Below are 41,920 nucleotides of genomic sequence, written 5' to 3' on the forward strand. Positions count from 1 at the left end.
CGTCGATCTCGCCCAGTTCGATGCGGTGCCCGCGAATCTTGACCTGGTGGTCGCCGCGGCCGCGGTATTCGAGTTCGCCATCGCGGTTGTGCCGCACCAGATCTCCGGTGCGGTACATCCGGGCGCCGGGCGGGCCCAGGACGTCGGCGACGAAACGCGTGGCGGTCGGTTCCGGGTGTCCGGGATAGCCGCGGGCCACCGCCGGTCCGCTCACGTACAGCTCGCCGACCGCGCCGGGGGCCACCGGGCGCAGCCACGTGTCCAGGATTCGATAGCCGACCCCGTCGACAGGGCGGCCGATGGGCACCGGGTCCGCCTCCCGCAGCGGGCCGGTCAGGGTGGCCGCGATCGTGGATTCGGTGGGCCCGTAGATGTTGTGGAACCGGCGGCGCGGAGAACTCCAGCGCCGCACCAGCGCCGGTGCGCAGGGCTCGCCGCCGACCGCGATCGTGGTCAGGGTCTCGAGCTCGCGGGCGTCCAGGCTCGCCAGGACCGAGGGTGTCAGGAACGCGTGGCTGATGCGGTGCCGGTGCAGGAAGTCCGCCAACTCGCCGCCGCCGAGGATGGTCGGCGGCGCGATCACCAGGGTGGCGCAGGCGCCGACCGCGAGCAGCAGTTCCAGAATCGAGGCGTCGAAGCTCGGGGAGGCGAAAAGCAGTACGCGCGCGTCCCGGTGGGTCGCGAAGGAGGTGTGCAGGTCCGCGGTCAGCGCGGGCACACCGGCGTGGGTCACCCCGACGCCCTTGGGACGGCCGGTCGATCCCGAGGTGTAGATGAGGTAGGCCAGGTTCGCCGGGCGCAGCGCCGAACGCCGGTCGACGTAGGAGATCGCCCGGGGCGACTCCGCGGTCAGCTCGGCCGCGACCCGCGGGTCATCGAGTACCAGCCACCGAATGTGGCCGGGCAACTCCTCGAGGTACCGGGCGAACGTGACGCCGAAGGCACACCCGCTGTCGGCGAGCAGGTACTCCACGCGAGCTCGGGGATAGGCCGGGTCCACGGGCACGAACGCGGCCCCGGACTTCGCGATCGCCCAGGTCGCCAACACCGAGTCCACCGAGCGGGGCAGCACGATCGCGACGCGATCCTCGGGCCCCGCGCCCAGCGCGCACAGCCTGCGCCCGAGCCGATTGGATTCCTCGTCCAGCTCGCGATAAGTCAGCGTCCGTTCCACCCCGACCAGCGCACACCCGTCGGGATGCTGTGCGACGGCCGCGCCGAGCAGGGAGACCACGCCGCGCCCCCGCATCTCCCCGTCTCGCCGCCTCCGCTCCGCACGAGGTGTCGTCGGCAAGCGGTTGTCGCGCATGGGGATCCCGTCGTGAGAGTGCTATCGATGTTTCCAGCGCGCAGGTCGTGTGGATTCCCACCCGAGAGAAGCCCGGCGGATTCGCACGACACTCGCGCCCGAATCCACGGGTTCCCCGCCCCCGACGGCGTGGCCCAGCATCGACACCTCTGACTGTGTCGGGACATCATGTTATCGATCGTTGTCCGCCGCAACCCTTTGGGTGGCACAGATCCGTTCGAGGCAAAACAGCACCGCCCCACCGCAATCGACACCACGCCGCAAACTGCTGTAATAGCTGAACGGTCTGGATGTTCGGCCCGCGTCACTCGGCCGGCTCGCTCGCCGCCGGACCAGTGATCACCCGTCCCAGACGATGTGACCGGTTCGAGTCGCGGGAGGTGAGGTACCGCTCAGACACCGTGGGTCGTGATCTGCTACGGCACCACCGGAACGATCAGGGGTCGCACCGCCGAGTCTTCCGGGGGCGGCGGTTCGCCGACAGGCATGCGGGACAGCCGCGCGGACATGTTCGAACGTCCACCACCACGCGCCGCTGACATCGGACCGGAACGTATTGTCCGAGACCGAGCTAGAGCTCATCGGGGCGCAACAGCTTTCGCAATCCGTGGATCTGCGATCCGCCGGCGTGCAAGCAGTAGCAGAATGCAGCACGAACCCGCAGCGACCACCAGGAACGCAGTCGTTAGAGACGCTGCATGCATGATCGGGCCGAAAACCACCGGCGTCAGACCCTGTCCCACGAACAGGGCCGTCCCGGCGAGCGACACCGCCAGCCCGCGCCGCGTCGGTTCCGGTGTCTCCCCGATGAGAAGTGTCGTCACAGGCAGCGATAGCCCGTTACTGATTCCGACCAACGCGGTCGCGGCCAACAGGAGCAAAGGTTGGGTGCTGAGCGCAAGTATGGTGAAAGCCACTGCCCGGCAAGCCCACACGATGCGCAGCAGGACGCCGAACCCGACGCACGCTGCTATGTGGACGAACACAGCGCCGATGACTCCAGCGAATGCGAACAATCCGACTTGGAACAGCGACACGAACATGGGGTTCACGATTCCGGCCTGGGCGAGTCGCCCGGGTAGGAAGACGATGAGACCGTACGTGGTCAAGCCGGATGCCGCGGTCATCGCGTACCAAGCGCTCAGGGTTGGGTGACGCCGAAGCAATTCCACCGTGGAACCGCGGCGCTCGCAATTTTCGGAACGGCGCGGCTGCTCGGGCGGCGCCCATATCAGAGCCGCGATTCCCAGCGGGATACCGAGCAGGTAGAGGCCGAACGTAGCATGCCAGTCGAACGCACCAAGCGCGCCCGCCAACAGCGGCCAGGCCACCGCGCCGACTGTCATCGCCGTGGTGCGCCAGCCGATCATCCGATCCTGGTCCCGCCCGGCTCCCATCGCCAGGAGCGCCACGGTGGTGACACTGAATACTGCTGCGGCCCCGGCGCCGAGAAGCACACGGCTGGTGAGCAGGATCGGATACGAGTCGGTCACAGTCCCCACTCCCCCCGCGACACCATAGAGAAGCAGACCCATTCCCAGCAGATGCCGAACTCCCCAGCGGTCGGTGGCGCGGCCCACGAATGGGCTGACCACTACGATGACCCCCGCATGCGCGGCTACCAAGATGCCAACCGCTGTCGCACTGATGCCGAGGTCGTGGCGAATGAGTTCGACGACTGGCATGATTATCCCGCCGACGCACGCGGCCAGGGTCGAAGCGAGCAGTAGGACCGCCGGATATCCGTATACCGGTCGACCGGAAACGCTGGCGCCCTCGGGCTCGTACATCACGGTACTGAAATCGGCTCGGGTTCAACCGAGAACAGCGGCTCTGCCAACGCACGGATCTCTGCCCGCTGTGCCTCGAGCGGCCACCTCGGATCCGGTTCCAGGAAGAGATATCCGGCAGCAGCCGCAGAGCCCCGGCCACGTCCTAAATAGTCGTTCTCGCGCACCCGTGTCTCTGCCCTGAGAACTCCGGGTAGTGCCTCTAGTTCGGACCTCGCGGGGACCCGGCGCACAATTCCGTGTGCCGGTACCAGAGCTACGGTGGCAATTGCCTCGTATCGCCGATCGGTAGGGGTGGGCAGCTCCCGCTCCAACGCGAGGTCGATCCCGGCGTCGAAGGTGTTGACTCCGAACAGCATTTCACACACCACCGGCAGTGCCGTTCCGCCTTCGCGACAAGCGATTTCGCCCAGCACATAGTCGCCATCGCGCGTTAGGAAGACCTCACAGTGCACCGGGCTGTGTGGATCGCCCAGGATGTCGAGCGCACGGAGAGTCAGGGCAATGACGTCCGCCGCGACAGGACTGTCGTCACCGAGCGTGACGTGCTCTGCGGCCTGTCCCTCCTGAACTGCGTCGAGCAATGGCCTGGCATGCTCGGTTACCAGGGTGATTCGCGATCGGTCCGGCCAGGTCACAATATCGCAGGTGTATTCGGCGAGGATGTCGATGTACTGCTCCACCAGAAATCCATCGGCGGTGGAGTCCAGGCTGCCGTAAACCCCGGCGGCGCGCAGGGTCTCATCGACATCCTCGGGCGCGGTGCGCGCGGCGAACGCTCCCGCAGTCCTGAGCTGACGTAAGTGTCCAGCATCGCCGATGCGATGCGTGCCCAGGGTCCCGCAGCCGCGGCGGGGCTTCACCACGACGGGCCAGCCGAGTTCGTCCGCGGCCGCCGCGATGTCACCGATCGAGTGCACGACCGCCCAGCGCGCGACCGGGATCCCGGCCTCGTGCAATCTGCGCTTCATCACCGCTTTATCGGTGAATGCCACGGACTGAGCCCAATCGCGACCGCGCGCTCCCAACAGAGAACTCAGGAATCCCGCTGCTGCGGTCGTAGTTTCATGCGGACCGATGACACGGGTGACGGTGGGCAGCGGCGCTACGCGCTGAGCGAGCTGACTGTAATCGGTCCAGGAGGTCACCGTGAGCAGCGGTACCGGCACTCCGACCCACAGGTGCTCGGTGCCCGCCGGAATAACACAGCAGGCAGGACCCTCGATTCGGTCCAGGTACGGCGTGGCGAATCGTGGGCCGGGTGTAACGATCAAGGTGACCATCGTGACCTTCCGTGTAGTGCTGGCGATTGGGACGGTGGCGCCGGTGCGAGAAGCGCTGTACGCGCACGCTCCAGGGTCCGACGAGATCAACGAACCATTGCCGGCTCCCTCTCGGAGTCGTCGAAGGCGAACAACTCGGCGGCGGCAGCTCGGGCGCGGTCCATTACAGGTTCGATCGGCTCGTGTTCGGCGGTGACGAACAGGTACGCGGCCGCATCGGCGGCCGCGAGCCCGCCGCCGCTCCGTTGCCCGATCCGTGTCCGAATCTCGGCGCGTATGACACCGGGCAGCGCCTCGAGCTGCGCCAGCGTCGGTACGTGCGTGACACGTCCGCACTTCATCGGCACGCCGACCGCTGCGATCGGTGTTGCGGTTCCTTCATGCACGGCGGCCGGCGGCCGTCCGAGTGCGAGATCGAATCCAACCTCGATGGTGTTCGCACCGAAAAGAAGTGCGGATAGCGCCGGCAGCGCCGCACCGCCCGCACGCGCGCCGATTTCACCGAGCACATACTCACCGGTCTTGGTCCGAAACACCTCACAGTGCACCTGTCCAGTTGTCAGCTCGAGCGCTGCCATGGCACGGCGGGTGATGAGCTGCACGGCGACCGCCTCCGGACTGTCACACGGGACCGTGATGAACTCGGCGACTTCACCCCGCCCCACCGCGTCCAGCAATGGGCTCAGGTACTGCGTGGTGAGCACGAGTACCGACTGTTCTGATCGGACGGCGATATCACATGTGTACTCGACCGCAACGTCAACGCATTCTTCGACCAAAAACCCGTCGACGCTTGCGGTCAGTGCCTCGAAGACTCCCGAAGCCTGTTGTGCCAGTTCGAGGTCACCTACCACCGTGTGGGCATCGAATCTTCCGGTCGCTATCAGATGGCTCAAATGTTCGACCGATTCCACCCGCGTGGTACCGATCGTGCTCTGGCCCCGCCGCGGCTTGAACACGACAGGCCAGGTGAGTTCATCGCCTGCCCGAGCGGCCTCGGCAAACGTATGAACAACCGACCACCGGGCAACCGCGATGCCCGCATCACGCAACCTGCGCTTCATTACTGCCTTGTCCGTGAAAGCCAAGGCCTGTTCCCACTTCTGTCCCGGCACATCGAGTATCGAGCGCAGGAAGCCGGCCGCCGCGATGGTCGATTCGTCCGTGGCGAGAATCCGGGTGATCGGAATACCTGACACGGCGGCAACCAGCGCGTTGAAATCGGTCCAGGAATCGACGGTGCGCAGGGGCGCGGTGATTCCAGCGGATCGCCATATCGATTCGGTTCCGGCCGGAATCAAGTACTGCACCGGACCATCAATCGGTTTCAGATAGTCCACCACCAGTTTCGGGCGGGTGGAGGCGATCAGGGTTACCACATTCCGGCCTTCTGTCGAAGTCTGATCCCGCGTGCACGGGCGGTACTGGAGTTTGTGAATCAGGTTGTGGTGCAGGTGGATCCACCCGGATCGCACGGGTCAGACGGAAGGGACGAAGAAGAACGTCTCCCGCGCGGCGAACAAGCCACTCGAGTCCAGAACGAAGAAGTCCGCGAACCGGAGATTCACCGAGCCGGCACCCCGCGTTGCGCCTGTGAAACGACCTCTAACAGCGACGGTTCGATGGTCGACGACCAGGCTCGAGATCGAATGCCGGCCTCTGGTGATGACCCGTTGCCTGTAATAGAAGTCCGTCAGCGCCGGTCGCCCAATGAACGGCTCGTAGCCGGGTCGGCGGTATTCTGCGGCCGGCGCGAAGAGTTGTATCAGGTCGACAAACTTCTCGTCATCGACCAGGCGGTAGTAGCTGAGCACGGCGCGTTCGGCGTCACCCCGGTCGCACCCGGTGGATTCGAAGCCGTCGGTGACCTGCTGGGCAGGAGTTGTCATTCGCTCCCCTGTTGGAAGATCCTGCACCCGCGTAGCCGAGTTCGGACCAACGATTTCGATATCGCACGAGTTCGACGGGGAGAACTCTAGGCAGTCCCCCAGCCTCGCACTTCTCATGAGCGGGAAGAGCCGTCGCCGCGGCGGCAGTGCGGTCCGACGCCGTCGGCATTACACCGACCCCGGGTGCCCGGTGCACCGAGCTTCTGCCCTCCTCGTATCCGAACGAACACGACCCAGCGCGAGCGCTGGATGATCTGCGCCAATCAAATCCCTGCGCACGGATGAGATCCGCACTGCTCCCGCACACACGGGGGAAGTCCGGCGATTCACGCTGGTGACGGGTCCGGTCGTCTCCCTGGGCCGACTATCAACCCGTTGCTCGCGAAGATTTCCGACGAGGTCGCAGCGAAGGCGAACGTCGGAACCAGGTCACGCCGGTGGCCGAGCCGGTGACGAATTCAGCAGATCCGCGAGACCCAGCCGACCGGGTTCAGCTCAAGCGCCGAAGCCGGTGATCCGCTGTGGAACGACCCGCACGATCAGCCGCCGCACGTCCCTGGACTCGGGCGGTGGCAGCTCCCCGATGTATTTGCGTGACAGCCGAGCCGGAAGCCGTTTGTCCGGATCCGGGACGAGTTCGGCGAGGCCAGCGATGTCGATGGTGCGGTAGGGATCCCGGGCGTCGAGGACGGTCACGCTGATTCGGGCATCACGGGCGAGGTTGCGGCCCTTGCGGCGCTGGGCGGTGGTGGTGAACACGACCGCGTCGTCGTCGTGGTCCACCCAGACCACCGAGGTGTGGGGCGAACCGTCCGCGTTCAAAGTCGCGACGACCGCGAAGTTCTTGCCGTCCAGCATGTTCCGCAGATTCTCGGGAAGTTCGGTCATCCATCCGAACCTACGCGCGGGCGGTGGCGGGGCCGATGTTCGGAGCGCTCGACTTCATATCCGGATCGCTCATCCGGCCCCCGCCGAACCGGCAGCGTGTGCCGATCAGCAGACCGTGCCCTGACGGACCGCGGCTCTGGTGTCGAAGCTCTCCGGGTTCACCGCGGTGCGCACGACGACCTGTTTGGCGGTGTCCACGAGGAAGGTCCAGCCGCCGGACAGCACGGTGCCGTTGGCGTCGATTCTGTTGACCTGCACGTACTTACCGTTGTCGGGACGGCGGGCGGTGAAGCGGCCGAACCGGGTCTCCGGGGCCTTGGATCGCACCAGGGCGATGGCCGTGCTCGCGTCGATCTCGGAGAGTTCCGAAACCTGGGTGGGGCTCTCCTGCATGGTCGTCTCCTGTCCAGAGGTGCGTTCGCAGCTCAGTTCATACCGGAACCGAGCGCGTCGCGCAGCATTCGCGGTCGCGCAATGATGCACACCACGCGAACCGGCGGCGAACCCGAGGTGGGTTCGCCGCCGGTTTTCATGCGCGAGAAGGGCTCTGCCGGATCACCGCCGACCCCTCGTCGCGATGGTGATCCGGGTGGGTCAATCGATCGTGCAGCCTTGCAGGGGAACGTCGTTCAGGCGATCCAGCAGGTAGTTGATCGCGTTGTTCGTGCCGAAACCGTCGATCAGCTCGGGGCCGAAGTGGTTGGGCAGCGTGGCTTTCGGCAGGATCGGCGGCAGATGGTTGGTGCGGAAGGTCACCGTCGCTCCCGCGCCGCACCAGTTGTCCGCGAGCTTGCGGGTCTGGGCGTAGGGGACGGTGTCGTCGTTGATGCCGCTGGTGATCAGGACCGGGCTGCGCGGGGTGAGGGTGCCGATGCGCTGCTGGGCCAAAATCGTGGTCACCTCGGGGATCTCACGCAGATGCTCGGTGAGCGGGCGCTGATCGACCGTCAGACCGGTGGTGCGCAGGAACGGGTGCCGCATGATCACATCGGCGATGCACTCGTTCTCCAGGGTCGCCAGCAGGCTCTTGCCCTCGGCGGTGGTGCGCGCGTCCAGGATCGGCTTCAGATCCGGGTAGCGGGCGACGAAACCGTTGAGCGCGAAGCCGATCGCGCCGCCGATGAGCGCGCCCTCGATCTCACCGAGGATCTCGGACAGGTCCGCGGTCGGGGCACCGGCCCAGGTGCCCTTGAGGTTCAGCTCGGGGGCGTAGCTCGGCGCCATCTCCGCGGCCGCGGCGGTCGCGCCGCCGCCCTGGGAGTAGCCCCAGAACGCGATCGGGGTCTGCGACCCGCTGCCGGCGAGGGTGTTCGCGGCGCGAGCGGCGTCCAGCACCGCGTGCGCCTCTTCGATGCGATTGGCATAGGTGTGCACCCCGGGGGTGCCCATGCCGATGTAGTCGGGCACGAAGACCCGCGCGCCCAGGTGGTTCCACGCCATCGCGGACAGCGCTTCCTGGTTCGCGGACAGGGTCGGCGGGGTGATGTCCAGGTACATGCCGAGGGTGAACGCCTTGGACAGCGCGCACTGATCGCCCTGCCCGGTGGTGCCGGGGGCGATGACCACGGTCGGGCGCGGGCCCTTCCCCTGCCAGGGCTGGGTGGCGTCGATGTAGGTGCCCGTCACCGCGATCGGGGCGTCGTCCTGGGTGCGGGTGGTGTACATGACGGTCTTGGCCGCGAGGGGCCACTGCCCGTCGCCGCCGGGCTGGGCCAGATACACCGGCAGATCGGCGGTCTTGATGACCGCTCCGGCGGCGGTATCGAATTGCGCGGGCGGCAGGTAGAAGTCTTCGGCGGGGGCGGCCTGCGCCGGAACGGCGGCGGCGCTCACGAGCCCGGCTCCCATGCACACCGCCGCGGTCATCGCCAGCAGGCGCCGGACCGCGCGGTGCCGCGCTGTTGTTTCGACTGACATCGTCGTCGTCTTTCTCTACAAGATCGGAACAGCTGTGGCGCAGGCCGGCAGGCGGTACTCGTGGTGTCCGCTGCCGGGACGAGGCCTGCGCGGCCGAGGAGTGCGGGTGGCACGGGGGCTCGGCGGCAACCCGCGTGTTTCGCACGGGCCGCGCACAGTGTGTTGCTGGTAACTCAGTTACCGGTAACGAAGTTACTATAGCTCGAGGTGAGCCACGGCACTCGGCCCGCAAACATCGCCGCTCACGCCGTCGCGCGGCCACGACCGACCGTGATAGTGCTCGATGGCGGAATTGAATCGCCGCAGGTGGTCCGCGAGCGCGGCGATCTCGGACTCGGGCCAATCGGACAGAATCACGCCGAGATGGTGGATCCCCGATGCCCGCTCGGCAGCCATCCTGCCGCGGCCCGCGTCGGTGGCCCGGAACTTTCGGGCAATACCGCCGTCGGGATCCGGAATGCGTTCGAGCAGTCCGGCTTTCAGCATCGTCGCGGTCTGGCGGTTGAGCGTGGAAACGTCCAGGCCCAGCGCTTCACTGAGCTGGCCGATGGACATCGGGCCGTCGCCGAGGCGCTGCAGCAGCACGTAGGCGCTGCGATCCAGCTGTCCGACGCCTTTGCGGGAGATGAGGCTGTAGCGACCGAGCAACATCGCCTCGAATTCGAGCGCCTCGATGGGAATCGTCACCTCGCTCTGCCCGCGGACCGGATCGATCTCCGGCCCGCTCACTCTACCGCCGGAACCGCCGTTCGATTCGAGCGAAAATGCCGCCGCACCTGGCTATCTGCCAGACATCTGACACGCGGGGTACCGGACACGGGTGACATTGCGTGCCAAGCACGCCGATTTACCCGTGTCGACCGTGCGTTCGATCTAGCCTGTCAGCGGGCGTCGCCGACCATCGGAGTCGGTGCCCACGGTCCAACCGGCCGAGCCGGTTACCACCGGGCAGTACTCGTTCGTACCCGGAAGCACTTCGGGGCCATGTTCTGTTCGAGCCTCTCCGGGCTCCCTGACTTCGGCGGTGATGATGACGGCTGTGCGCACCACACCCAGCAGTGCACTCCAGCTGCTGGTCCAGATCCTGGATCGCTACAACTCACTCGAGGAGTTCCTCGGCCACATTCGCCGGGAACTCGACGCGCCGACGCAGGAACTCCCGCGCTGGTCCGACGCCGTGGCCGGGCCGGCGGCGTCGAGCCGGACGCCGGAGGCGCCCCGCCTGCCGCAGGTGTCGGTGGCGCACAGCACGAGTGGACGCCACGCGCGCCGCGACGAGCCGGCCTGAGCGACCGGTCCGCGCGGCTATCGATCGAGTTTCAGGTCGTGGCGGAAGCGTTCCATGTCGGCGATCTTCTGCGCGGTCGTCGCATCCGGGCCCGTGTAGAACATCCACGGCATGGTCAGGATGTGGGTGATGCCGCCGGCTTCGGCGCGGGCGTAGTCGTCGATGGTCAGCGCGTCGGTCAGCGGGGCCATGACGGTGAAGTCGTCCATCGACAGACCCGCGGCCGTGCGGTACTCGCGGAGTTTCGCCGCGGTGGCGATGGCCTTGTCGGTGGAGGTGAGGTCGCCGATCCAGCCGTCGTAGCGGGCCGCGCGGGCCAGGGCGATATCGGTCAGCCCACCGACCAGGATCGGGATTTGCGGTGCGGGCGGGCTCATCGCCAGTTTCGGGGTGTGGAAGAACTCGCCCTCGAATTCGGTCCAGCCAGGTTCCCACAGGCGGCGCATGAGTTCGATCAGTTCCTCGGTGCGTTTGCCGCGGCGATCGAACGGCCGCCCCAGGAGCTCGAATTCCTCGCGGCACCAGCCGACTCCGACGCCGAGTTCGACGCGCCCGTCCGCGAGCACCGCGGCGGTTCCGATCGATTTCGCGGCGGCGTAGGGCTCGCGCATCGCGGGGATGTACACGGTGGTGACGAAGCGCAGGCGGGTGGTTACCTGGGCCAGGCTGCCGATCAGCACCCAGGGGTCGGGCCAGTCCGCGAACGGATCCCAGCGGCGCTTGCCGCTGCGGGTGTAGGGGTAGGGCGTTTCCAGTTCGGCGAGGTTCACCACGTGATCGGGCAGGCCCATCCCGTCGTAGCCGAGAGCGTCGGCGGCCCGGGCGATCTCGGGGATCTCCCGGGTCGCCAGGAAGCCGGTGCTGATGTAGAACCGCATCGTTGTCTCTCCAGTGGTCAGCACACCGTTACACGAGTTGCGTTGTCAGGGAAATTGTTTCGAGGTGACGGATGGCGTGGCAGCCGCGCTCGATCATGGTGAGCATCATGTCGTCGCCGCGTCCGGTCGCGGCGGTGAAGGCGTAGCCGAAGGTGATCAGCATCGGGACCTGGAGCATGCCGACCCGGTAGTCGGTCCAGCACCGATCGAAGTCGAAGTCGCGGACCCCGTGCTCGCGCAATCGCCGATGGTAGGCGGCGACCAGGTCGTGCTCGCTGCGTTCGCGGGCCTCCGGCGTCATGCTCGTGGCCAGGAAGTACGCGAGGTCGCGGGCGGGCAATCCGACGGTGAGGGTCTGCCAATCGACCACGGTGACCGCGTCACCGGCGGGGTGGAACAGGAGGTTGTCGAGTCGATAGTCGCCGTGCAGCAGACAGAAGCGGTCCGCGTCCAGACCGAGCCAGGGCTCGATGAGATCGGCGGCGGCGGCGAGCACGGCTCGATCCGCGTCGCCGATGCGATCCCCCAGACCGGAAAGTGTTTTCTCCAGAGCGATCCCGGCGAGGGTTCCCATGCCGCGAGCGAAGTCCGCGTCGGCTTTGGGCATGGCGATGCCTTCGAACGACAGCCACGCCGGATCGCACCAGCGCGGTCCGTGCAGGCCGGCCAGGGCTTCGACGGCGAGCAGCGCGTCCTCGGCCCCGCAGCCGCGGATCTGATCGCCCTGCACCGCGGGGGTCAGATCCGCCACCAGCAGCACGAATTCGGAACCGTCGTCGGAGATGGCGCAGTGGTAGACCTCGGGGACCGCGACCGCGACCGTGTCGGCGACCCGGGTATAGAAGGCGTGTTCGGCGCGATATCCCAGCGCGACGCGTTCGCGAACCCCCGGTTCCTGCGAGGGGAGTTTGGCCACCAGCGTGGCCGGGCACGAACCCGGAACCTCGTAGGTGGGCGTCACGCGGTAGGTGGCGCCGGTCTGGCCGGTCCCGATCGGCTCGATCCGCACCGACGAGATCCGCTCGCCCAGAACGGAACCGAGCCATTCAGGGGTGATGTGCTCCGGCGTCGAGGGCAGCGGCTGCGCGGCGGCCGTGGATGTGTTCATGCTCGTGTCCTTGCTTACCGGGTGGTGGCGGGCGGATCGCTCCGGGCTCCGCCGAGCAGTTCTTCGGCGCGGGTCAGCGCCATGCCGTGGATGAGCCAGCGCACCGTGGTGGCGAAGACCCGGGGGTCGTCCCACTCCCCCGGAGCCGCGATGTCGGACAGGCTCATGCTGAGGGTGACGTGTGCGAGGATGCCGCCGATCTCGATCGCGCGGGTGCGGCTGAAGCCGTTGCGCTCCAGCACCACCAGCAGGCGTTCGGCGTAGTCGATGACCACGCCGCGGTCGGCGACGGTCATGAGTTTGCACAGCTCGGGCTGGGCCAGCAGCGCGCCACGCAGGGCCAGGCACCAGGACTGGACGGCGATCTCCCATACCGCGTCGTCGTCGAAGGCGATCTCGAGCCGCGAGAAGGCGTGCGCTACAACGCCGCGCGTGAGCTGCTCCGCCGAGCCGACCTGTTGGTAGAGGGTGGAATTCGAGCAGCGCAGCTGGGTGGCGAGAGTGCGGATCGTGAGGCCGGCGGCGCCCTGTTCGGCGAGGATGCGCAGCGCCTCGTCGAAGATGGTGTCCGAGCTCAGCAACGGTTTCGCCACGGTGATCACTCCTCATCTCCCGGAACCGGCGACGGAAACGACGTTACGTTAACGATGTAGAACGTGCGGGGAAAGCCGGGGAAGTGATGCGGAGGTCGGCGAAATCCACTGAGCAGGCACACCGGTCCATCTCCTTTCACCGATCGCGCCCGCAGAGGCAATAACACTGTTATCTTGTCGCTGTCGGTAGACGGTTCGGCGCCCGGGCACGGGCGCCCGCTCTCGGCCGGCCACTGGAACACGGTCGAGAAACTTTCGGCCCGTGTGGCATTCGGTAGGGAGTTGGGTATGGCACCCGTTCACGAGGAACTCGGCTGCTATCTGCTCGCGGGCGCGGGCGGCTCGGGCCCCGCGACGCTGGTCCAGGAGGCGAGGCGCGCCGAGGAACTCGGCTTCGGCACGGCGTTCCTGTCCGAGCGCTGGAACGTCAAGGAGGCGTCCTCGCTCGTGGGCGCCGCGTGCGCGGTGACCTCGCGAATCCGGATCGCCACCGCCGCGACCAATTGCAACACCCGCCATCCGCTGGTCACCGCGTCCTGGGCGACGACCATGCATCGCCTGTCCGGCGGCAGATTCACCATGGGCATCGGCCGTGGTGTGGCGCCGCTCTATTCGGCCTTCGGCATCCCCGAGGTCACCACCGCGCACATGGAGGATTGGGCGCGGGTCACCCGGCGGCTCTGGCGCGGGGAGACGATCATCGGCCACGACGGTCCGATGGGCAGCTATCCGGTGCTGTTCCTGGACGCCGATTTCGACGAGGACATCCCCCTGGCGCTGGTGGCCTTCGGACCCCGCACCCTGGCTCTGGGCGGACGCGTCTTCGACGACGTCATCCTGCACACCTACTTCCCGCCCGAAACCCTCACCCGCTGCGTGACGACGGTGAAGCGCGCGGCCGAACAGGCCGGCCGCGATCCCGACGCGGTACGCGTGTGGTCCTGCCTGGCGACGGTCGGCGACCACCTCCCCGAGGCCGACCGCCTGCGCAAAACGGTCGGCCGCCTGGCCACCTACCTCCAGGGCTACGGCGAGCTGCTCCTGCGCACGAACGACTGGGATCCCGCTGTCCTGCAACGCTTTCGCGACGATCCCGTGGTGCAGTCGGTCCCCGGGGCGATCGACGCGAAGGCCACCGTCGCCCAACTCGAGCACATAGCGACTCTCCTACCCTCCGACTGGCTGTCGGTGGCCGCCACCGGCACCCCGGACCGATGCGTGGCCCGGATCCGCGACGAGTTCTCCTACGGCGCGGACCGGGTGATCCTGCACGGCGCGAGCCCGGACGAGCTCGAACCGATCCTGGCTGAGTACGGGGCGGCAACCGTCCGATAGACGAGTTCGGCTGGGCTCGAACGGTTAGCGGCCGCGGGCGAGCTCGCGTGCCCGGCGCAGTTCGTCGGCCAGGTCCCGTCGCTGCGCCGCCGTCAGGTCGAGGGCGTCGATTCGGCCGAGGAGGCCGGCGGCGACGTCCCGCTGCCCCTGTCGAATCGCCACATCGGCGCGCAGGACGAGCAATTGCACCAGCTGCATCGGCGTGGGCTGCTGATCGGTCCGGTGCAGCGCCCGGTCCAGGACCTTGACGGCCCGGTCCAGGTCCTGCTTGGAGTCCGCGAAGAGCGAACCCATGTGCACCGCACGGGCGAACGCGTCCGCCGGCGGCGGCCGGTGGGTTTGGTCCACGCTGATCTCCTGGCAGATCTGCAGGGTGTTGCCTCCCGGATCGACCAGCAGGAACTGGCGCACACCGTAGGTCATGTCTTTGAGGGCTCCGACCCGCGGCACTCCCGCGACGGGAACCGTGCCGAACCTCGCCTCCAGCGCCGCGCTGAACGCGGCGTACAGGTGGTCGACCCGATCGGTGTGCACGACGCAGCCGTGCTCCGAGCTCTCCGGCTCGAAGTCCCTGTGCCCGTGGAAGTTCAGCTCGATCCCACCCCGGCGCACACTCAGGAACTGATACGGCGCGGTCTGCTGGAAGGTGATCTCGAACCCGAGCGCGGTATAGAACTCCGCCACCGGCCCCACGTCGCGTGCTTTCAATCCGGGAACTGTTTTCTCCGCCATCTCTCCGAAGCTAGAGCTCGAATCACGCACGCGCACATGGCTGTGAGAAGTACTGCACTAGCTGGTCACGGGCGAAAAAGAGCTATCTGCGGCGGGCTGGGCCTGCGTGGCGCAGGGGTAGCAGCCACGATCGCGCGCGCGAACCTCACACGCGGCCGGCCGCCAGGACAGCGGCCAGACGGTCCAGGGTGTCGGCCAGTTCGGCGCGACCGTGGCGCTCGAGGGTCGCGGAGTACTCGGGTGTGATGTGGGGGCCGGTGAAGACCCCGCCGATGGTGAGGGTGGTGCCCTCGGGTGACGGGCGGAGCCAGTAGGTGAACTCGCTTCGAACGCCGCCGTTTCCGCTGCCCAGCAACACGATTCGGTAGGGCGCATCGAGGACCTCCACCACCCATTCGAGTTCGTCGTCCAAGCCCAGCAGGGCCACCCGCGAGACCAGGGTGGCGCCTTCGGTGAGCCGGTCCGGGGGTGGTTGAACGAAATCGCGATGGATGCTGAACCATTGAGCCCAGGTGGACGGCCGGATGATCGCGTCGAAGACCATCTCCGGGGTGCCGGGCATTTCCCTACTCGATACCAGGGATCCCATGGGGCGCCTTCCTTCCTGCACGCGGCGGACTACCGGGCCTGCCTGGAGAACACCGTCGCGGACAACCCGATTCCCTTGCCGCGGTGCGCAGTACGACCGGTCAGCCGCGCACGAGCCGGACGAACGCGGTCCATATCCCTCGCGCGCCGAGCAGGACCGTACCGAAAGCGCCCAGCACGACCAGGAATTCGAAGACGGTCAGTTCGGTCCCGAGGGTTGAGCTCAGCCGCTTCCAGATCGCCCCCGCACCTTCGTGGGGCGCGGGGGCGTCCGGCTCGCTGCCCCGAGTCAGGTGGAACCCGCGATCCGGCACGGTGGCGATCGCGAGATGTGGTCCGTTGCCGCCGTACAGCCGCGGCCGGGCCGGCGATCCCCCAGTACCGCCGGAACCGGACCGCGAACCGTCGATCCCGCGCCACGACAGGTTGTCGCATCTGCCCTGCATCTCGTCGTGCACGCCAACCTCCCATGTGCGCAGCGGCCGTGACCGACCGAGGTTATGTTACTACACATTCCGCAGGGTGATTCATTAAATCTCCACCTACAGACGATAAGTCGCGGCTATAAGTGCCCAGACATTCTTGCTATTCTCGCCTGCGGGACACGGCGGATCCGGCCGGGAGCACCCGCGAAACCCAGGCGCACTCCCGCCGCGACCGTCCGCAGCGCCACCCTGTCCGCTCGGCCCACCCGAACACCCAGCAGCTCCGCGACCCGCTCGTGTTGCATGGCCCGCACCGCCGCGGCCGGCAGGTTGCGCGCCAGCCAGGCATCGGGTCGCAGCACCTGCGCGGCAAGTACCTCACCCGCGGGCGTGAGCCGCAATCGTTCCGCGCAGGCCGACTCGAAGTACTCGGCGAAATCCGGCAGGGATCGAGGAAGGGCCCGATCACTGATTCCGTAGCCGCGATACCAATCGCAGCACTCCCGATAGAACTGTACGCGTTCGGATTCCGGAATCGGAGGGCCGAATATCGCGGCGGCGGTCAGTAGCGATTCGACATAGGTGGCGTGCTGAAACAGAAAAACCTCGGGATTGAGCGCGTGGTAGCGGGCCCCGTCGTCGCCGACACCCTTCACGTGCTCGTGCCCATTGCGAATCACCGCCGCCATGTCCCGATCCATGTGCGCCATATAGATCATCTGGTTGACGGTTCGCTTCTTGTGCTCCCACAACCGACTCGGCGCGTGCTCGGCCAATGCGGCCGCGATGACCGGATCCAGCACCTGCACCCCCAGTGCCCTGGGCAGCATCAGCAGGAATCTCCGATCACCCAGGTGCCTGCTCAGTAGCGGACCGACGCGCGACGGCTCGGGCACATTGCCTCCCCAACATGTGAATGGCTCATAACTTAAGACCCGGGAACCCGGTCGTCAACATGCCACCAGCTTGGATGATGCTGGGAAAGCCCCCGGGAGCCCGGTCGCGGAATGCGTCTTCACAAACGCAGAATTGTGAGTAACATACGCTGCTATGCCGCCTCGCGGGGAGCGCGAGGGGCAGGTGGCAACAGGAGCAACGACGCGACCACGCCGAGCCGGCGATCGCGCGCGTGCCCTCGAGGCCGGGCAAGTACGCGAAAGGACTGTGCCAGATGCTCAAGCGGCTGGATCGACTACTCAGCTATGAAATGAAGGTGTCGGAGTTCCTCGGCACGCTCATCATCGTGGGAATCCCCTACGGGCTCATCGGCGTCGTGTGGACGCTCACCCACACCTCACACCTGAAGCAGATGCACGGCGTCGACCTGGTCGTCTCGTTCCTGGGTTCGATCGTGTGCTGGCCCATCCTCACCTTCTCGAATGTGTGCATGACGTAGATGATGATCCTGGTCTGGCTCATCGACATCCTCGTGATCGGCGTGAAGATCCTCGGTGGGCGAACGAAAGTAAATCCGGTACTCCGCTACGGCCTGTGGCTGGCGGTGCTGAGCGCACTGGCCGCCGGCCTCGCCGCGGTCGGGTTCCTGCTCGTACTGCTGGAGCACCACTACTCCGAGCAGAGCTGAACGAGCACAACCTGCCTTCCTACAGCGAAGAATAGATAGTTACTTGACCGGTCCCGCATCCCCCGTAAGCCACGGATGCGGGCACCGCAAGCTCTCAATTGTGCAGCAAATAACCGCTTGATCTGCGGATACTCTCGTCTCATCGAGTCCGCCGAGCAACCACACCGAGCGTTCGCACACAAGAATGATCAGTTACTTATTACTTGTGTACCCGACACGCGGTGTGTAACACTTCACACGCTTCGAGCCATCGGGTGAGCCGTTCACGGTCCGTGGCGGCGATGAGCGGCAAGAAAGGATCGTCGACACGTGACTGCCACCTTGGACAAGAAGTCGACCGCCGAACCAATCCCTCCGGAACCCGGTGAGCTGGAGAAGCTTTCATCCACCGTGACCACGCTGTGGCGCAATCATCCACAGCGCTCACTCGAAACCCTGGGCCGCCAAGTCAGTTTGGCTCGGGACGCGTTCGTGCAATTGATCGTTTCATTGGTGCGCAGGCGATTTCCCTATCAGGAATTCATCAAGCAGTGCGCGTTCATGACCAGCGTCTCGGCGATACCGACTGTGCTGGTGGCGATTCCGGTCGCCGTGGTGGTTTCGATTCAGATCGGCGCACTGGTCAATCAGGTCGGCGCCACCACATTCATCGGTTCGGTGGCCGGACTCGGCGTCATCCGCCAGGGCGCGCCGCTGGTGACTTCGCTGATGATCGCCGGCGCCGTGGGTTCGGCGATCTGCGCCGACCTGGGATCACGGACCATTCGCGAGGAAATCGACGCCATGATGGTGATGGGCGTCGATCCGGTGCGCAGGCTCGTCGCACCCCGATTGCTGGCCGCGGTGCTGGTGAGCATGCTGCTGTGCGGCTTCATCGTCTTCGTCGGTTTCGCGACCGCCTACATTTTCAATATCTACGCCCAGTCCGGCACGCCGGGCTCGTTCATTTCCTCGTTCGCGTCCTTCGCGGTGTCGAACGATCTGGTGGTGGCGCTGGTGAAAGCGGCGATATTCGGCGCGCTGACCGCGATCATCGCCTGCGACATCGGATTACACGCGCACGGCGGTCCCGGCGGCGTCGCGAACGCGGTGAACGCGGCCGTGGTGACTTCGGCGCTCATGCTCTTCGCGACGAACATCATCATCACCCAGCTCTACAACACCATCCTGCCGACGAAGGTGATCTGAGGTGAGCAGCAGCTACACCCCGCCGGCCCTGCGGCCGGTGAAAGTGATCGCCGGTGCGGTCGCGGTTCCGGTGCAGGCCAATCAGCGCCTGGGACACCAGGTCTTGACCTTCTTCCAGGCCATGGGCGCGATTCCCTTCGTGCTCAAGCACTATCGCAAGGAAGTGGCGCGCCTGACCGCCGACGTCGGCTGGGGCAACGGGTCACTGGTGGTGGGCGGCGGCACGATCGGCATCGTGATCGCGCTGTGCGCGTTCGCCGGCATCACCGTCGGCATGGAGTCCTACAGCGCCCTGAACCTGCTCACCATGAGCCCGCTCACCGGCGCGATCTCCGGTTTCGCCACCACCCGTGAACTCGCGCCCATCATCGCCGCGCTGGCCTTCGCCATCCAGGCCGGATGCCGGTTCACCGCGCAGCTGGGGGCCATGCGCATCTCCGACGAGATCGACGCGCTCGAATCCATCGCCATCCGGCCGCTGCCCTACCTGATCAGCACCCGCATGATCGCGGCCACGCTGACCATCATCCCGCTGTACAGCGTCGGGCTGGCCGTGGCCTACCTGATCACCAAGCTCACCGTGCTGGTTCTGGGCGGCACCACCACCGGCACCTACGACCACTACTTCTACCAATTCCTGCTCGCCCCGGACGTGTTCTGGTCACTGCTGAAGGTCGTCGTCTTCGTCATGACCGCGACGTTCATCCAGTGCTACTACGGCTTCGTCGCCACCGGCGGCCCCGAAGGCGTGGGCGTGGCGGCGGGACGCGCGATCAAGATGGTCATCGTCGTCACGGTGTTCATCGATCTCTTTCTGACACTTGCGATCTGGGGAATCGACCCCGGCTTCCGGATTTCGGGGTAGCGGCACCATGATTCTCGATCCCAGCGGTCGCGGGCCCAGCGCCCGCGACCTGACCCTGGCGGGCCTGGCCATGCTGCTCGCCCTCGTCCTGGCGCTGCTACTGCTGGTCATGCGGTACAACGGGCGTTTCGAGGACAAGGTCCCGGTCACCGCTCAGCTCACCAGCACCGGCGACGGCCTGCCCGCCAACGCCGACGTGAAGTTCCGCGGCATCATCGTCGGCCGGGTGGTCGACGTCGAGATCGCGGCCAAGGGCGCGCGCCAGCAGGCCTCGATCTGGCTGAAACCCGCTCTGGCCGGGACGATTCCGGCCAACGTCACCGCGCGGGTCATCCCGAACAACCTGTTCGGCGTGACCGCGATCGAGCTGGTGGACAACACGCCCGCCGGCACCGACAAGCTGCGTTCGGGTTCGACCATCGCCGAGGACACCAGCGAGGCGACGATCCAGTTGCAGACCACGCTCAATGTGCTGCGCGACGTGCTGAACAACATCCAGCCCGAGAAGCTCGGCCGGGTGCTGGCGACGCTGTCCGCGGCGCTGGACCCGGGCTCCCGGGTACCGGGCTCGACGATCGAGCGGCTCGACAACTGGCTGACCGAGGTGCACGCCGTGCCCGGAATCGGCGGGATGCTCGGCGATCTCGGCCGCGCCGCCACCGCGCTGAGCCAGTCCGCCCCCGAACTGGTCGGCGTGCTGTCGGAGTCGGTGACCACGGCCAAGACCCTGACCGAACAGCGCGCGGCGATGGTCGCCCTGCTGACCAACGGCGGCAGCGCCATCGACACGGTGAACGGCCTGTTCGCCGCGAACCCCGACTCCGGCAAGTTCCTGGTCTCCGGCTTGAACGAGCTGTTCAGCAGTCTGGCCAAGGACCCGCAGGCCATTCCGTACGCGGTGAGCAATCTCAATGCCGCACTGGCGCAATTGCAGACGGTGTTCACCTTCGGGCCGAAGAAGCAGATGGTGTGGAAGATGGACGTCTCGCTGACGCCGTTCCAGCAGTACACCGCCGCGGACTGCCCGCGCTACGGCGATCAGGCCGGGCCGCGCTGCGGCGGGTCGACCGTGCCGGACGCCGCGCCGGTGCAGGAGTACCCGCAGCAGATGCTGCCGCAGCACCTGTCGGCCGCGGGTCCCGCCCCGGTGGCGACCCTGCCGACGGTGCCCGGTCTGCCGAGCCTGCCCAGCGCCCCGGCCGGAACCCAGTTGCTGCCTTCGATTCCGGGGCTGCCCGCCATCCCGGGCATCACCGCGCCGGCGTCCCAGCGCGTCCCCGCGGGCAACCCTGGCGAGCTGCGCGGAGATGCCGCGGTCGCGGCGATCGTGGGCGGCACGCCGAACATGGCACAGACCCTGCTGCTCGGTTCCGTGCTGCGCGGTGGGTACGTCGAGATCTCCGATGCGCCGGAAGGCGGTGCGTGAGTTATGAAAACGAAAAGAGCACTGATCGGATTCAGCCTGTTCGCGGTGCTGGCATCCGTGCTGACCTACACGATGTGGTCGACCCTGCACCGCTCGGTTCCCGGTGACACCCACAGCTATTCGGCAGTGTTCTCCGACGTGCTGGGGTTGCGCGTCGGTGACGACATCCGCATGGCCGGTGTCCGGGTCGGCCGGGTGGACAAGATCGACTTCACCGACGGGTACCGCGCCCGCGTGGACTTCCGCATCGAAGCCGATCAGCACCCGACCACCACCACCAAAGCCCTTGTCCGCTACCAGAATCTGATCGGCCAGCGCTATGTCGCACTGATGCCCGGCACGGACGCGGGATCGCCGATGCGGCCCGGCGACCAGATCCCGATCGAGCAGACCGAGCCGTCCTTCGACGTCTCCGCACTGCTGTCGGGGTTCGAGCCGCTGTTCACCGTGCTGCAGCCCGATCAGGTGAACTCGTTGTCCGAGACCCTGGTCCAGGCGTTGCAGGGCAACAACGTGTCCTTGAGCGCGCTGATCACCCAGGCAGCCGAACTCGCCGGCACCTTCGGCCAGCGCGACCAGATCCTGGGCGACGTGCTGACGAACCTCAGCAGCGTGATGGCGGGTCTGGCCAATCGCAGCGGTGAGCTGGAAACCCTGATCACCCAGACACGTTCGCTCATGGAGGGGCTCTACTCCCAGGGCGAGGCGCTCAAGGGGTCGGTGGATCAGATCGCCACGGCCACCGACTCACTGGTGCGGATCGTGACGATGGTCAAACCCGGCATGGCACGGGCGCAGAACGACGCCACCGACGGTGTGACGCTGCTGCTGCTCAACGGCGCGGCGCTGGACGAGGCGGCGGTGCAGTTGCCCGAGATGCTCAACTCCATCGCGCGCTTCTCCAGCTATGGCGCCTACGGCAACGCCTACCTGTGCCGCCTGGACGTGTCGCTGTGGGGCGTCCTGCTACCGCCGGGATTGTTCTCCCAGGTCGGCGGCGATTCGCAATCGGAGGTATGCCGGTGATTACGCGTGTGGGCGAGTTGATTTCCAGTGTGCTGACCAATAAGCACCTGCGCGCGGGGCTGCTGGCATCGGGTCTGGTCGTCGCGCTGCTGCTCGGCTCGATCCTGATCAAGCAGGCGCGCCTGGGCGACATCACGGTCGAGGCCGAGTTCGCGCAGGCCGCCGGCCTGCGGCCGGGCGCGACCGTCGACATCTCCGGGATCGAGGTCGGTCAGGTCGGCGCGGTGCGCCTCGAGGGCGACAAGGTCGTGGTCGACCTGCGAGTGCGGCACGACCTGAAGCTCGGACCCGATGCCCGGGCCGCGGTGAAGATGTCGACCATCCTCGGGCGGTTGCACATCGAGCTGACCCCGGGCGATGGAAAAGGGCTGCCGGGCAATCGCATTCGCATCGAGAACACCACCGTCCCGTACAACCTGAGCAAGGTGGTTCAGGATCCGAAATACTCGAACTCCTTCGAGCGCATCGAGGGCATCGACCCGCAGAAGCTGCGTGCGGCGCTGGACGCGGTGAGCGCGCAGATGGGCGAGTCACCCGAACTTGCGGTGCAGGCGCTGGACAGCATCGGATCGCTGGCCAAGGTCGTCAACGATCGGCGCGACGCGGTGGACACGCTGCTCAAGAGCATGGACACGGTCTCGCAGCTGGCCTCGGACAACCAGAACAGCGTGCTGTTGCTGCTGACCCAGGGCCAGGCGATCGGCAGCGCGGTGCAGAAGCGGCAGGACCTGCTGCGCCGGCTGCTGGACAATGTCGCCTCCCTCTCGCAGCTGCTGCAGGAGATGGGCGTCGAGAACAACGACAAGATCAGCCCGCTGATCACGGACCTGAACACCATGTCCGAGGGCCTCGAGAAGAACCGCGACAACCTGGACCGGCTCTACGAGATCATGCCGGTGACCCTGCGGCAGTTCAACAACGTGCTGGGCGACGGGCGGTACGGAAACGTGTACGCGCCGTGGCTGTTTCCGGACAACTGGCTGTGCTTCGCACAGGCGATTCAGGGGTGCAACTGATGAGAGGCCGTCTTACCGCCAAGCTGGCGACGCTGTGCTGCGCGGCGCTGCTGGCCACGGGCTGTTCCATGCTGCCGGACACCATCACCGGGGTTCCGAAGCAGTACCTGGGTTCGCAGATGCGGATCAGCGCGGACTTCGAGAACGTCGCCGGGCTCTACGCCGGCAACGAGGTCGCGGTGCTCGGCGTGCCGGTCGGCACCGTCCAATCGGTGACACCGCGCGGCAGCTACGTCGAGGTGGTGATGAGCATCGAATCCGATGTGAAGATTCCCGCCGACGCGATCGCCGCTCTGGTGAACCCCCAGCTGATCACCAACCGGCACGTCGAGCTCGCCCCCGCCTACAACGGCACCGGCGAGACCCTCGCGTCGGGCTCGCATATTCCGTTGCAGCGCACCAGAACTCCCGTCGAACTCGACCGCATTCTGGAGAATTTCGATCAGCTCGGCGCGGCGCTCAAGGGTGACAACGAGACCGGGCCGATGGCCAGCCGGGTGCTGTTCCCGCTGCTGAACGGCAACGGTGACCGGTTGCACGAGACGCTGGACGCGTTGTCCTCGGCCTTCGAGGTGACCATCGCCAACAAGGACCAGATCGCCAACACGATCGTCAAGCTGAACGACATCACCCAGATCATCGCCCAGAACGACCAGACCGTGCGCGATTTCAGCGGCACGCTGACCCAGCTGGTGGCGCTGCTGGGCGAGCAGTCCCCCGGCCTGCAGGCGGTGCTGACCCAGCTCAACGATTTCGTCAACAACACCTCCGCCCTGGTCGGGAACAACCGGGATCAGCTGGCGGGGGCGATGACCCGATTCGTGGGCATCACCGAGCAGATGCGCGCCAATGCCCGCGGACTCACCGAGATCGTGGACGTGGGGCCGCTGATGTTCCAGAACCTGGCCAACGCCACCAGCGTCGAGCACCGGGCGCTGCGCCTGCACGGCCTGCTGGACAAGTCCGTGGTCGACGGCGAGATCCTGTCGACGTTCTGCGAACGGATCCAGTTGCGCCTGGACGGCTGCCGCACCGGCAAGGTCGCCGACATGGGCCCCGATTTCGGTCTGACCGCGGCCCTGCTCGGTATCACGGAGAAGAAATGATCAGACTCACCAGAACCGCCGCGGCCCTGGGCATCACGGCCGCGACCATGATCGGCACCAGTGGCTGCGCGGTGACCCTGAGCAGCATGCCGATGCCCAAGCCGGGCATCGGCGCACCCGGGTACACCATTCACGCGAGCTTTCGCGATGCCCTGAACCTGCCCGATCGCGCGCACGTGAAGATCGGCGGCACCGACGTCGGCGTCGTCACCAACATCACCTCGACGAACTTCATCGCCGACGTGGAAATGCTCATCCGCGAGGACATCCCGCTGCCGCGGGGTACGACCGTCGAACTGCGGCAGGCCACGCCGCTGGGCGACATGTTCGTCGCACTGGCCCTGCCCTCGAAGCAGGACTCGGGTGAGCTGCTGCGCGAGGGCGACACCATCGGCACGGACCGCACGGCCGCCGGCGCGTCGGTGGAGCAGCTGATGATGTCGATCTCGATGCTGATCAACGGCGGTGGCATCAACCAGGCCGCGCGCATCACCTCGGAGATGAACTCCATGTTCGCCGGGCGCGGCCCGCAGCTGGCGCATCTGCTCACCGAGATGACCAGCGTCATCACCGCCCTCAACCAGCGCACCGGCGATCTGGACAACGTGTTGGGCGGACTCAATGTGCTGACCGGCGAATTGGCTTCGCGCAAGGCCGAATTGGGGCAGGCAGCCGATACCTTCCCGGAACTGATCGGACTGTTCACCGAGAACAATCAGCGGATCGTGGATCTGCTGACCAAGGTGTCCACCACGATGGCGGCCCTGAAGGACTTCAGCGACACCAGCGGCGACGACTTCGTCGGGCTGTTCGACAGCATCCAGCAGCTCATGGCCGCGTTCGCCCAGTCCGGCGAGCTGACCCCGATGCTCAGCGGGCTGAACACCGTCGCGCCGCGCGTGGTCGCCAGTATGCGCGGACCGACGCTCGCGGTCTCGGCGATCGTCTCGTACCTGAGCGTGGGCGCGATCACCGATCCCACCGGCAGCCGACTGCCCGAAGTCGGTGACGTACCCGCCTTCATCGGCAGCTTCGTCCAGGTGCTGGAGAAGGTCTTCGGGCGACTCACCAGCCCGGTACAGCCGGTGCCCGCCGCACCGGAACAGCAGGACGCGGGCCAGGAGGGACCACGATGAATCCCCCACTGTGGCAATGGTTGCTGCGCCGGCGCATCTTCGTCGCCAATATCGGCCTGGTGGTCGTGCTGGTCGCCGGTTGCGCCTATCTCGGCACCAGCGTGCTCCGGTTCAATCCGGTACCGCACACCTATTCGGTGACCGTGCTGCTGGTGTCCTCCGGCGGCCTGGTCGAAGGCAACGACGTGTCCTTCCGCGGCGCCCCGGTGGGCCGGGTCTCCACCATCCGGGTCGAGGGCGACGGCGTCGCAGCGGTCGCCGAGATCGAAGACACCGTCCGAATTCCCGAGGGCGGCACGGTCGCGGTCGGCCGGCTCTCCGCCGCCGGTGAGCAGTTCCTGGATTTCCGGCCCGACTCCGATTCGGCGCCCTACCTGCGGGACGGTGCGGTCGTGGAACGGGCGCGCACCTCGACTCCCGTCCAGATGCAGTCCGTGCTGTCCAACCTGGCCGGATTCATCGGGGGTATGAACCCCGACCGGCTCACCGTGATCGTGGACGAACTGGACAAAGCACTGGCCGGCGGTCCGGACAAGTTGCGCAACATGATCTCCGGTTTGAGCCGGGCGATGTCCGGGCTGAACGATCTACTGCCGCAAACCCGGCAGCTGTTGCAGAACTTGATCGTGATCGGGGAGACGACCTCGCACGCGCAACCGGATCTGGGCACCATCACCTCCGCGGGTACCGCGTTGTTCGCGCAGTTCACCGCGGCGGACGCCGAGCTGCGCGCATTCCTGGAGAACGGTCCGGGGCAGCTGTCCACGATCGGCGGGTTCATCAGCGAAACCCAGGACCCCATCACGAATCTGGTGACGAACTTCGTCGCGATCACCAAGGCGGCGAAACTGCGGGCGCCCGCGATCACGGCCCTGTTCCCGGCCCTGCGAGCGGGGTCGGAGGCGGTCGGCATCCCCGCCCACGACGGCGCGTACCACACGCTGGTCGATCCGTGGCCGCGCCCGTGGTGCGAGTACGAGACCATCCCGGTAGCGCCCTCGCAGATCCAAACCGACACGCGGGTAAGGCTTTACAACTACTGCGTCACCAGCAATCCCGCCCTGCAGATTCGCGGCTCGGCCAACGCGCCGCGTCCGAACGTGCCCGACAACGGCGCGAACCCACCGCCCGGCGCGGACCCGAACGCGTTGTCCCAGCCCGTCCCGGGCAGATAGGAGAGCTCCATGAGCGAGAGTGAAGCCGTTCCCGAGAAAACCGTGCTCGCAAAGGCCGGCGATGAGCAGTCCGCGCAGGAGAGCGTCGAGGCCACGGAAACGCCTGCGTCCCAGCCCGATCAGGCAGAGGTGGAGTCCGAGGCGAACACCGAGGCGGAGTCCCGGCGCAAGCGCGCCTTTCCCTGGACCGTCCCGGCCCTGGGCCGGACCGGGCGCATCGCCGCGGTCGCCGCGGTGGCGCTCACCCTGGTGACCTCGGTCGGATCCAGCGTGTTCCTGTACCAGCGCAACGAGCACCACAAGGACCTGCTCGCGGCGCACGAGGCCGCGCGCGAGGCCGCTTGCAAGTACGCGCCGGTGCTGGTCACCTACGACGCCAAGCACCTGGATGCCTACTTCGCCGCCGTGCTCGACGGCGCCACCGGCGACTGGCGCAAGCAGTTCGACTCCACCAGTAAGGATCTGCGCGAGGTGCTCGTGCAGGGCGAGGTGACGGCCAAGGCGGACGACGTGCAGTGCGCGATCCGGACCGGTGACGAGAATTCCGCCGAGGCGGTCGTGGTCATCGGGCAGACGATCACCAGTCTGGGCACGAAGGGCCAGCCCGCGCCGGGGCAATTGTCGATGATTCTGTGGCTGGAACGGTCGGGTGACAAATGGATGGTCAACAAGGTGAACTCGCCGTTGGCGCAACTGCCCCAATCGTGAAGCCCGCCCGGGCCGCGGCGCCCGAACCCGGGGCCCGGGTGATCCGCCGCCGCCCCAAGAACCGGCGCAGTCAGATCGCCGAGGTCGCGGCCACGGCCTTCGCCGAACTCGGCTACCACGGGGTGAGCATGGAGGACATCGCCGCTCGCCTCGATGTCAGCTCCGCCGCGCTGTACCGGCACTACCCCAGCAAGCACGCGCTGTTCGCGGAGGAGTTGCTGCGCCTGGGCGCGGCGACCGTGGCCGCGGCGACCCTGCCCCCGGCGGCCGCGAGCTGGCCGCCGGACCGGCGGTTGGACCTGGCGATCGAGGGCATCGTCTCGGGCACGATCGCGAACCGGCCCACGGTCGCGCTCACCCGCTGGGAGACCCGGTACCTGGCCGAGCCCGAAAGGCTCACTCTCGAAAGGTGTTTCGCCACCGCCATCACGCTGCTGAGCGGTTTGATCGGTGAGGTGCGGCCCGAACTGACCGACCGTGAGCGCCGGGTGCGCGCGGTGGGGATGTTCAGCGCGGTCAGCAGTGTCGGTGATCATCGGGCGGTGCTGGCGGTGAAATCGATGAAGGCGCTGCTGAAGTCGATGTGCTGGACGATGGCGACCATGGAACTGCGCACGCCGCCCCCGCCGGCGGCCGTGACGCAGGCGCCGGTGCGGGCGGGTCTCAAACACGAATTGCTGCTGCAGCAGGCGATTCACCTGTTCTACGAGCGCGGCTATCCGAACGTGACGGTCGAGGACATCGCGGCGGCCTCGGGCCTTCCCGCCGCGTCGGCGGTGTATCGCTACTTCCGCGGCAAGGGGGATCTGCTGACCGCCGCCTTCCGGCGGGTGTCGGATCGCATGTCCGTCGCCATCGGCGCGGCGATCACCGATACGGCGGGCCCGGCCGAAGCGCTCTCGGCGCTGGTGCGGGTGTACGCCACGGGCGCGTTCGCGGATCGGGAATTGGCGTACGTGTACTACGCCGATTTCAGCCATCTGCCGCCGGAAGAGCTCACGCCGCTGACCACCGTGCACCGTCTCGTGGTGGACGAGTGGGCGCGGCTGCTGCTCGCCGTCCGTCCGGAACTGACTCAGGCCGAGGCGCAGATCCTGGTCCACGCGACGCTGGGCATGGTGGTGGACTACGGCCGGGTGTTCGGCGACGACGAACGGGCCTGCCCGCTGCCGTGGGTCATCGAGTTGATGCGGTCCGCGCTCTTCGGCCGCGGCGAACCGGCTTCTCCCGGTGTGCGAACGTAGGCTGGGCGGCAGCATTATGTTATTGCAGCTTCCAATACCCTGATCTTGGTCAATTGAAACGCGTTCTCGAGTGTTTTCTAGCTCTAGCTGCTTCAATGTGGGCTACACATCGTCACATTCGCCGAGAACGCTACACATATGTGATCTAAAGTTCATTCCTGGATCGATTCCTCTCGGAGCCGGAAACGGGGCTCTCATTCGGTTACCATCGCGTGCATGACAGCGGGTGCCGATCGCAAGATCCAGGAGGTTCCAGCGGCTGCCGAACAGCCCAGGCCGGTGCGCCGGCGACCCAAGAACCGGCGGGCGATGATCGCGGCCACCGCCGCCGAAGCCTTCAGCACCCTCGGGTACCACGGCGTCAGCATGGACGACATCGCCGCGCGGCTGGACATCAGCTCCACCGCGCTCTACCGCCACTACCCCAGCAAGTACGCGCTGTTCTGCGAGGAGACACTGCGACTGGGAACCGTGTGCGCCCAATCGGTCCGGCTCTCGGCCGAGGAGTGCGAGCGGCCCGTGGCCGACCGCGCGAACCTGACCTTCGACGCGCTGCTGAGCGCCTCGATCGCCAATCGCCGGGGAGCTTCGCTGCTGCGCTGGCAGGGCCGCTACCTCCAGCCCGAGGATCGCCTCGCGCTCAGCGCCGATCTGGCGGCCGTGCACACCGCGGGCAGGTCCCTGCTCAGCGGCTTCCGGCCGGAGCTGGACGAGGACGACAAAGCCGTTCTCGCGCAGGCCCTGTTCAGCATCATCGGCAGCCTGGGCGATCACCAGGTGAACCTGCCGGTCAAGACCATGAGCCGCAGGTTGCGCGCCGCGGCGATCGCGGTCGCGCACTGCGACCTTCCCGCACAGCAGGCCGGCGTCGCGAATCAGCAGGCCGAGACGCCCTCGACCTTCACGCCGGAACTGCTACTGCGGCAGGCGATCAAGCTCTTTCACGAACACGGCTACCCCAATGTCAGCGTGGAGGACATCGCCGTGGCCGCGCAGCTGCCGGCGCCCTCGGCGGTGTACCGGTACTACCGCAGCAAGGGCGACATCCTCACCGCGGCTTTCCGGCGCGCGGCCCGGCTGGTGTCCGACGCCATCGGCCCGGCGGTCGCCGCGTCCGACTCCCCCCAGCAGGCGCTGAACCGGCTGATCGAGCTGTATGTCGAGGGATCCTTCGCCGACCGGGAGCTGACGTTCGTGTACTACGCCGAGATCGGCAATGTCGATCCCGCCGAGCGCACCCTGCTGCGCAATATCCAGCGACTCAACGTGGAGGAATGGGCCAAGCTGCTGGTGGCGGCGCGACCGCAGCTCGCGCCGCAGGAGGCTCGGCTGCTGGTGCACACCGCGCTCACCCTCGTGGTCGATCTGGGCCGGCGCTACGGGTCGGCGAATCCGGCGTGCTCCAGATCCCGTGTGGCACACCTGATGCGCGCGATTCTGTTCGGTCGCGAGGCCTGATCGACTCGATTCCGCTTACGCGCCGACCGCCTCTTCCAATGCGCCCAGGGCGTTGTCGAGGTGGTCGAGCAGTCGTGGCAGATCCGGCACCGAACGCCGGCAGCCGACGATGCCGAAGTCGAGGTTGTCGGCGTTGGTCGCCACGGTGATGTTCAGGGCCTGGCCTTCGAACGGGATGCCGAGGGGGAAGTTGCCGTCCAGTCGTGCGCCCCGGCAGTACAGCGCTTCGGTCGGCCCGGGCACGTTGGAGATGATGATGTTGAACGGAACCCGGGGCAGCAGGTGGAACCCGGGAATCTGGACGACTCCCAGCGGGGCCAGCAGTGCCGCCGACAATGCCAGCGCCTGAGTTCTGCTGAGCTGAGCCAGGATTCGCTTCCCCGCGGCGGTGGATTCGCTGATCAGGCGAATGCGTTCGGCCGGATCCTCGACGTGCGTGGCCAGATCGGCCAGGATCATGCCCAGCACGTTGCCGCCGGCGTCGGCCTGGTCGGCGCTGCGCATGGCGACCGGCACCATGGCGGTCAGCGGCCCGTCGGGCAGCGCGGATCGCTCGGCCAGGTAGGCACGCAGCGCGCCCGCGCACATGGCCAGCACGACGTCGTTGACCGTGGATCCGGTTGCCTTGCGCACCAGTCGAATTCGTTCGAGCGGCCAGGAGCCGACCGCCACCGTGCGGGCGCCGCCGATGGGGACGTTGAGCATGGTCGGGGCGGCGGTCATCGGCAGCGTAAGCGGTTCGGAGAGCACGGTATTCGCGACACGGGCCAGGGCCGGGAGCGCGGTGCGCACCTCGTTCAGACCCTCCCGCAGCAGGTTCAGGGCCGTCGCGGCGGTCGATGCCGGCGCCGAGTCGCGCCGGGGCCCGGCCGGACCCCAGGGCACCGGCAGCCTGGTGTCCGCGGGGTCGGTGCTCAGCGTGCGGTGCAGCAGGCGGCGACCGCTCATGCCGTCGATGAGGGCGTGATGGAGCTTGAGGTAGACCGCGAACCGGCCGTCGGCCAGGCCGTCGATCAGGTGGGCTTCCCACAGCGGGCGATGCCGGTCGAGTAGATCGCCGTGCAGCCGGGACACCAGGGTGAGCAGTTCGCCGAGCCCGCCGGGGGCCGGGAGCGCCGAGCGCCGCAGGTGGTGGTCCAGGTCCACGCGGGTGTCGCGGTCCCAGGTGAGGTTGGTGAAGAAGCCCAGCGGGCGGCCCGGGCGTTTGCCGAACATGGGCTGCACCGCGCCTTCGGCGATCATGCTGCCGAACAGTGCGGTCGCGAAATCGCCGGGGGCGTCCGCGGGCGGCTCGTAGAGCTGAATCGCGCCCAGATGCATGGGATGTTCTCGGGTTTCACCGGCCAGGAACACGGTGTCGAGCGGGCTCAGGAACTCCATCGCACATCTCCTCGGGCAGTTAAGTTTGTCTTGACTCTGATGTTGATCGGCGACGCTGCCTTTCGATGTAAACGAAAACAACTATTGCACAGCCTTTTTCACATGCACATGTGATAGTAAGTTACTGTCAATTCTCCTTAAGGCCCTTGCACGACAGGACCGGCTGTGCCATAGTCCATGGCTATCGGCCAGGGGGTGGCCATCCGTGAGTCGCTGCCTGCCGTTGATCGTGAACGCTCGAGTGCGCCGATCGCCGCTGTTGCCGACGGCCCGAAAGGAGAACTCCCATGCCCAAGGTGCAATTGGCCGGAGCGACAGTGCTACTCACCGGCGCGACCGGCGGCATCGGCCGCGCGATCGCCCGCGAACTCACCGCGCACGGCGCGCGACTGGTGCTCACCGGGCGACGCGCGGGCGCATTGCACTCGCTCGCAACGGAATTCGATGCGCAGGTGATCACGGCCGACCTGGCGCAGCCGGGCGCGGCCGCCCGGCTGCGCGATGCCGCGGGTCCCGTCGACGTGCTGATCGCCAACGCCGGCGTCCCGGCGGCGGGGCGGCTGCGCGAGTTCACGCCGGAGCGGATCGAGATGGCCGTCGGGGTGAATCTGCGCGCGCCCATGACGCTCGCGCACGCCTTCGGCGCGGCCATGTGCGAACGCGGCGACGGGCATTTGGTTTTCATGGGATCGATCGCGAGCCAGCTGCCCGCACCGTGCGCCAGCGTCTACAACGCGACGAAGTTCGGATTGCGCGGGTTCGCGCTGGGCCTGCGCCACGAAATGGGCGAACACGGGGTCGGGGTGTCGATCGTGGAGCCCGGTTTCATCAGGTCCGCCGGGATGTTCGCCGACAGCGGGACCTCGCTGCCACTCGGAATCCGCACCCTCGCACCCGAACACGTCGCCGCGGCGGTGGTGCGCGCGATTCGCGACGACGTCGACGAGATCGTGGTCGCGCCCTTGGAATTGCGACTGGGCGCGATGATGGGGTGCCTCGCGCCCGGCCTGCTGTCGCCCATCCAGCGCCTGATCGGCGCGGACAAGGTCAGCAGCGATTTCGGCGCGAGCTTCGCGCGCGGTTGATTCCCGCGCGGTGTCGCGCCTCGGCCCGCGCGAAACGCGAGTGGGCGCCCCGTCCGTCGACGGGACGCCCACCGGTCATCCGGCGTTCGGCCGGACGCTCAGATCAGCGCCTTCTGCTTGCGGATGCGCCGCTGCACGTCCCGCATCATCGTCTTGGTGCCGGAGAAGCGAATGAACTTGGGAATGAAGCGGTTGACGAAACCGACGAACAGGAACAGATTCTCGAATCGCCGCTGATCGGTCTCGGTCCACGGCACGCCCATGAGCTCGCGGAAGTGCGGGGCCAGGAAGCCCGTGGTCAGGAAGCGCAGCAGGCCGCCGAACATGATCCGCAGGTACCAGTGGATCATGCGCAGGTGCACCAGGTCGTCGATCATCTTGGCGACGTCGGCGTCCAGCGACAGTTGCGCGCAGGCCTCGTTCCAGTAGGTGTCGAACTCGGCGCGGCTCTGCGGCCACATCGCCTCGCGCACCTGCAGGGTGGTGCCCAGGGTCGACGAGGTCGAGTAGAACGACTCGGCCTGTTCGGCGTCCATCTTGCCGTGCAACAGCTGGTACGAGTCCTCGAAGCCGATGTAGATGCTGGCCGCGACCCACATCTGCAGTTTGGGATCGAAGGCGTTGTACTTGACCGCCGCTCCCGGCGCGGATCGCACCTGCCGGTGCGCGACGTTGACCGCCTCCCGGAACTCTTCTTTCTCCGCCGGCGTCCCCAGAATGGCCACCGCCAGATAGGAAGCCGTGGTCCGCAACCGCTTCCACGGATGCACCATGAGCGCCCCCGACTCGACGGTGCTCTCCACGACCCCGCGCCCGACCCCGGGCGAGGACAGCTGCATGGCCACGTTCGCCGCGGCCCCCGCGAACTGCCAGAAGTCGAGCGCGTCGTGCAGCTGCGGCGGCTTCTTGGTCGCCGACCGATGAATGGCCGGGATATGGATGCGGGTCTGCTCGGTGGTCAACCGCACCCGCCCCGCGTCGGGTTCCCCGCCGACAAGGGCGAATCGGTTCTTCACCTCGGGCTCGCGGTGCGGTCCGGACAGGGAACTCGGGTCAGGAGCAGCAGTCATGGGTCTCATCCCTCGATAGCGCGGCGCGGGTAGATCATGCCGCACAGGGACACCGATCCGCCGACGCGATGAAACGCCCACATATCTCCCCCTCCGCGACGGTGCGTACAAGCAAGAATTGTCATTAACTTAACTGGAGATGAGTCAGCAGTCAATGACGAAATGTGACCTCTTCCACTCGACGGAGCCCGGGTGTCCGTGCAGCGAAGTAGGATTCAGCAGTAACATACTTGCCCCGAACCCACGGGCAGTATGTTGAGACTTCCACCGCGAACAAGTCACTGACCAAGGGGGATCCGATGGTGGTGACCGTCGCCGAAGTGGAGCGAGGGCTGCGGCAGGTCGATCACGAGTCCCGGATCGTATCGCTGGTGGATTCCGATTCTCCGGACCTGGCAACGGTTCCCGATCAGTGGCGAGACATCACCGACGCAACCACCTCGCAGGCCCGCTGTCTGGCAGCGTTGCGCCTGTGGAACACCGCCCTCCTCGAGTTCGTTCCCGATTTCGCGGCACACCTGCGCGCAGAGCTCGCGGACGTGCGGATCGGCCGCTTGGACCACGAGTGGGTACTGGTCTACGCGCTGGAGCACTTCGATGATGCACAGCGGTACGTGCTGTGCTGGATAGGCTGGGACCCGGCGACTTTCGGCGAGTCGGCACCACCACAGTGGGACGGTGTTCCGCAGCCGCTGCGGACGTTCCTGCACGAGGTGCATGCCGGATTCACCGCTCCCGACGAGATGTCCTTCGGCCCCGTCCAGCCACGGCGTATGGGTACCTTCGCCGAGATGAACGGTTGCCCGGACGGGGTACCGGAGTGGACGGACGTTCCCGATTCGACTCGCCTGCTCCCCCTGGTCACCACCTACAGCCGAGTACACGGCTGTGTGTCGTCCGACCTGGCGCCCGGCGACGGCGTTGTGCTGCACAACTTCGCTCTCGATCCACCGGAGCCGGTCGGGCCCATGCTGGACCACCTCCTCTGCGTCCGTTTTGCCGTGGCCTATCAAGAAGACACGGATTGAGAGGAATCGGAGTGCCACCCCGTGCCCGTACGCCGGACCCGGCCGAGGCATGCCGTGAATCGCCCGATCAGAAGACGTAGGCGCAGGACTGGGCGGCGCAGGGCGGGCGGGGGCGGCGGGCCGACTTCAGGATGTTGTTGGCTTGCAGGAGGTCTCGGACCTGGCGGCGCAGGCGCAGGAGCTCGGCGCGTTCGGTGGGTGAGAGGTCCGTGGCGCCGGAGCGGGCGCGTTGGGCCAGGGCCGCTTTCACCCAGACGCGGAGGGTTTCGTAGTGGACGCCTACCTGGGGGCCTATCGCGCGGGCGGCGGCGTAGGGGGTGGTGAACTCGTCGAGGGCCTCCAGGGCCAGGCGGACGGCTTGCTCTCGGACCTCGGTCGGATAGCGCCTTGTCATGGTGGTGACGTCTTCCTCGAGCGGGACACACACCGGCCGGCGAACCCGGCCGGTGTGGGCGCCAACCGAGGTTGCCGGAGGTGGATCGGTGAGCACGGTGGCCGTTGTTCTCGCACACCAGCGGACATGGTTGTCCGGTTACTGGTTGGTAGTTTGAACGCGCGCACCGCACTTCGTCAATACCCGAGGGCGCGTGTCACGCCGCGGCTGTGCTGAACCGCTTATCGGTGAGTGTGCGCAGGTTGCGCAGGAATCTGCGGAAGGTCAGATTCATGACGGGGGCGAACAGGCGCAGCGAGATATCGGTGGGTTTGTCACCGCTCATGGCCAGGGTCCAGGTGAGGCGGCAGCCCGTGGCCGTGGGGACGATCCGGTAGTCCTCGGCGAAGGCGGTGATGCCGCTGGTGCCGGACTCGTTGAAGCGGAACGCCATGTGGGTGTTGGGATTCCAGGCCAGGAACTCCTCGTTGCCGACCATGCCGGCCCGCATCCGCACGGTGCGGGTGGTGCCGACGCCGTGCGGAGCCGGACTGGTCCAGGTGACGCCGGTGATCACCGACGCCCACAGCGGCCACGAGTCGGCCTCGGCCAGGACCTCGAAAACCTGTGCGGGGGTGACGTTCAACTCGACGGTGTTGGCGAAGCGATGCGGCGCGGTGGCGATGAAGGTCAGATCGACGGGGCGGCAGGGGTGCAGGGTGCCCATGGGGATTCCTCCGGGGGTGGGGTTCAGGACAGGATGCGGCGGAGCAGGCGGGTGCCGAAGCCGACGCGGATCAGATCGTCGAGATCGCGGGTCGTCTTGGCGGTGTAGGGATACCAGATGCTTTCGCGCTTGGGCTGCCAGCGGTCCAGCAGCACCGGCTGGGCGTGGGTGAAGCCGCGCAGCGCGTACACGCCGTTGACCTGCCCCAGGCCGCTGTCCTTGCGGCCGCCGAACGGCGCTTCGGGACAGCCGTAGATGACCCCGGCGTCGTTGTGCACCACCGATCCGGTGGTCAGGCGGGCGGCGATGCGGCGGGCGCGCGCACGGTCCCTGGTGAAGACCGACCCGCTGAGCCCGTAGCGGCAGTCGTTCGCGAGCCGGATCGCTTCCTCTTCGTCCCGGACCCGGACGATGGCCGCGACGGGGCCGAAGGTCTCCTCGGACATGATCTTCATGCCGTGGTGGACGTCGACGAGCACGGTCGGCTGGAAGTACAAACCGTCGCCCTCACCCACGTCGCCGCCGACGAGCACTTGCGCGCCTCGATCTTTCGCGTCCTTGATGTGCCCGGCGACCAGGTCCCGCTGCCGATCCCAGAACAGCGGCCCCATATCTTGGTCGCCCGGCCCGTAGGTGATCTCGGCGGCCTTGCGGGTGACGAGTTCGATGAATTCGTCGGCAACCGACTCCACGACGTAGATCCGTTCGACGCTCATGCACACCTGACCGGTGTTGAACATCGACAGGTACACCGCACCGCCCGCGGCGCGCTCGAGATCGGCGTCGGCGCACACGATCATGGCGTCCTTGCCGCCGAGTTCGAGCGAACAGGGGACGAATCGTTCCGCACATCGGCCCGCGATCTTGCGCCCGGTGCCGACGCTCCCGGTGAAACACACCTTGTCGATATCGGCATCGACCAGTGCGGCACCGGTTTCCCCGTCACCGTGCAGCACCTGCACGACGTCGGCCGGCACTCCGGCCTCATGCAGGACCCGCGCCACCCACTCCCCCGAGCGCGGCGTGACCTCGGACGGCTTGAAGACCACGGCATTGCCCGCCAACAGCGCCTGGACAACGGGATTGAGCGTGAGCACGAACGGCGCGTTCCAGGGGGTGATCACCGCGATCACGCCCAGCGGCTGATACTGCATGTAGAGCTGTTTGAACGGGCGCAGGTACCCGTGCAGGCGCTGGCGATGCGGGCGCAGGGTGCGGTGCGCGCGCGTGGCCCAGTAGTTGAGGAAGTCGCACGAGGGCACGATCTCCACGCCGAGCGCTTCGACCCGGGGCTTCCCGGTCTCGAGGGTGATGGTGTCGGCGATCTCGGCGCGACGCGCGCTGATCACTCCGACCGCCTTGCGCAGTATCACGGCCCGCTCGGCGATACTGCGTGCGGCCCAATCGATCTGGGCGGCCCGAGCGCGCTCGACCGCCGCGCGTACCTCGGCCGCACCGTCGACGAGCAATTCGTCGATCGGGCGGCCGTCCACCGGGCTGTGCAGCGCCAGCCGGCGCCGGTCACCGTCCGGGTTCGCAACGGCACTGACGATGGCCATGTCGGCTCCTTCTACGGGGCGGCGCCGAGCCGCGATCCGACCGGCGCACAGGGTGTTTCGCTGAGCTGCCCGCACCAGCGGCGGGCCGCTCAGCGCGGGTCGGTCAGCTTGCGCAGTTCCTCGATCGACCACGGCGGCTCGCTCGCGTGATCGCGGTAACCCAGCATCGCCATGCCCGGCCGTTCGAACTTGCCGACGAAACCACCGGCGGCGATGAAGATTTCACCGGTCACCTCCTTCGCGGCCTCGGAGGCGAGGAAGAGATACAGCGCCGCGGCGTACTCGGTCGGCGGGGCGTCCAGGGAGCCCCGCATGCTCACTTCGTCCAGCAGCCCGCGCCGATGCAGCGTCCGAATGTGCTCCTCGTACTCCGGACCGGTCGAGAGCCTGGTCTTGGCGCCCGGGCAGACCGTGTTCACGCGAACCCCCGACTCCCGCAACTCCGCCGCCAGCGCCAAACTCAGACTGGCGACCGCGCCCTTGCCCGCGGGATAACCGGTGCCGCCGTAGTCGCCCAGGTAGGCGAAGGATCCGGTGTTGACGATCGATCCGCTCCCGCGCGCCGCCATGAGCGGCGCGACCGCGCGACAGGTGTTGAACACCGTGGTCAGATGCGAATCGAGCAGCTCGCGCCACTGGTCGGTGGTGACGTTGAGGATCGAGGAACCGGGCGGTTCGGCGATGCCCGCGCAGTTCACGAGCACATCGACGCCGCCGTAGGACCGCTCGCAGGCCGCGACGAGTTCGGCGGCCACGCTCTCGTCGGCGGCCGAGCCCGCGACCCCGACGGCGCGGCCGCCATCGCTCACCACGGATTCCGCCGCGAGGTGCACCGCGTCCGGATCACGCGAGTTGATGACCACGCCCGCGCCGTGCGCGGCCAGCGCCCGCGCGACGGCCAGGCCGACACCGCTGGCGCCGCCCACGACCACGGCCGCGCGGCCCGCGAGTGGATGTTCTTCGGGCATGGTGCGAGATCCTCACTGCCGCAACGCGGCACGACGTGTCGAACGAGTGTGTCCTACGGCAGGTCCATGGCGGTCAGTTTCGCGCTGAGCCGGTCCAGGTACGCCAGCACGTCCTCGGTGGACTTGTCCGGCAGGCCGTAGATCACGTCGGTGACCCCGTCTTCGGACCAGCGCACGAGTCGGTCCCGGTCCGGTTTGAAGTCCAGCGCCAGCACGCGGGGCTTGCCCTCACGCCCGGCATCGGCCCAGATCTTGTGCAGCAGTGCGATTCTGGCCGAGATATCGGTTTCGGTCGGGGTGGTGATCCAGCCGTCGCCGGTGCGGGCGATCCATTCGAAGGTCTTCTCGGTGCCCGCGGCTCCGATCAGCACCGGGACATGCGCCTGGGCGGGTTTGGGCCAGGCCCAGCTGGGCCCGAAGTTCACGTACGACCCGGCGTAGCTGGATTCCTCGCGCGTCCACAGCTCGCGCATGGCCTCGATGTACTCGCGCAGCACGGTGCGCCGCTTGTTCGGCGGCACCCCGTGATCGGCGAGTTCGTCGGTGTTCCAGCCGAATCCGGCCCCGAGGGTGACGCGCCCGCCGGAGAGGTGATCGAGGGTGGCGATGGTCTTGGCCAGGGTGATCGGGTCGTGCTCGACCGGCAGGGCCACCGCGGTCGACAGCTCGATCGTCTCGGTGACCGCGGCGGCCATGGCCAGTGACACCCACGGGTCCAGGGTGCGGGTGTAGCGGTCATCGGGCAGCGAGGCGTCGCCGGTTCCGGGGTGCGCGGCTTCGCGTTTGACCGGGATGTGGGTGTGCTCGGGGACGAAGAAGGACCGGAAACCGCGTTCCTCGGCGGCCTTGGCCGCGACCGCGGGGGTGATGCCGCGGTCGCTGGTGAACAGTACGACTCCGAATCGCATACGGGGCCTACCTCTTTCGTGAGTGCGGTGCGGTGGTCACCGGGCGGCGGCGCGACCGGCGCGCCGGCCGTAGAAACTGCTGTCGCCCAGGGACGCGCCGCTGGCGTAACCGCCGGTGCAGATCCCCGCGGTGCAGCGCCCGGCGGCGTACAGGCCCGGAATCGGAGTGTTCGTCAGGTCCAGGACCTGCCCGTCGAGATCGGTGCGCAATCCGCCCAGGGGGAACCCGGCGGTGAACCCGCGCATGTCGAACGCGGCCACCGGGGATCCGATCGGGGTCAGCCATTCGGACTTCTTGCCCTGGACCGGATCTGCGCCCCCGGCGGCGTGCTCGTTGTACGCGGACACGGTGTGCTGCAACGAATTCGCGGGCAACCCCATCTCGCCTTCGAGTTCGGCGACCGTCTCGGCGACCCAGGTCGGTTGCTGGCGGAAGAACGGGGTGGCCGTGGTGGTCTTCGATCCCGCGTCGTGCGCGGCCTCGTCGATGACCAGGAACGCCTTGTTGTCCTGCTCGATCAGGGCGGCCTGCCCGATCCGGCCCGGATAGGTGTCCTCGGCGATGAACCGCTGCCCGTCCCCGTTCACCAGGATGCCGCGGGCCAGCAGCTGCGGGTCCCCGAAGAACGCGACCTCGGTGGCGTCCATGGCCTCGACCTGCGCACCCACGGCCTGTGCGACGAGGATGCCGATGCCGTCGTGTTCTTCGATCGCCGCCGCGGGCCGCCCGATCAGGCGCGGCGCGTGCGCGGCGACCATGTCCTCGTTGTAGGCGAAGCTGCCGGTGGCCAGCACGACGCCGCGCCGGGCGGCGACCGCCAGGTCCTGACCGTAGCGCCGGGCGGCGATGCCGGCCACACGCCCGTCCTCGTCCACGATCAGCCGCTGCAGGCGCAGGTCGTATTCGATACGGACACCGAGCTTTTCGGCGGTCTCGACGAGCGGCTTCATCAGCATGTAGCCGCCGCCGCGCTCACCGGTGCGCTTGTTCTGCATCTGCGGGACGTGGCCCCGCGGGGCCGGGGGCACGAGGGTGTGGAAGGGCGCGGCGTTCTCGCCGCCGGAGTACATCAGGCCCTGGTCCTGCGGCGGCTCCCAGCCGGGCTCGCCCCAGAACTCCTCCTTGAAGTGGACGCCGCAGTCGGTGAGCCAGTGGTAGTGCTCGACGCTGCCGCGACAGTAGTCCGCGATGCGCGCCGGGTCGGCCTGCTCGCCGACAGCGGCGAGCAGGAAGCTCTCCATCTGCTCGGGGCTGTCCTCGAATCCGAGTGCGCGCTGCAGCGGTGTGCCGCCGCCGAGGTAGACGAATCCACCCGCCAGGGCCGCCGCGCCACCCCAGCCGCCGGTGCGTTCGAGCACGAGCACATCCGCCCCGGCGCGGGCGGCCTCGATGGCCGCGCACACCCCGGCGATGCCGTAGCCGGCGATGACGACGTCGGCGGTGGCGGACCAGTCGGTGATGTCCGAACTGCGCAGTGGGTCAGCGGTTGTCGCGTCCGCGGTCATGAGTTCTCCGAGGTGAGTGCCGGCCTCGCGACGCCGAGTCCGGCGGCCAGGTTGTCCAGTGCGATCCGGGTCAGCGGCAGGTCGACCCCGAGGCGGTCGCCCAGATCCGCGGCCAGGGACAGATCCTTCTCTCCCAGGTTGCGGACGTGGCCCAGGATGGGGAACCAGAAGTCGTCGGGATCGATCGGTGCGGTGGTGTCGCGCAACATGATCGAGCCCGCACCGCCGGTGATGGCGTCGGAATGGCGCACGATCTTGCCCAGCGCCGAGAGATCGAGTCCGGCCGCCTCGGCCAGACGCTGCGCCTCGGTGGCCGCGGTGAACGACACGAAGTGCAGCAGGTTGCGGGCCAGCTTCATGCGCGTGCCCGTGCCGACCGGCCCGGTGTGCACGAGCCGATCGGAGAAGCAGGCGAACGGCTCTCGAATGGCGGCCAGGGCCGCATCACTCCCGCCGGCCATGACCGCGAGGCTGCCGCGCTGCGCCGCGCCCGCGCCACCGCTGACCGGCGCGTCGACGAATTCCACCGCGTGCTCGGCGCACACCGCGGCCAGTTTCTCCGCGGTCTGATCGCTGATGGTCGAGTGCACCGCGATGACGGTGCCCGCCACGGCGGTGCGCAGGATGCCCTGCGGACCGGTGAGGACCTCGGTGACCTGTGCGTCGTCGATGACGGTCACGCAGATCACCCGGGCGTGCTCGGCCAGCTCCGCCGGAGTGCTCGCGGCCCGCGCGCCGGCCTCGGTGAAGGGGGCGGTCGCCTCGGGGCGCACGTCGCAGACGGTCAGCCCGCCCGGCCAGGCCAGCAGCCGGGTGGCGATCGGAGCGCCCATATTGCCGAGGCCGATGAACCCGACCGGCGCGGGAGCCGATTCACTCGTCATCGAATGACCTGCCCGCCATCGATATTGAAGATCTGCCCGGTCACCCACGACGCGTCATCCGACAGCAGATACAGGCACGCCCCCACCAGATCCTGCGGGGTACCCATCCGCTTGAGCGGCAACCGCTTGACCATGTCCTCCACGATCACATCCGGAGTCACGTTCTTCGTCGCATCGGTATCGATCGGACCCGGCGCGATCGCGTTCACCCGAATGTTCGCCCCGCCCAACTCGGTAGCCAACTGCTGGGTCAGCCCGTTCACCCCGACCTTGGCCAACCCGTAGAAGCTCGAGTACGTCCACGCGGCAGTCGAGGACTGGTTCACGATCGAACCACCACCCGCCTTACGCATGTGCTTCCACACCGCCCGGGTCACAATGAGCGCGCCGTCCATGTTCACGCTCATGAACTTCTTGTAGTAGTCCCAGTCGACACTGAGCAGCAGATTCAGCTTCATATCGCCGTAGATCGCGGC

At 67.3% G+C, this 41,920-nt stretch carries 43 protein-coding genes (1 of these 43 only partly in view); 17 read left to right on the forward strand and 26 right to left on the reverse strand.

What is annotated here, in order from left to right; translation table 11 throughout:
- From ACFVBH_RS27355 to ACFVBH_RS27395, 9 genes are all read right to left on the reverse strand, one after another.
- On the reverse strand, positions 1–1,249 hold the start of the coding sequence (locus ACFVBH_RS27355; RefSeq protein WP_379005802.1) for an amino acid adenylation domain-containing protein. It extends 4,880 nt beyond the left edge of the window; 1,249 of the gene's 6,129 nt are visible here — the first part of the coding sequence; the start codon lies at positions 1,247–1,249; its stop codon lies beyond the left edge, outside the window.
- A 638-nt stretch (positions 1,250–1,887) separates the two neighbouring features.
- Positions 1,888–3,099 carry an MFS transporter gene (locus ACFVBH_RS27360; RefSeq protein ID WP_379005804.1) on the reverse strand — a complete coding sequence of 404 codons (1,212 nt, stop codon included), beginning with the start codon at positions 3,097–3,099 and terminating at the stop codon, positions 1,888–1,890.
- Entirely contained in the window at positions 3,099–4,382 is a 1,284-nt protein-coding gene (locus tag ACFVBH_RS27365) for a hypothetical protein (RefSeq protein WP_354984877.1), read from the reverse strand. Before ACFVBH_RS27365 ends, ACFVBH_RS27360 begins: the two co-directional genes overlap by 1 nt.
- 86 nt (positions 4,383–4,468) lie before the next feature.
- Positions 4,469–5,761, reverse strand: a complete 1,293-nt coding sequence (locus ACFVBH_RS27370) for an acetyl-CoA carboxylase biotin carboxylase subunit family protein (protein WP_379005806.1) — start codon at positions 5,759–5,761, stop codon at positions 4,469–4,471.
- 99 nt (positions 5,762–5,860) lie between these two features.
- Positions 5,861–6,271, reverse strand: a complete 411-nt coding sequence (locus ACFVBH_RS27375; RefSeq protein ID WP_379005808.1) for a nuclear transport factor 2 family protein — start codon at positions 6,269–6,271, stop codon at positions 5,861–5,863.
- Positions 6,272–6,766: 495 nt separating this feature from the next.
- Positions 6,767–7,159: a PPOX class F420-dependent oxidoreductase gene (locus ACFVBH_RS27380; RefSeq protein WP_379005811.1), complete on the reverse strand. Its 393-nt coding sequence runs from the start codon at positions 7,157–7,159 to the stop codon at positions 6,767–6,769.
- A gap of 105 nt (positions 7,160–7,264) precedes the next feature.
- Positions 7,265–7,552: a hypothetical protein gene (locus tag ACFVBH_RS27385; protein WP_354984881.1), complete on the reverse strand. Its 288-nt coding sequence runs from the start codon at positions 7,550–7,552 to the stop codon at positions 7,265–7,267.
- A gap of 201 nt (positions 7,553–7,753) precedes the next feature.
- Positions 7,754–9,076 carry a lipase family protein gene (locus ACFVBH_RS27390; RefSeq protein WP_379005813.1) on the reverse strand — a complete coding sequence of 441 codons (1,323 nt, stop codon included), beginning with the start codon at positions 9,074–9,076 and terminating at the stop codon, positions 7,754–7,756.
- A gap of 195 nt (positions 9,077–9,271) precedes the next feature.
- The gene (locus tag ACFVBH_RS27395; RefSeq protein ID WP_379005816.1) at positions 9,272–9,805 is read right to left on the reverse strand and encodes a MarR family winged helix-turn-helix transcriptional regulator; all 534 of its coding nucleotides are present in this window, start codon (positions 9,803–9,805) and stop codon (positions 9,272–9,274) included.
- 310 nt (positions 9,806–10,115) lie between these two features.
- On the opposite strand from ACFVBH_RS27395, the gene ACFVBH_RS27400 reads away from it, so the two are divergent.
- On the forward strand, positions 10,116–10,364 hold the full coding sequence (locus tag ACFVBH_RS27400) for a hypothetical protein (protein ID WP_379005818.1): 249 nt from the start codon (positions 10,116–10,118) through the stop codon (positions 10,362–10,364).
- 17 nt (positions 10,365–10,381) lie between these two features.
- Here the strand turns inward: ACFVBH_RS27400 and ACFVBH_RS27405 are convergent, their stop codons facing one another.
- From ACFVBH_RS27405 to ACFVBH_RS27415, 3 genes are read right to left on the reverse strand one after another with little or no spacing between them, the layout of a single operon-like run.
- Positions 10,382–11,242, reverse strand: a complete 861-nt coding sequence (locus ACFVBH_RS27405) for a TIGR03619 family F420-dependent LLM class oxidoreductase (RefSeq protein ID WP_379005905.1) — start codon at positions 11,240–11,242, stop codon at positions 10,382–10,384.
- A 28-nt stretch (positions 11,243–11,270) separates the two neighbouring features.
- Positions 11,271–12,350, reverse strand: coding sequence for a phosphotransferase family protein (locus ACFVBH_RS27410; RefSeq protein ID WP_379005820.1), 1,080 nt, complete (start codon positions 12,348–12,350; stop codon positions 11,271–11,273).
- Between the two features lie 14 nt (positions 12,351–12,364).
- Positions 12,365–12,943, reverse strand: coding sequence for a TetR/AcrR family transcriptional regulator (locus ACFVBH_RS27415; RefSeq protein WP_379005822.1), 579 nt, complete (start codon positions 12,941–12,943; stop codon positions 12,365–12,367).
- Between the two features lie 288 nt (positions 12,944–13,231).
- On the opposite strand from ACFVBH_RS27415, the gene ACFVBH_RS27420 reads away from it, so the two are divergent.
- Entirely contained in the window at positions 13,232–14,278 is a 1,047-nt protein-coding gene (locus ACFVBH_RS27420) for a TIGR03857 family LLM class F420-dependent oxidoreductase (protein ID WP_379005824.1), read from the forward strand.
- A gap of 24 nt (positions 14,279–14,302) precedes the next feature.
- Here the strand turns inward: ACFVBH_RS27420 and ACFVBH_RS27425 are convergent, their stop codons facing one another.
- The 4 genes from ACFVBH_RS27425 to ACFVBH_RS27440 form a co-directional block, all read right to left on the reverse strand.
- Positions 14,303–15,010: a bleomycin resistance protein gene (locus ACFVBH_RS27425; RefSeq protein WP_379005826.1), complete on the reverse strand. Its 708-nt coding sequence runs from the start codon at positions 15,008–15,010 to the stop codon at positions 14,303–14,305.
- A 145-nt stretch (positions 15,011–15,155) separates the two neighbouring features.
- Entirely contained in the window at positions 15,156–15,599 is a 444-nt protein-coding gene (locus ACFVBH_RS27430; RefSeq protein ID WP_354984890.1) for an SRPBCC domain-containing protein, read from the reverse strand.
- Positions 15,600–15,699: 100 nt separating this feature from the next.
- Positions 15,700–16,056, reverse strand: a complete 357-nt coding sequence (locus ACFVBH_RS27435; protein WP_379005829.1) for a hypothetical protein — start codon at positions 16,054–16,056, stop codon at positions 15,700–15,702.
- Between the two features lie 104 nt (positions 16,057–16,160).
- Entirely contained in the window at positions 16,161–16,919 is a 759-nt protein-coding gene (locus tag ACFVBH_RS27440; RefSeq protein WP_379005831.1) for an oxygenase MpaB family protein, read from the reverse strand.
- A 275-nt stretch (positions 16,920–17,194) separates the two neighbouring features.
- Between ACFVBH_RS27440 and ACFVBH_RS27445 the strand changes: the two genes are divergently transcribed.
- The 13 genes from ACFVBH_RS27445 to ACFVBH_RS27505 all read left to right on the forward strand — a co-directional run bounded on the left by ACFVBH_RS27445 (position 17,195) and on the right by ACFVBH_RS27505 (position 29,956).
- Entirely contained in the window at positions 17,195–17,419 is a 225-nt protein-coding gene (locus ACFVBH_RS27445; protein ID WP_354984893.1) for a hypothetical protein, read from the forward strand.
- Positions 17,420–17,608, forward strand: coding sequence for a hypothetical protein (locus ACFVBH_RS27450; protein ID WP_354984894.1), 189 nt, complete (start codon positions 17,420–17,422; stop codon positions 17,606–17,608). It abuts the gene before it with no gap.
- 348 nt (positions 17,609–17,956) lie between these two features.
- Positions 17,957–18,796 (forward strand): MlaE family ABC transporter permease, encoded by an 840-nt coding sequence (locus tag ACFVBH_RS27455; RefSeq protein ID WP_379005907.1) that lies wholly within the window; start codon positions 17,957–17,959, stop codon positions 18,794–18,796.
- A 1-nt stretch (position 18,797) separates the two neighbouring features.
- Positions 18,798–19,661, forward strand: coding sequence for an ABC transporter permease (locus ACFVBH_RS27460; RefSeq protein WP_354984895.1), 864 nt, complete (start codon positions 18,798–18,800; stop codon positions 19,659–19,661).
- A gap of 7 nt (positions 19,662–19,668) precedes the next feature.
- A complete protein-coding gene (locus ACFVBH_RS27465) occupies positions 19,669–21,087 on the forward strand; it encodes an MCE family protein (protein ID WP_379005834.1) in 1,419 nt (472 codons plus the stop codon).
- 3 nt (positions 21,088–21,090) lie between these two features.
- Positions 21,091–22,113, forward strand: a complete 1,023-nt coding sequence (locus ACFVBH_RS27470) for an MlaD family protein (protein WP_354984897.1) — start codon at positions 21,091–21,093, stop codon at positions 22,111–22,113.
- Positions 22,104–23,129, forward strand: coding sequence for an MCE family protein (locus ACFVBH_RS27475; RefSeq protein WP_379005837.1), 1,026 nt, complete (start codon positions 22,104–22,106; stop codon positions 23,127–23,129). Before ACFVBH_RS27470 ends, ACFVBH_RS27475 begins: the two co-directional genes overlap by 10 nt.
- Positions 23,129–24,235 (forward strand): MCE family protein, encoded by a 1,107-nt coding sequence (locus ACFVBH_RS27480; RefSeq protein ID WP_354984899.1) that lies wholly within the window; start codon positions 23,129–23,131, stop codon positions 24,233–24,235. The genes ACFVBH_RS27475 and ACFVBH_RS27480 overlap by 1 nt, the downstream gene beginning before the upstream one ends.
- Positions 24,232–25,371 carry an MCE family protein gene (locus ACFVBH_RS27485; protein ID WP_379005839.1) on the forward strand — a complete coding sequence of 380 codons (1,140 nt, stop codon included), beginning with the start codon at positions 24,232–24,234 and terminating at the stop codon, positions 25,369–25,371. The genes ACFVBH_RS27480 and ACFVBH_RS27485 overlap by 4 nt, the downstream gene beginning before the upstream one ends.
- Positions 25,368–26,546 (forward strand): MCE family protein, encoded by a 1,179-nt coding sequence (locus tag ACFVBH_RS27490; protein ID WP_379005841.1) that lies wholly within the window; start codon positions 25,368–25,370, stop codon positions 26,544–26,546. The genes ACFVBH_RS27485 and ACFVBH_RS27490 overlap by 4 nt, the downstream gene beginning before the upstream one ends.
- Before the next feature lie 9 nt (positions 26,547–26,555).
- Positions 26,556–27,254 carry a hypothetical protein gene (locus tag ACFVBH_RS27495; protein WP_379005843.1) on the forward strand — a complete coding sequence of 233 codons (699 nt, stop codon included), beginning with the start codon at positions 26,556–26,558 and terminating at the stop codon, positions 27,252–27,254.
- Positions 27,251–28,498, forward strand: a complete 1,248-nt coding sequence (locus ACFVBH_RS27500; RefSeq protein WP_354984903.1) for a TetR family transcriptional regulator — start codon at positions 27,251–27,253, stop codon at positions 28,496–28,498. The genes ACFVBH_RS27495 and ACFVBH_RS27500 overlap by 4 nt, the downstream gene beginning before the upstream one ends.
- A 216-nt stretch (positions 28,499–28,714) precedes the next feature.
- Positions 28,715–29,956 carry a TetR/AcrR family transcriptional regulator gene (locus ACFVBH_RS27505; protein ID WP_379005846.1) on the forward strand — a complete coding sequence of 414 codons (1,242 nt, stop codon included), beginning with the start codon at positions 28,715–28,717 and terminating at the stop codon, positions 29,954–29,956.
- Between the two features lie 15 nt (positions 29,957–29,971).
- Here ACFVBH_RS27505 and ACFVBH_RS27510 read toward each other — a convergent pair whose 3' ends face one another.
- Positions 29,972–31,336 carry a wax ester/triacylglycerol synthase family O-acyltransferase gene (locus ACFVBH_RS27510; protein ID WP_379005848.1) on the reverse strand — a complete coding sequence of 455 codons (1,365 nt, stop codon included), beginning with the start codon at positions 31,334–31,336 and terminating at the stop codon, positions 29,972–29,974.
- Positions 31,337–31,623: 287 nt separating this feature from the next.
- On the opposite strand from ACFVBH_RS27510, the gene ACFVBH_RS27515 reads away from it, so the two are divergent.
- Entirely contained in the window at positions 31,624–32,421 is a 798-nt protein-coding gene (locus ACFVBH_RS27515) for an SDR family NAD(P)-dependent oxidoreductase (protein WP_354984906.1), read from the forward strand.
- A gap of 98 nt (positions 32,422–32,519) precedes the next feature.
- Here ACFVBH_RS27515 and ACFVBH_RS27520 read toward each other — a convergent pair whose 3' ends face one another.
- Positions 32,520–33,491, reverse strand: coding sequence for an oxygenase MpaB family protein (locus tag ACFVBH_RS27520; RefSeq protein WP_354984907.1), 972 nt, complete (start codon positions 33,489–33,491; stop codon positions 32,520–32,522).
- 299 nt (positions 33,492–33,790) lie between these two features.
- Between ACFVBH_RS27520 and ACFVBH_RS27525 the strand changes: the two genes are divergently transcribed.
- The gene (locus tag ACFVBH_RS27525; protein ID WP_379005851.1) at positions 33,791–34,519 is read left to right on the forward strand and encodes a hypothetical protein; all 729 of its coding nucleotides are present in this window, start codon (positions 33,791–33,793) and stop codon (positions 34,517–34,519) included.
- A 67-nt stretch (positions 34,520–34,586) separates the two neighbouring features.
- On the opposite strand, the gene ACFVBH_RS27530 is transcribed toward ACFVBH_RS27525, so the two are convergent.
- From ACFVBH_RS27530 to ACFVBH_RS27565, 8 genes are all read right to left on the reverse strand, one after another.
- Positions 34,587–34,913: a transposase gene (locus ACFVBH_RS27530; RefSeq protein WP_379005854.1), complete on the reverse strand. Its 327-nt coding sequence runs from the start codon at positions 34,911–34,913 to the stop codon at positions 34,587–34,589.
- Between the two features lie 196 nt (positions 34,914–35,109).
- A complete protein-coding gene (locus ACFVBH_RS27535) occupies positions 35,110–35,619 on the reverse strand; it encodes an SRPBCC family protein (RefSeq protein WP_354984912.1) in 510 nt (169 codons plus the stop codon).
- 23 nt (positions 35,620–35,642) lie between these two features.
- Entirely contained in the window at positions 35,643–37,178 is a 1,536-nt protein-coding gene (locus ACFVBH_RS27540) for an aldehyde dehydrogenase family protein (protein ID WP_379005856.1), read from the reverse strand.
- Between the two features lie 89 nt (positions 37,179–37,267).
- Positions 37,268–38,146 carry an SDR family NAD(P)-dependent oxidoreductase gene (locus ACFVBH_RS27545; protein ID WP_379005858.1) on the reverse strand — a complete coding sequence of 293 codons (879 nt, stop codon included), beginning with the start codon at positions 38,144–38,146 and terminating at the stop codon, positions 37,268–37,270.
- Positions 38,147–38,199: 53 nt separating this feature from the next.
- Positions 38,200–39,054: an LLM class F420-dependent oxidoreductase gene (locus ACFVBH_RS27550; RefSeq protein ID WP_379005860.1), complete on the reverse strand. Its 855-nt coding sequence runs from the start codon at positions 39,052–39,054 to the stop codon at positions 38,200–38,202.
- Between the two features lie 36 nt (positions 39,055–39,090).
- Positions 39,091–40,560 carry an FAD-dependent oxidoreductase gene (locus tag ACFVBH_RS27555; protein WP_379005862.1) on the reverse strand — a complete coding sequence of 490 codons (1,470 nt, stop codon included), beginning with the start codon at positions 40,558–40,560 and terminating at the stop codon, positions 39,091–39,093.
- Positions 40,557–41,444, reverse strand: coding sequence for an NAD(P)-dependent oxidoreductase (locus ACFVBH_RS27560; protein WP_379005864.1), 888 nt, complete (start codon positions 41,442–41,444; stop codon positions 40,557–40,559). The genes ACFVBH_RS27555 and ACFVBH_RS27560 overlap by 4 nt, the downstream gene beginning before the upstream one ends.
- On the reverse strand, positions 41,441–41,920 hold a 480-nt coding region (locus tag ACFVBH_RS27565), incomplete at its 5' end, for an SDR family oxidoreductase (RefSeq protein WP_379005866.1). The genes ACFVBH_RS27565 and ACFVBH_RS27560, both read right to left, overlap by 4 nt.

Origin of the sequence: Nocardia sp. NPDC057668 (assembly GCF_042799795.1) — a bacterium.
In the GTDB taxonomy this organism is placed as follows: domain Bacteria; phylum Actinomycetota; class Actinomycetes; order Mycobacteriales; family Mycobacteriaceae; genus Nocardia.

Bases quoted from the DNA above. Each gene is read 5' to 3' on its own strand.
- ACFVBH_RS27495 (WP_379005843.1), top strand. From the start codon at position 26,556: ATGAGCGAGAGTGAAGCCGTTCCCGAGAAAACCGTGCTCGCAAAGGCC.
- ACFVBH_RS27470 (WP_354984897.1), top strand. From the start codon at position 21,091: ATGAAAACGAAAAGAGCACTGATCGGATTCAGCCTGTTCGCGGTGCTG.
- ACFVBH_RS27360 (WP_379005804.1), bottom strand. From the start codon at position 3,099: ATGTACGAGCCCGAGGGCGCCAGCGTTTCCGGTCGACCGGTATACGGA.
- ACFVBH_RS27555 (WP_379005862.1), bottom strand. From the start codon at position 40,560: ATGACCGCGGACGCGACAACCGCTGACCCACTGCGCAGTTCGGACATC.
- ACFVBH_RS27505 (WP_379005846.1), top strand. From the start codon at position 28,715: ATGACAGCGGGTGCCGATCGCAAGATCCAGGAGGTTCCAGCGGCTGCC.
- ACFVBH_RS27375 (WP_379005808.1), bottom strand. From the start codon at position 6,271: ATGACAACTCCTGCCCAGCAGGTCACCGACGGCTTCGAATCCACCGGG.
- ACFVBH_RS27420 (WP_379005824.1), top strand. From the start codon at position 13,232: ATGGCACCCGTTCACGAGGAACTCGGCTGCTATCTGCTCGCGGGCGCG.
- ACFVBH_RS27465 (WP_379005834.1), top strand. From the start codon at position 19,669: ATGATTCTCGATCCCAGCGGTCGCGGGCCCAGCGCCCGCGACCTGACC.
- ACFVBH_RS27425 (WP_379005826.1), bottom strand. From the start codon at position 15,010: ATGGCGGAGAAAACAGTTCCCGGATTGAAAGCACGCGACGTGGGGCCG.
- ACFVBH_RS27450 (WP_354984894.1), top strand. From the start codon at position 17,420: ATGATGATCCTGGTCTGGCTCATCGACATCCTCGTGATCGGCGTGAAG.
- ACFVBH_RS27535 (WP_354984912.1), bottom strand. From the start codon at position 35,619: ATGGGCACCCTGCACCCCTGCCGCCCCGTCGATCTGACCTTCATCGCC.
- ACFVBH_RS27540 (WP_379005856.1), bottom strand. From the start codon at position 37,178: ATGGCCATCGTCAGTGCCGTTGCGAACCCGGACGGTGACCGGCGCCGG.
- ACFVBH_RS27520 (WP_354984907.1), bottom strand. From the start codon at position 33,491: ATGACTGCTGCTCCTGACCCGAGTTCCCTGTCCGGACCGCACCGCGAG.
- ACFVBH_RS27445 (WP_354984893.1), top strand. From the start codon at position 17,195: ATGCTCAAGCGGCTGGATCGACTACTCAGCTATGAAATGAAGGTGTCG.
- ACFVBH_RS27365 (WP_354984877.1), bottom strand. From the start codon at position 4,382: ATGGTCACCTTGATCGTTACACCCGGCCCACGATTCGCCACGCCGTAC.
- ACFVBH_RS27480 (WP_354984899.1), top strand. From the start codon at position 23,129: ATGAGAGGCCGTCTTACCGCCAAGCTGGCGACGCTGTGCTGCGCGGCG.
- ACFVBH_RS27525 (WP_379005851.1), top strand. From the start codon at position 33,791: ATGGTGGTGACCGTCGCCGAAGTGGAGCGAGGGCTGCGGCAGGTCGAT.
- ACFVBH_RS27390 (WP_379005813.1), bottom strand. From the start codon at position 9,076: ATGTCAGTCGAAACAACAGCGCGGCACCGCGCGGTCCGGCGCCTGCTG.
- ACFVBH_RS27550 (WP_379005860.1), bottom strand. From the start codon at position 39,054: ATGCGATTCGGAGTCGTACTGTTCACCAGCGACCGCGGCATCACCCCC.
- ACFVBH_RS27475 (WP_379005837.1), top strand. From the start codon at position 22,104: ATGCCGGTGATTACGCGTGTGGGCGAGTTGATTTCCAGTGTGCTGACC.
- ACFVBH_RS27380 (WP_379005811.1), bottom strand. From the start codon at position 7,159: ATGACCGAACTTCCCGAGAATCTGCGGAACATGCTGGACGGCAAGAAC.
- ACFVBH_RS27485 (WP_379005839.1), top strand. From the start codon at position 24,232: ATGATCAGACTCACCAGAACCGCCGCGGCCCTGGGCATCACGGCCGCG.
- ACFVBH_RS27385 (WP_354984881.1), bottom strand. From the start codon at position 7,552: ATGCAGGAGAGCCCCACCCAGGTTTCGGAACTCTCCGAGATCGACGCG.
- ACFVBH_RS27545 (WP_379005858.1), bottom strand. From the start codon at position 38,146: ATGCCCGAAGAACATCCACTCGCGGGCCGCGCGGCCGTGGTCGTGGGC.
- ACFVBH_RS27430 (WP_354984890.1), bottom strand. From the start codon at position 15,599: ATGGGATCCCTGGTATCGAGTAGGGAAATGCCCGGCACCCCGGAGATG.
- ACFVBH_RS27515 (WP_354984906.1), top strand. From the start codon at position 31,624: ATGCCCAAGGTGCAATTGGCCGGAGCGACAGTGCTACTCACCGGCGCG.
- ACFVBH_RS27490 (WP_379005841.1), top strand. From the start codon at position 25,368: ATGAATCCCCCACTGTGGCAATGGTTGCTGCGCCGGCGCATCTTCGTC.
- ACFVBH_RS27410 (WP_379005820.1), bottom strand. From the start codon at position 12,350: ATGAACACATCCACGGCCGCCGCGCAGCCGCTGCCCTCGACGCCGGAG.
- ACFVBH_RS27405 (WP_379005905.1), bottom strand. From the start codon at position 11,242: ATGCGGTTCTACATCAGCACCGGCTTCCTGGCGACCCGGGAGATCCCC.
- ACFVBH_RS27530 (WP_379005854.1), bottom strand. From the start codon at position 34,913: ATGACAAGGCGCTATCCGACCGAGGTCCGAGAGCAAGCCGTCCGCCTG.
- ACFVBH_RS27560 (WP_379005864.1), bottom strand. From the start codon at position 41,444: ATGACGAGTGAATCGGCTCCCGCGCCGGTCGGGTTCATCGGCCTCGGC.
- ACFVBH_RS27510 (WP_379005848.1), bottom strand. From the start codon at position 31,336: ATGGAGTTCCTGAGCCCGCTCGACACCGTGTTCCTGGCCGGTGAAACC.